Genomic DNA, 42874 nt, shown 5'->3' on the forward strand with positions numbered 1-42874 from the left:
TTTATGGATTCAGTATTTCGATATCCTTAGTTTATAATTGATAAACGTTTAATACTATAAAAGAAATGCATAACAAATTTAATCGAAAGCGATTCATAGCTTTATCGCTTTTTTGTGTGAGCTTATGTTATTTATGCCTTGTGTCGTGTAAAGACGACTATTATTATGATGAGAAAGAACCCGATTTCTTAAGAGGCAATATCTACGATTATTTGAATGAAAGTGGCGAATTCACTTATTTTGTTCGTCTGATCAATGACCTTAATTATAAGGATGTATTGCAAAAGACCGGAAGTAAAACTCTTTTCCCGGCAAAGGATGAAGCATTCAAGCGCTTTTTTGAAACAAACACGCAAGGCATTAGAAGTTACGAGATGCTTTCGATGCCGATGAAAAGAATGATCATGAACTCGAGCATGATCAATATGGCATATCTATCGGGTATGCTTTCCAACCTGACCGTGTCAGGTGAAGGGCCTGCGACAGGGCAGACTTTCCGAAAATTCAATGCAAGTACCTATCTTGACAGTATCGCATTTATTAAAGATCAGGGATTATTTGAGAACTCTTATTGGAATCGTTTCTCAGAGAAAGGAGGGATTTATCTGGTGGATGACGAAAGTTCGTCACCCTTAGTTTATTTTACACCAGAGCACATGATGGTACAGGGAGTGACCAAGGAAGATTTCTCTATATTGAATAATGGTAGAAACTATGAAGATGGAGATGTCTATGTAAATGGGGTAAAAATAATAGAGAAGGACATTATTTGTAAGAACGGGTATATACATGTTATGGAAGATGTGATACTTCCGGCAAAAAACATGTCGCAGTTGATTCGGGATAACGGTGAAACGAATCTGTTCAACCAATTACTAAACAAATTTAGTGCACCTTATTATGAAGAAAATGTTAATAAAGCGGTGCATAATTTTTATGACGGTTTTAGCAATGCCGTTCTTCCGAATGCAGATTCTATTTTTGTAAAACGTTATTTTACAGTAGAAAACCGACTGGATCCAGCAGAAAAGTGGATGGAAAGTTATGGCTTGTTGTACTATGATCCAAGTAATAATGTGTATAGTAGCGAAATGGATATGGGCGCTATGTTTGTACCCACGGACAAGGCTATGAATGAGTATATCAATAGTGATAAAGGGCGTTATTTGAAAGAGGCTTATGGAAGTTGGGAGGATATTCCGACTCCGATTCTTGCCCTGTTTCTGAAGAATCATCAAAAGAAGTCATTTATGAGTTCGTTGCCTCACGCATGGCCGAAGCTAACCGATGAATCGAGCTTTAAAATGGATATCTCTATTGACAATGTGAAAAAAACTTATCTGGGTTGTAACGGGGTAATTTACATATCCGATAAGGTGTTTCCACCGATTGATTATCAATGTGTATACGGACCTACTTTGACAAGTGACCACACGCAGATCATGAATTGGGCGATACAGGATGGAACTATGCGTTTCTTCTTATATCTGCGTTCCATCGAAAATATGTATAATCTGATTGTACCTACGGACGAGGCTTTACAAAACTACCGTGATCCGGTTGCTTGGGCAAAGGGAGTAAGCTATCGTGAAATATGGTCATTTAGATATGTACCTGCTGATAACATGGTGTTTGCCGATGTGTATAAAGCAGATGCAGCTGGAAATAAAACGGGAGCTATTTTGCGGACAGTAAAGAATCAAAATAGTATCATCAATCGTTTGAACGATATTCTTGATATGCACATCGTGGTAGGTAATAAGGATCAGAATGTAATGTCGGGTTATATTGATGACGGAAAGACCAATTATGCACTTACCAAAGGTGGCACTATGCTGAAGATCAGTGGAGAAGGGAAAAACTTACAGATACAGGGTGGCGGAGATATAGAAGTGAATGTAAAGCCTGCTTCGATTGTTATCAATGAAGTGACCGGAATGCCCAGCCGTTATGATTCTGATAACGGACGTACTTATTTTGTGGACCGTGTTTTACAAGATCCTGTTAAATCTGTATATAACGTATTGGGTGAGCACAATGAGTATAAAGCATTTTTTGACCTCTTGCAAGGGGATGACCGTGTATTCAATTATTTTAAGTCTGATAAAGACATTGTTCCGATTTTCGATATGAAGAAGACCTCCGGAAGTATAGGTTTGGGATATGTAGTGAATTCGTTCAATAATTTCCGTTATACTGTTTTTGTCCCAACCAAAGAAGCGTTGGAGAAAGCATTCAGAGAAGACCCTAACTTATTTGACTGGGATGAAATCTATGCTGAGGAAGATCATGATGAAAAGAAGAAAAAAACAATCTACCTATTGAATTTTCTCAAATATCACTTAATGGATAATCTGGCTTTTGTAGATGATAAGGCCCCTATGGTAAATATGAACTTTGAAACGGCTGCACGTAATCCGAGTGGTAAATTTCATAAGTTGACATTGAATACCCAAGGTGGCAGTTTAGAGATTAAGTGCCAGGCTACCACTTCAGACGGACAACCGTTGAAGGCTAAAGTGATAACAACTACTGAAGGAGTATACAATCTGATGGCTCGTGATTATATTGTCAATATTCCCAGTCTGTCTGGTGAGGAAACTTCAATCCTTGCTTCTTCACGTTCTGTTATTCATTTAATTGATACGGCATTAAGGTTTGAATAGTCAAAAAAACAATACTACTAAATTATGAATATTGATAATATAAAAAGCATATTGCTGGTTGTCTTTTCTTGCTTGTCAATGACTGTGGCATCACAATCTCAACAGCTGGTGATAACAGGGAATGTCTCTTCCGACCTGGAAGGGGAGATTATTGGTGCACACGTAACGGAGGTAGATGCCAACGGACGTATTGTAAATGCTACGATAACGGATTTTAGTGGAAACTTTTCACTTTCTATAAAGAGTGTGAACAACAAACTTAAGGTCAGTTTTGTGGGATACGATCCTGTCGAAGTTTCTATTAAGGATAAGCGCAGGTTTAATATAAAGATGAAGGAAAACGCAGTGCTTGATGAAGTTGTGGTAACAGCGAAAGCAATGCATTCGGACGGAACGCTGGCAATACCTAAACGAGAGGTATCGGGTGCGATGCAGCATATCAGTATGCGTGATCTTGAAGATATGTCAGTAGCTTCTATTGATGACGCATTGCAGGGACGTATTGCGGGATTTGATATATTGGGAAACTCCGGTGACTTGGGCTCCGGTTCGTCCATGCGTATTCGTGGTACTACTTCAATCAACTCAAAATCCGAACCATTAATCGTATTAAATGATATACCTTTCGAAAATAATGTGGATGACTCTTTTGACTATACATCGGCAGATCAGGAGCAATTTGCGAATTTGTTGAATATCAATCCGGATGACATCGAAGAGATTACAGTTTTGAAAGACGGTGCTTCTGCTGCTATCTGGGGGTCAAAGGGAGCTAATGGTGTAATTCTGATTAAAACGAAGAAGGGGGTTAAAGGTCCTACCCGGGTTCAGTATTCTTATCGTTTTTCCGGAGCCCAACAACCCCGGGGATTAAAAATGCTTAATGGAGACGACTATACAATGTTAATGAAACAGGCCTATTTTAATCCTTTTCAGGACGAGTATGCAGCAAATATTCCCGAATTTAACTACGATCCAACTTTTGCCGAATACCAGAATTTTAATAATAATACGGATTGGGTGAAAGCTATTACTCAATATGGATTCACACATGACCATTATGCAACCGTTTCCGGTGGTGGAGACAAAGCTACCTTCCGTGCATCTCTTGGATATTATTCCCAATCGGGAACTGTGATTAAGCAAAATCTGGAACGTTTCACGAATAGAATGTATCTGGAATATCAGGTTTCGGATCGTATAAAGTTTATTTCAGACTTTTCAATGACATACACTGATAATCATAAGAATTATGCTAATGATGTGGGTGATGGAGACAATAAGGAGAATTTGCTTAGTATGGCTTATCGTAAAATGCCTAACGTATCCATTTTCCAGCAAGATGCGAATGGAAATAATACAGATATCTATTATAATATACCACAATCGTCCTCTTTGGATAATTCTCAGAAGGATTTGATGAATCCGGTGGCGTTGGCAAATCTGGCATTCAATAATCAAAAGAATCTTTATATTGTACCTACTCTGCGTTTACAGTATGACATTATCAATCCGGAAAAAGCTCAATTGCGTTATAATGGATATGTATCTTTCAATATTGAGAATACGAAAGAGTCAAAGTTCCTCCCCAAAGAAGTAACGTCCAAATCATGGAATGATGAGACCGTGAATCGTGCTTATATGAAGGAGTCTGAAGGATTGTCTATTCAGAGTGAGCAGAAAATAACATGGATTCCTCGTTGGGGAGATAATCACTCTTTGTTGGTATCGGCTGTGTGGCAGATGAATTCCGGAAACTCACAGTATCAGGAATTTGAGAAATACGGATTACCTTCTAACTCTATAACAGATGCAACTTCCGTAGGTTTTGACAAAGCTTTTAATAGTGGAGCCGGACAATGGCGTTCGTTAGCAATAATGGGTAGAGCGCACTATACGTTTATGAACCGTTATACAATTGATGCAACGTTCCGTCGGGATGGTAGCACAAAGTTTGGTTCTAATAATCGCTGGGGAGATTTTCCGGCCGTATCGTTGAAATGGAACATGGCCGACGAATCATTTATGAAACCTCTGAGAGCTGTTATTGACGAATTAGGTATTCGTGGTGGTTGGGGTATTACCGGTAATCAGCCGGATAAAGAGTACCTGCACTTCAGTCGTTATAATAGTAGCTGGGGAGGTGGGAACAACAACTATATAAATATACCTACAGTGAAGCCGTCATCTATTGAATTGTCGGACCTTAAATGGGAAAAGGTAACCTCATATAATCTGGGAATTGACTTGCACCTGTTTAATTCTAAGTTGGTATTCGATGGGAACATTTATAAGCGTAAGACGGAAGACCTGTTATTTAAGGATCTGGGTATACCAAGTTCTTCCGGATTCGGTTCACTGTCTTATGTCAATATCGGTGTGATGGACAACACGGGTTGGGAGTTGAGTATCTATACCAATAATCTGATTAAAACCAGAGATTGGAAGGTGGATTTTAATGTTAACTTCTCTAATAACAAAAATAAGATTGTAGAATTGTCACCGGCTGTGCTGAATGCATACAATAAAGATTTCAACTACGATAATGGTTCTTATTTGACACGTTTGCAAGAAGGCAACTCGTTTGGTTCCATCTATGGATTCCGCTATAAAGGAGTTTATCAGTATGACAAGTATGAAGAGGGACGTGGCGGAACTGCTCCTGTAGTGAAAGATGCCAATGGAAATGTGGTAAAAGATGCGAATGGAAAACCACTTCCTATGTATTTTGACTATTTCAACTTAGGTAATAAGAGATACCAGTTCCGTGGCGGCGATGCTATTTATGAAGATATAAATCATGATGGAACCATTGATGAATTGGATATTGTTTATTTAGGAAACTCTAATCCGAAGTTAACCGGAGGTTTCGGTACGAATATCACCTTTAAGAATTTCTCTATCAGCGCATTTTTCAATTTCCGTTACGGAAACAAAATCGTGAACTATGCACGTATGGATGCGGAAAATATGCATTCTAATAATAACCAGTCCATTGCTGTAAACTGGCGCTGGCGTAAAGATGGTGATGTGACAGAAATGCCTCGTGCATTGTATAACTACGGTTATAACTACTTGGGAAGTGACCGTTTTGTAGAGGATGGTTCTTTCCTTCGATTTAAAACGTTGACCTTTAAGTATAATTTCAGTCCGAAATCATTAAGGCGCGTATTCCTCAACCAATTGTCTTTCTATCTGACTTTGAACAATTTGGTGACATTTACTAAATATACGGGTGTAGATCCGGAGGTAGGTATTGAGAGTTTTGGTCTTTGTGCGGACAGGAGCAAAACGCCTCGTTCTCAATATTTCACTTTTGGCGTTACTGTCGGATTTTAATAACAGGAGTTCAATTTAATGATTTGACCAAATTATAGACAAAAATGAAAACAAAGAAATATATATTGCGTATAGTTATGATGGCTTTATTGGGAGGAACATTTGCATCCTGTGAAAGCTGGTTTGATATACGTCCCAAGTCGGAGACTGTTTTTGAAGATTTCTGGAAAGATGAAAACGATGTGCTTAGCATGGTGGGTTCATGTTATCGTGGAATGAATGAAACCGGATTTATAGAGCGTGCCATCGTTTGGGGTGAATTGCGTTCGGACAACGTAAAAGCCGGAACAGGTAAATCTGATCCGATCAGGGATATTCTGAATATTAATTTGAATTCCTCCAATTCATACACTTATTGGGGAGAATATTATAGTGTAATTAATTTTTGTAACACAGTGATTAAGTTTGCTCCGGAGGTACAGGCGAAAGATCCGAACTTTAAACGTGAGAATCTGGATGTTTATATTGCTGAAGCAAAAGGAGTGCGGGCATTATGCTACTTTATGCTGTTACGTACTTTCAGAGATATTCCGTTGATCACTGAACCGTATGCGGATGACAGTTTACCTTTTGAAGTGGAACAGGAGAATCCTGATAATTTATTGAATTTCCTGATCGATGATTTGAAGAGTGTAGAGAATCAGGCTGCGGACGAGAAGACGTGGAGTAATCTGCTTTATACAAAAGGACGTATAACAAAGAATGCCATACGTGCCCTTATAGCCGATATGTATCTTTGGAAGAACGATTATAATAACTGCATTATTTATTGTGATAAGGTGTTGGCCAATCTCGGACAGCTTCAGTTGGAAAGCTCACGGGTGTATAATGAATCTGTTTACTATTTGGGAAATTCAAAAGAGAGCATTTTTGAGTTACAGTTCAGTCTGAAGAATTATCCAAATTATGCGATGAATGAAATGTATGGAATGTTTGGAGGGCGTGCGGGACAGGATATGCATAAATTGTCGCCATACAACTTTGAATCAATGAGTCCTTCGCTTTTTGAACCCACTGACTTGAGAGGGAAAGATGCTTTTTTTAGTACCACAGGCTCTTCTTTTATAGCCAAGTATATGGCTTTGAGGGTAGAAACTTCTTCGAGTACAGTCAGAGAAGGTGACTATGTCTTCAATGCGGAGGCTCCTAACTGGATATTTTATCGTTTGGCGGATATTTATTTGATGAAAGCGGAAGCTTTGGTAGAGATAGGAACCGATCTGCAGGGAGCTCTCGATTTGGTCTCTAAGACATTCGATCGTGCCAATCCGGATTTGGGAAGTGGTTCATTGTCGAATTCTAACAATTACACGCAGAGTGCCATGAGAAACTTGGTTTTTGATGAGCGCCAAAGAGAATTCCTGTTTGAGGGTAAACGTTATTTTGATTTATTGCGTAGAATCCGTAGGGAAGGTGGGAAGCCTGCCAATGTGGTGAATACTTATCTGCTTAAGAAATATAGTAAACTGGATAATACGACTACTAAGAGTAAACTGAGTGAATTAGATGCTTTGTATATGCCGATTAATGTGGATGAGCTGAGAGCAAACACTGCATTAAAACAAAATCCGTTTTATGTAACATCATCAAATATCGAATAAAAATCAAGCGTTATGAAGAAAATAAAATATTCAATATCGGTTCTTATTCTCTTGCTATTTGCAACTATATTGGTGCCCTCTTGTGTGGACGACAATGTAGAAGGGGATGCATTCTATACGTTTACGGGAGAAACTGTTGCTTCCTATTGTAGCAACCGAACTAATTTTACCGTTTTCAATCAGCTTATTAATGATTCCGGAACCTCTTCTTTATTGTCCAGTTACGGACATTTCACTTGTTTCATGCCTACGGATTCTGCTTTTCAGGAATATTTCAAGGCGAAAGAAATTACCTATAATGATTTGACGAAAGAAGATAAGTTGCAGATTGTTTATAATCACGTTATCAAGAGTGAATTAACCAATTATGCGACAGAATCATTTCAGGAGGGTTCACTTCCGGAACCCAGTATGAGCGATCGTTTTATCAATATATCGTTTTCGGGATTTACGGAGGGAAATCAGACAATTCTGGTTAATCAGGAAGTGCCTATTTTGCGGAAAGATATCGAAGTGCACAATGGAATTATTCATGTGATAGGAGATATTGTGGATCCGTCTAATGCCTATTTGACTGGGCTTATGCAGGATAAAGATTATTTCAGTCTGTTCTCTCAGGCTCTTGAAAAGACTGGGATGTGTGATTCGATCATGAAAGTATACGATTTCACTTATGAAAAGCCGGCAGCGGATTTGGTGCTTGGTGGAACTACATTTAAGTATCCGGAAATGAAAAAATATGGGTATACCATATTCGCTGAAACGAATGAGGCTTTCAAAAAGGCAGGCATAGAAACTGTAGAAGAAATGGCTGAGTATGCTACCCGTTATTATGGGAATGAGGATGCCAATGATTATACAAGTAGAAAAAATGCTTTGAATAAATTTGTATCCTATCATATGCTGGAAAGACAGATGTCTACAAATGATTTTCTGTATTCAGGGGCAGCAACGGCTCCGGGTGCTGAAAATGAGAGATTTGAATATTATGAGACGATGCTTCAATACCGGATGATTGAAATAAAATCGGGGAATAGGCTGAACACACAAAAGGATGGCACTCATGTTAGTATCAGTGATTTTCAGAGCAATCTGAATGGATTGAACGGATATGTTCATGCGTTGAATGAGATTCTGGTGTACGATAAAGACATTATGGAGAATGATGTGTTGAATAAACGTATTCGTTTTGACTGTTATTCCATTCCTCCTCAGTTGACAAATAATAACATACGTTGGAAGATGATAGATAATTCTCATACCTTCACGGCTGATTATTGCGGGGATTATTTTCATTTCACCAATGATACCAAACTAAAACTTTGGGCAAGTGAAGACTGGACCAATTATCAGGCGGACGAAATGGTTATGTCCGGGTGGTACGACTTCACGTTAAGGATGCATCCGGTTCCTCCCGGAACTTACGAAATCAGATTGGGATATCGTGCAGAGACATGGCGCGGAGTAGCACAATTATTTATTGATGATGAAATTGTGGGTATTCCGGTCGACTTGAGAATTGTTGGTACCGATCCTCGTGTAGGTTGGGTAGATGATGACAAAACAACTGATGAAGGAGTAGAAAATGATAAGATGATGCGAAACCGCGGCTATATGAAAGCACCGAATTCTATTTATAGTTTGAATGGCCACAAGACATTGCGTCAGGATAATATGAGTCTTCGTATTATTATCGGTACGTTTACTTTCCAGGATTATGCTCCGCACTATTTCAGAGCGAAGAATGTGGAAGCTGACAATCTTGAATTCCATTTCGATTATCTGGAATACGTACCGGTGAGCTATATTGATAAAGAAGGGAAAGATTGATACTAAAAGAGGAATAAATAAAAAAATATACTTTTATGAAGAATACCATAAAAACAGCGTTTCTACTTGCTGTGCTCTTTGTCTCTTTCATGATGTATTCGTGCAAGGATGAATGGAACGAACATTATGACCGGAATCAAACGCTGCCGGATCAAAACCTTTATGAATTAATAAAAGAAAGCAGTTCATTATCGAAGTTTGCCAAGCTCATCAAAGTGGCAGGATATGATACGTTGCTCGTTTCAACTCAGACGTTTACCGTTTGGGCGCCCAGCGATGAGGCGATTGCAGCAGTGGATGAATCGGATCTGGAACAGGTACGTCTGTTGGTTAGCAATCATATTGCACGTTTCAATCACTCTACTTCGGAACCGGATTCTAAAGTGATACGTATGATAAACGGTAAGGTGTATTATTACTCTCATCAGGATGGTTTGACTTTTGGGGGAAGTAGCTTGATATCGAAAGACCGGCTTGCCAAAAATGGTATCTTGCATACAGTAGACAAGCAAATTGTATATGCTCATAATCTCTCTGAATACATTACGGCTCAAAGTAATACGACTAAAATAGCCTCGTTTATTTCGAGATATCTCAAGGAGATACAGGAAGAACAGGGGTATGATACGATCACGACTTGGTATAATCCTTTGCTGGAGGATAAACTGTATGGTTTAGGTAATATTTCTGCCGAAGATTCTGTCTTTACGATGATTATTCCGACGGATGCTGCCTGGGATGCTGCTTATGAACGGATCTCTCCTTATTTTAATGTTTATAACGCAGATGCTGATTTGGCAGATTCAATTAAGAGAGTACAAACTTCACTTGCCATTATCAATGATTTGATTTACAGAGAAAGAATCAATGATCCGGCGGAGTATACGACATTGACATCAACATCGGGAAGTATCATTACAGATGTTAACAATCTTTTCAAAGGAACCAGCCGGGTGAATGCTTCTAACGGTGTGATTTATTTGGCAGATGAAATCAGGTATGATAATACTGAAACATGGAATAAGCCCATATCGGTGGAATGTGAAGAACAGGAAGGACGTGTAACGGGAATTTATACCAGTATCTATACTCGTACGGTAGGGACGAATAGTGGGATAGGAGAAATTAGCGGTAACCGTTATATTGAGGTACAACCGACTAATACTTCTGCACAGCCTTCTGTTACATTTGATATTCCGGACGTACTTTCCGGTAAGTATGATATCTATGCCGATTTTATACCGGCTGTTATTGACGGAGAGTCTTTTGCCAATGACAGTACCAAGCTTTCTTTCCGCATTACGTATATGAATGCTCAGGGTAAATCGACATTCAAAACGATTAAATCTGATGAATTTGTGACCAGTGGAACCCAAAAAACAAGGATTAAGGTAGCCAGTGAATTTGAATTCCCAGTCTCGAATTATTATGATCGTTTGTGGATGCTTGATGAAGAAAGCAGTTTGCTTCCGAAAGATGTGACGACGAATTTCAGAATAGATACAAATGTGTCAAAAACTGAACTCAGTGCTAATATTTTCACTCGAAAATTCCGTGTTGACAGGATTATTTTTGAACCCATTCGTAATAAATAGGAGCAGTGATCAATGAAAAAGATATATTTAAATATGAGATTTATGCTTAAACCGATAGGTCTATGCTTGCTTATGACAATAGGTGGCGGTGCTGTGATGGCTCAGGAAGCTGACTCCACAGTGGTTGCCCAGGTAAAGGTTGAACAATATAAACATATTGTGAGAGGACAGGTGGTAAGTTCATCTACGAAACAGAATTTTGCCGGAGCCAGAATCAGTGTGGTAGATACGAGAATCACGACAATGACCTCCGATGACGGAATGTTTGAACTCAAAGTGCCTCATACGAATGTGACATTGGCTGTTGATGCTCCCGGCTATCTGCCTCAGATCATTTCGGTGAAAGGACGTAGTAACGTTAATATACAGTTGTTGGAAGACACAGAGGCAAGCAGTTTTTATGATAAAACGGTTTTATCGGCCAATAAGGCGAGCGTGGTAACAAAGGTTACACCGTCGATTGCAAGTATTGATCAGGATTTTTCAACTCGTCTGAGTGGAGAATTGCGTTCTGTATCACATTCCGGAGCAACGGGAAATGGGGCGGCTGTTTTTATTCGTGGATTGAATTCTCTGAATATGAAGGCTCAGCCTTTATATATCGTTGATGGGGCGATATGGCAGATGCAGGAAGGAATGGCTTCCATTCATGCTGGATTCTTTAATAATCCGCTTGCATTGATTGATCCCAACGATGTGGAAGATATTACAGTGTTGAAAGACGGAACGTCTATCTATGGCAGTAAAGGTGGTAACGGTGTAGTGATCATTAATACAAAGCGTAGTAAGAGTATGGCTACTGATATCTCCGCCTTTATGTCTTTGGGGTATCAGTCTCCTTACAAGACGATTCCCGTGATGGGAGCGGCAGATTACCGGTTGTATGCATCCGATGTATTAAGCGATGTGTATGATAACAGTTCGCTGGTTAATAATTTGCATTTTCTGGATGATGATCAAACGAAGTCTTACTATAAAGCGAGCCATAATAACACGGATTGGCTGAAGCTGATAAACAAGGGAGCAATGAGCCAGAACTATGGTATCAGTGTGAAAGGTGGAGATGCAATTGCATTGTATGCTTTCTCTGTAGGATATAATAAGAGTGAAGGGAATATTGAAAATACAGATTTTAACCGTTTGAACGTACGTTTTAATTCGGATATTCATCTGACTGATAAATTGAAGTTCCTTTTTGACATTGCTTTCGCACAGTCTGAAAATAACATGCGTAACGATGGTATTGATGAGATTGCTTCACCGTCTTACCTGTCACTGATCAAGTCGCCGGTGTATAGTCCTTATCAATATAACCGCGATGGTTCACAAAGCACAAAATTGAGTAATGTAGATGAGTTGGGTGTTGGTAACCCGATCTCTTTGGTCGATTTGAGTGTAGGGCTTTCTAAGAAGTATCGTTTTAATATCAACGCTCTTCCGTCTTATTCTTTTACGGATAAACTGAAGGTAGGATTGATGTTCAGTTATACGTGGGATAAACTGAACGAAGAGTATTTCAAGCCGTCGGAAGGTTTGGCTGAGCAGCCATTGGTGAATGAGAACGGAGAAATATATGCCTACTCGCGCAATATGGTTAAAAACTCCATGGCAAAGCAGACTTCGATTCATTGGAACGCCTTTGTTGATTGGTCTCCGATACGTAACAGTGTTCATAATTTAGATTTGACCGGTGGGTATCGCTTTTTCTCTGATAATTTGGAGTCAAACTACGGTGAAGGGCATAATACCAGTTCAGATCGTATGAACAGCTTGTCGAATACAACTTCCAGCTTGCGTAGTACTTCTGGTACAACAGAGAATTGGCGATCTATGTCTTGGTACTTTAATGCGGATTATAAATATCAGAACCGTTATTTGCTAAATGTAGTTGCTGCTATGGATGCTTCTTCACGTTTTGGTAAAGAAGCCGAAGGTGCCCTCAAAATGGGTGGGCTTGCATGGGGGATTTTCCCTTCTGTGTCTGCCGGATGGATTGTTTCGTCCGAAGAGTTTATGAAAGACATCCGTTTTCTGGATTTCTTGAAGCTGGATGTTAGCTATGGACTTTCCGGGAATGATGACCTGCAGAATTATGCAACTCGTTCGTACTTTAACTCTATAAACTTTATGGGAAGTGCCAACGGCCTTATTCTTGCTAATTACAAGAATGACAAACTGAAATGGGAAACCACGGGAAAAGCCAAATTCGGTGTGGATCTCAGCATGTTCAATAACCGTTGGTCAGTTAGAGCAGACTTTTTCACCTCTACTACCAAAGACTTGCTGATACGTAAGCAGCTTCCTGAAACATCGAGCCTTGAGTATTCATTGACTAACGATGGTAAGTTGAAGAATAAAGGATTTGAGATTATGACGAATGTGCGTTTGCTTAATTTGCGTAATTGGCAACTTGACTTCGGTGCGATGTTGGGACATTATAAGAATAAAATAGTTTCACTGGCAGGTGGTTCATACACCACAGATTTTCAGGGAGCCCGGATTCTTACTGCCGAGAATAGTCCTGCGGGAGTATTCTACGGATACAAGACTAAAGGTGTTTTCAGTACCAGTGAAGAAGCAGCTGCAGCAGGATTAAGTCTTCGTTCCGAATCGGGAGAGCTTATTCCGTTTAGTGCCGGTGATATGCGTTTTGAGGAGGTAGTGGAAGATCATATCATCAATGAGAAAGATCTGCAGGTGATTGGTGATCCTAATCCGGACTTATACGGAAACTTTAATTTCAATCTGCGGTATAAGAATCTGACTCTTGAAACGCTGTTTACCTACTCTTATGGCAATGACGCTTATAACGGACTTCGGGCTAATTTGGAGTCGGGTAGTAATATCTATAATCAGGCAACAAGTATGCAAAACCGTTGGGTAGCCAATGGGCAGAAGACCGATATCCCTCGTGCTGTATACAAGGACCCTATGGGGAACTCACGTTTCTCGGATCGTTGGATTGAGGATGCCTCTTTCTTGAAATTCAAGACCTTGTCTGTATCTTACAAAGTACCACTGAATTTGTCTTATCTTCAGGAAATTACAGTGTGGGGAACCGTCAACAACCTGTTTACTCTCACAAAATATAAAGGTGCGGATCCTGAATTCTCTTATGGTAATTCGGTATTGTATCAAGGTATAGATGCAGGTCTTACACCCCAATCCCGCTCTTTCCTGATAGGAGTTAGAGTTAATTTATAATAACCTTTAGTCTGTAAAAAAACATAAGAGATATGAAAACTAAAATCAAACATACAGGAGCATTGCTCACTTTGATCACAGTATTATTCTTTTTAGGGAGTTGTGAGGATATGTTGAATACGGATTCTTCAAGGGTTGCCTTTGAAGATGATAATCAGCTCAAGTCGCCCAACGATTCAATTTATTCTGTAATAGGTATACTCTCACAGCTTCAAAAGGTGGGAGAACCCTATGTGTTACTTGGTGAGTTGCGTGGTGATTTGATGACTGTGTCTGATAATGCGTCTTTTTCTTTGAAAGAGATTAATAACTTCGATATTACTTCAGAGAACACCTATTTGAATAAGCGGAATTATTATACGATCATCAATAATTGCAACTATGCGATTGCCCGGATGGATACTGCAATCACCATTCGTAATGAGAAAGTGATGTTACCTGAGTTTGCAGCGATAAAAGCGATACGGGCATGGACCTATTTTCAGTTGGCTCAGATTTATGGAAAGGTAAGTTACATTACTGAGCCTATTTTAGATTATGATACGGCTTTAAAAGAATATCCGGTGATCGGGATGGACGATCTGGCATCAAAGTTGATTACCGATTTGCTTCCTTATATTGATGTACGTAGTCTGAATTATGGCTCTATTGACGGTCTGTACTCACCGTTGTTCTTTATTCCCATTCCGATGTTGCTGGGAGATTTATATCTCTATCAGAATCAGTATAATGAAGCGGCTGGTATGTATTATAAATTGATGGTCGATAAAAACTATTCTATCTCATCAGGCTATATTAGTTATTGGAATTCTCAGGCTCGAGACGGTGCTACCGGTGAACATATCAATTCTTATATTGATGAAGTGATTACTAAAATAGCGTATAGTTCTGTACCGAAAGACTATCACACTGATTTGGTTAACATGTCTTTCAATAATGTAACAAGTCTGCTGCCCACACAAAACTTTATTGACGAAATGTCATTGAAAACACACTTCTTTGCTACCCGTTTGGACGGAACGATTACGGCTTACTTTACAGGCGATTTGCGTGGAAACATAAAAATTCCGTCTACCAATGAAGAATTGGGAGATGCGTTTGAATCGGCGAATATTGCAGGTGTGGGTCCGAAGATGCTTATTAAGAAGTTTGTGAATGGTGCACAAGAGGAATTTACAATACCTGTTGAGGATAACAATGGATTGCTGGAGAATGCATATATTCTGAGATCGATTCCTCTTTATCGTCATCCTCATCTTTATTTACGCTTTGCTGAAGCTGTAAACCGTGCCGGAAAACCTACATTTGCCTTTGCAGTGTTGAAATATGGGTTGACGGAAGAAACAATTGCCAATCCGGAAAGGGTAAATCCTGCCGAATTGGCTGGTGGAGAATCGTATCTTGATTTCTCGTTTACGTCTTATAATGTAGGTACGGCTTGCCGTGGGCGCGGGATGGGTATTTCGAAAGATATGTCTGACTTCGTAATTCCTGATTTCTCACAGAACCCTCCTGCTGTAGCGTTACAGGATTCTGTCGATTGGGTTGAGCAAAAAATCCTTGAAGAGATGGCTGCGGAAACGGCCTATGAAGGTAACCGTTTCTTTGACTTACTACGTATATCGCATCATAGAGCAGATCATCCGGCATTTATGGCTGAAAAGGTTGCTGTAAAATATGGGAATCCGGAAGCTATGAAAAGTAAACTGATGGATATAAATGCATGGTTTTTGAAATAGAAAACGAAGGAAGATGAGATGACCGCTGGATTTTATTTATAGATAATAAAATCCAGCGGTCATTTTTATATTTGATAAGTTAGAATTTCAATTAGTACAAAGTGGATGGGGACTTATTTGTTACCGGGGAATAGTCCGAATGCTTTTCGTTTATGTTCCATAATCCTTTTCATTCGTTCTTTTTGAGTGGTTTTCTTTTGGGCTGTTTTTGGGGCTCTATTCAGATAAATAGGAAATCCTAAACCGATACTTACAGTAAAGTCACGTCCGATAGTGCTGCTTTTATAGGTTTGTTTTTCTGGTAGTTTGTCATAAAGATTACTTTTTGTATAAGTTACGTGGACATTTTCCAAAGGTTGTACATAAGCCATATCAAGGAATAAATAGCATCTTTTGCTAAGCTTGTAATTAGTACTGATTCCTAAAGTTGCCATAAATATATTTACGTAGTTATCGTATTTGTCCGGGAGATATGTGTTTATGCTGTATAATTCATTGTTACCTTTACCTTTTAGTTCAATATCTATTGTCTGGCAGGTATGGTTGTTTATGCCAATACCCAATCTTGGGTAGAAAGCCCATCTTTTGTTTTCAATCCGATAAGCAACCCCTGTGCTCATGTTGAAAGTTGTTTTATTGAGTTCTGAATTTATATAGGGAATATTGTTCTTAATATAATAATTCGCTTCAAGGGGCTGACATATTTCCTGGTAACAACTTCTTATTTGTTCTCCTATCATTTTTAGCTCCAGGTTGATATACCATCCCCATTTTTGGGAAGGAAAATGTAGTATACGCATATCTAATGCCGGAACTACTTTTCTACGATCGGTAAGTGTAGTCATCATGTTTCTTTCTGTACGGTGACTCAGATCGAAATTGGCTCCGCCGGATAAGTCTATTTGAATTATTCTATTTATTTCTTTCAAGCTGCTTTGTGCTTGTGTGGTTACACAAAACACCGATAGCAATAGTAGTAGATAAATTCTATTCATAAGTTGTGTTTTTTTTAGTACAATGTAACAGGGGTGATCTTACGTTCTATCTTGTCTCCGTTTGCCGTTGTCAGAACTACGCGGAAGCTATGTGTCCCTGCTTGTGGTGTTACCAATAGTGCTTTGAAAATCTGATTGACGGGAGTTACATACTGAATGGTATCTCCTTGGTTGGTATAATCTTTGATCTGATATTTAGTGAGTCGGGCCGGATAATCCTGAAAGCAGGAAGTCACGTCTGCATCTTTTTGAAAATCATTGTTGAACGGTTCTTCTGTATAGATATTGATTTTCACAATACCGTCTTCCAGTTTATAATTGCTGTCATATATTTCTTTATCAGGCTGTGTTCCTGCGTCCGAAGTCAATCGTATCTCCAGCATATAGGCCTCTTTCTTTATTTTTTGTTCTGTTGGGACTTGCGGGGTATCTCCTGCATTATCCCAGGAATATACTTCTATTCCTGTCAAAACACAGGGAATTTGTTTAGATTCGATGTCATAGTCATCGCAGGTCATGGCTGTTACGGCCAAGAATACACAAAGTATCAGTAGTTGCAGGGAGTGTTTTTTCATAAGTCTTTATTTCTTGAAGGTGATTACAAATAGGATTCAATCTACTCTATAAATGTAATAAAAAGCAGAATACTGCTTATACTATTGTCTTTTTATTTTGTCATTTCAAAATTCTTTCCGTTCTTTGTCCTCGTAATTACAAAGAACTACTTATGAAAGGGATTATTCTTGCCGGTGGAAGTGCTACGCGCCTCTATCCATTGTCTAAAGCCATATCGAAACAAATCATGCCGGTATATGACAAACCGATGATTTATTATCCACTCTCTACATTGATGTTGGCGGGTATTCGTGAAGTATTGATAATTTCTACTCCCCGTGATCTACCTATGTTTCGTGATCTTTTAGGAACGGGTGAAGAGCTGGGTATGTCTTTTCAGTATAAGATACAAGAACAACCTAATGGGTTGGCACAGGCATTTGTACTGGGCGCCGATTTTCTGAATGGAGAACCGGGATGTTTGATACTTGGAGATAACATGTTCTATGGACAAGGATTCTCGGCTATGCTTCGTCGGGCGGCTATGATAGAGAAGGGGGCTTGTGTCTTTGGCTATTATGTGAAAGATCCCCGTGCGTATGGAGTAGTTGAGTTTGATGAGTCAGGAAAGGTCATTTCTCTTGAAGAGAAACCGGTTATCCCTAAAAGTAATTATGCTGTTCCCGGTCTTTATTTTTACGATGCTACTGTTACTGAAAAGGCTGCATCGCTTCAACCTTCTGCCCGGGGTGAATATGAAATTACTGATCTGAATAAGCTTTATCTCGATGAAGGTACGTTGCAGGTTGAGCTTTTTGGCCGTGGTTTTGCCTGGTTGGATACAGGAAACTGTGATAGTTTGCTTGAAGCCGCTAATTTTGTGGCTACTATTCAGAACCGACAGGGATTTTATGTCAGTTGTATTGAAGAGATAGCTTGGCGTAACGGTTGGATCACAACAGCGCAACTTCGTGTACTGGGCGAAAAACTACAAAAGACAGAGTATGGTAAATATCTTTTGGAACTGGCTGAACAATAAAATCAACATAACAGAAATAATATGAAAACTTATCTTGTAACCGGTGCTGCCGGATTTATTGGCGCTAATTATCTGAAGTACATTCTGGCCAAACATGATGATATTCGTGTAGTGGTGCTCGATGCACTGACTTATGCCGGAAACCTTGGCACCATTGCAAAAGACATTGACAATGAACGTTGCTTTTTTGTGAAAGGAGATATCTGCGATCGTGATTTGGCTGATCGGCTTTTTGCTGAATATAAGTTCGACTATGTTGTGAACTTCGCGGCTGAAAGTCACGTTGACCGTAGTATTGAGAACCCTCAGTTATTCCTTATTACTAATATTTTGGGTACACAGAACCTGCTTGACGCTGCCCGTCGTGCCTGGGTGACAGGAAAAGATGAGAACGGATATCCAACCTGGCGTAAGGGAGTACGTTATCACCAGGTATCTACTGACGAGGTGTATGGCTCGTTAGGGGCTGAAGGGTATTTTCATGAAACAACTCCGCTCTGCCCGCATAGTCCGTACAGTGCTTCAAAAACAAGTGCGGATATGGTGGTAATGGCTTACCATGATACGTATAAAATGCCGGTTACTATCACTCGTTGCTCTAATAACTATGGTCCGTATCATTTCCCGGAAAAACTGATTCCATTGATTATCAAGAATATTATTGAAGGAAAGAAACTTCCTGTATATGGTGACGGTAGTAATGTACGCGATTGGCTGTACGTGGAAGACCATTGTAAAGCTATTGATCTGGTAGTGCGCCAGGGAGTAGAAGGCGAAGTGTACAATGTGGGTGGACATAACGAAAAGACCAACCTCGAAATTGTTAAATTGACCATTGCTACTATACATCGTTTGATGACTGAGCATCCGGAATATCGTAAGGTACTGAAAAAGCAGGAAAAGAATGCTAATGGTGAAATAACTATCGATTGGATGAACGAGAGTCTGATTACTTTCGTGAAAGATCGTTTGGGACATGACCAACGTTATGCTATTGACCCAACAAAGATTACCGATGCGTTAGGCTGGTATCCTGAAACAAAGTTTGAAGTGGGCATTGTGAAAACCATTGAGTGGTATCTGAATAATCAGGAATGGGTGGAAGAAGTAACCAGTGGCGATTATCAGAAATACTACGAAAGGATGTATAAATAGTGATTAATGATTAGTGATAAGTGATTAGTGGCTGCGCTATTATGCCGCATGGTACTAATCACTAATTACTAATTACTAATGACAGTGATAGAAGTATCCCCATAAGCAGCATATTGCGCGAAGTTTTGCCCAGTATGCTGTTTAGCTTTTTACCACTATGTATCTTTACCATTTTGCGCCAGGTGGCGATGTGTAGTGTAAGATAAATAACTGCTGTTATGATGGCTGGAATGAGTGTCTCCGACAATAGCCACAGGCTCAATATTGCGGCAATAATTCCCAATATCAGATATAGATATCTGCCGAAGGGTTCTCCGAAACGGACTACTACCGTTCGCTTTCCGCTTTGTGCATCCGCTTCCCTGTCACGGTAGTTGTTTACTACTAATAGAGTATCTACGATCAATCCGCAAATGAATGAAGCTATTGTTACATTCGAAGTCCATGTGAGTGCTTGTACGTAGTAGGTACCACCTACCGGAACGAATCCGAAAAACAGGATTACCAGTGCATCTCCCCAGCCGTTGTACGAAAGGGGATAAGGTCCTGTGGTATAGAAGAAGGCGAACATTACGCATAATATCCCCACGAGTATCAACTGCCAACCTGCATAAAACAGCAGTATGCATCCGATAAGACATGCTATGACTATGGTGAATAATATTCCCCGTTTCATAGCACTGGGAGAAATCCAGCCTTGTGCGCAAGCCCGTTCCGGTCCCAAGCGATCTTCCCGGTCTGTACCTTTCAGAAAGTCGAATAAATCATTGATAAAATTAGCTGCAATCTGCATCAGTCCGGCGAAAAGAAAACATACCAGTGCAGGCAGCCAGTGAAACTGTCCGTCGGCATAAGCCAGAGCAGTACCTACAAGTACAGGTGTAGCTGCCCCTGCCAGTGTTTTAGGGCGTGCAGCAAGTATCCATGCACGCAACGAATTTTGTTTTATCTCTTCCATACTGCAAAGATACTTCAAAAATCCGTATCTTTGCTTCTCGAAAAATAATTTGCAGCCCGTCTTCGTGGTATCTTTTGGGTAACAAATTAGAAAATTGCTCATTCACTTATTATTTTGACATATGAAGAAGTTAATATACTTCCTGTTTTTACTTTCTTTTCTCTTTTCTTCTTGTAAATCGAAGAAAAATCTGGTAGTATCTCCGTCCTATCCTATACTGAATGTGGATTCTCTTCATTCTGATACTTCCACTCTGTCTTCTACGCTTTTTGCTCCGGATTATTCGACACTAAAGAAACCGGAACGTAACAAAAAGCATCAGAAGCAATCTAAATCTGTTGTGGCTCGTCCTTCTGTTCCGGCAGGAACGGCTCCCGGTACATTAATTACGCATTCTGCAGTAAGTACGTCCTCCGCTTATAAAGGAGTGGACCGAGTGGTGAAGTATGACTTTACTCATCGGGATGTGCCCGAAGCTTTTGATGGTTTCCGTATTGCTTTTATCTCCGATCTTCATTATAAGAGTCTTTTTAAAGAAAAGGAACTGGCTGGTCTCGTTCGTTTGTTGATAGCTGAACGGACGGATGTACTGCTGATGGGAGGGGACTATCAGGAAGGTTGTGAATATGTACCCGAATTGTTTGCTGCTTTGTCTCAGGTGAAAACTCCGATGGGAACGTATGGCGTGATGGGTAACAATGATTACGAGCGTTGCCATGATGACATTGTTCGTGAAATGCAACGCTATGGTATGCGTGTTCTTGAACATCGGGTGGACACACTAAAACGCGAAGGACAACAGATACTTATTGCCGGTGTGCGCAACCCTTTTGATTTGAAACAGAATGCTAAATCGCCTACGCTTGATCTTTCTCCTGAGGACTTTGTCATTTTGCTTGTTCATACTCCTGATTACGTCGAAGATGTTTCTGTTGCAAATACTGATCTTGCTCTTGCCGGGCATACTCATGGTGGGCAAGTGCGTATCTTTGGTTATGCCCCTATTATCCCCTCTCACTATGGAAGCCGCTTTCTTACAGGATTAAAGTATAATACGGCTAATATACCAATGATTGTTACCAATGGCCTGGGTACTTCTAACAGGAATATACGTATTGGTGCTCCGACAGAAGTGGTGGTTATTACGTTACATCAACAGAAGCAGTAGTACGGCTCATACTTCCTTTCGTATCGTTTATTGTATTGGAATGCATGGGAGGGCGTAGTTTAACGATGTACGAGATGTGCATGTCATGCAGTACGAGATGCACATCTCGTACTGTTCCACATGTACATCTGGGGATGTACGACATGTACATGTCGTACAACAACCCTTATTGAGATAAGGAGTATCCCTATAATTCAGCACGCAACAGGCGATAGACAGCCGGATGGAGGAAGTAGCGTACATCTTTTCCTTCGGTCAGAGCACGACGGATAAATGTGGAGCTTATTTCGAAGGTAGGAGAGTCGACGATACGGACTGTTCCGGGTAATTCGTCTTTGTTTACGGGATATCCGGGACGTGGATAGATGAGTATTTGGTTCTCTGCAATAATTCGTTCTGGCTCGCGCCAACGGTTGAATGTCAGCCAGTTATCCGAACCAATGATCAGATGGAATTCCCGTTCGGGATAGCTGCTTTTCAGGCAGTCCAATGTGTGGACTGTATACGAGGGGCGGGGAAGATGAAATTCAAAATCAGAAGCACGGAAATGTGGATAGTCTCCGATGGCAAGCTGTACCAATTGGAGGCGCAATTCGTCGGGCCATAAATCAGCTTGCTCTTTCAATGGATTGTGTGGGCTTACTACAAACCAGACCTCATCTAACCCGCAGAATTCACAAAGATAATTAGCTAATGCAAGATGTCCAATGTGTATCGGATTGAAAGAGCCGCTGAATATTCCGGTTTTCAATTTACTCATAATGTCAGAAACTCTCTGATTACTTTCAACGCTTCCGCTTTGGCTGTTTCCAGATCATCGTTGATAATCACTTTATCAAATTTGGGGGCAAAGCCCAATTCATATTCGGCTTTAGCTATACGATGTTCTATGACTTCGGGAGCATCTGTGCCCCGACCCACAAGACGACGACGAAGCTCGTCCACGCAGGGTGGTTGGATAAACAAGGATAAGGCTCGTTCTCCGTAGAATTTCTTTATATTACATCCACCTACGACATCTACATCGAACACTACATTTTGTCCGGCTTCCAATTGTTGTTCCACCTGTGCTTTCAAGGTGCCGTAGTAACGATCCTTGTATACTTCTTCATATTCCAGAAATTCATTGTTCGCAATGCGCTGGCGGAATTCATCCGGAGAGAGGAAGAAGTATTCTACTCCGTGCTTCTCTTCACCACGTGGCGGACGGCTTGTAGCCGAAATGGAGAATGCAAGGTTTAAATCTTGCGTTAGCAGATAATTTATAATTGTAGATTTACCCGAACCCGAAGGAGCGGAAAAAATAATAAGTTTCCCTTTCATACACAATTTGTGTTAGTAAAACAAGGCTTGCCGCACTTCCCCGTGCGGGAAGCACTACATAATGTTAAGTACCTGTTCCTTTATCTGTTCCAGTTCATCTTTCATCTGGACTACAATCTTTTGCATCTCTGCATGATTGGATTTACTACCCAATGTGTTGATTTCACGTCCCATCTCCTGGGCAATAAATCCGAGTTTCTTACCTTGACCGCTACCACTTTCCATGGTACTGATAAAGTATTTCAGATGATTGCTGAGGCGTTGTTTTTCTTCATTGACATCGAGTTTTTCTATATAATAGATAAGCTCTTGTTCCAGGCGGTTTTTATCATAATCCACGCTTAGAGTTTTTTCGAGGGCGTCTGTAATACGTTCCTTGATCTTCTCAACGCGTTCTTTTTCGTATGGAGTAATAGATTCCAGCAGGTGAGAGATATTTGCTATCTTTTCGCGAAACTTCTTTTCCAGTGCTGCACCTTCTTGTTTGCGGAAATCAACCAGATGTTTTATAGCCTCTTCAATAGCGACGTGCACGGTTTCCCATTCTTCTTCAGTCAGTTCTTGTATTTCTGTTTTTGTCATTACGTCCGGCATACGAAGTAGTGTTTGAAACCAATCTACAGGAACCGGAATGCTCAAATTGTCTGCAATATCTTTTATCTGTTTATAATATCCTTCTATCAGCACTTGATTGATAGGCGTAGCACTTTCGGCACTTTCCTTTTTCTCTACCCAAAGGCTAAAATCTACCTTACCGCGTTCCAGCGTCCGTGAGATTTCATTACGGATTTCCATCTCTTTTTCACGGTATGCCGGAGCAATACGAACAGATAAATCCATTGCTTTACTGTTGAGCGATTTAATCTCTACATTTATTTTCTTTTCGGTCAGCTCAGCAGTCGCTTTGCCATATCCCGTCATAGATTGTATCATATAATCAATTGTTTTTTGCAAAAGTACAGGAATATTTTAAGATTATTGCTTCAAAACCGAAAAAATATGGCGATATATCCCTCTGTTATACCTTTTATTGAAGGGGAATGTGTTGTTATATGTGCTATTGAGAAGAACTTTCTTTATAAGCAGTTTCCAGCATATTGTCCAATGAGGAGGTTAGTTCTTTACAATTGTCAGTAATGATACTGGAGTATCGAGCCCGTTTTTCGGAACTTAACGAATCGTCCGTTATCTGTTTGGTGAAGGTGTTAATGTTATCCAATGGTGCACGTACTTCCCGGCAAATGGATTTGACAAAGACTGATTTCATACGTTCACTTTCCTGCGCTTTCCGGGTATGTCGGATTAATTCTTGCTGAAGCTTTTTAGTACGTTGCAGATTAATATAAAAGTAAATACTGAAGAGGATAGAAATGATTACTAATCCTGTAGTACAATAAAATGCAATACTGTGGATATTACTGCTGATTGCTGCTTTTTCCAGTTTAAGTTCGGATGCTTCGTTGGTCACTTGCATTTCACCGATCTGTTGCAACAACTCTTTTCGTACCAATGAGTCTGTTACGTGGAGAGCTCGTTCGTACACCAGGCAGGCTTCTTCCTGCCGTTTTAGCTCTCTCAGTAATCTTGCCTTTTTCTGATAATGGGTAGTATAATTCACGTTGATTGCTTTTCCACTTTCGATAAGGTTTATTACTGAATCACAGAAAGCCAGTGCTTGTTCCTTGCTTTCCAGACTCTCATAATATTGTTGACTGGCCAGGTAGAAATAGAGTTTGTTACGTAAAAGAGCGTCCCCTTTTCCGTCTCTTGCAAATTTACAATATTTAGTGTAATATTCATTTGTTTTTACCTTACCTATAAGCTTATGGCTAAGCATTAATTGTTGATAGCATATCAGATAAGCATTGTCTTTGTAGATATAAGGACGGCGGTTGATAACTTCTTTCTGGGTGAAGTATTCATCCATTCTTTTCAGATATTCCTCTGAGATTCTGATTAGTTTATCGCTGTTTCCGGTGTTTTTGTACGAAAAACTTAGCATGACGTAAATATTGGCTGTGAAGTTCTTACGGGCAGGGAGTGGAAATTCATCTACCAGCCTCCAGGCTTCTTCCCAGTATGGTAATGCTTCGCTAAAGTCAGAACTCTCTGTCAACGAAATAAATAAGTAGCGTATTACTCCTGTGAGAAAGAGTCGGGAAGCTTTCTGATATCTGTTCTCAGAAGGCTTTTGTGCATTGATCTCTTCTTGAATGCGGTCGCAAATTTCTGCCCGCTCATCTCGTGAAGCCATTTGCAGGATTCGTGCTTTATGTGTCATCTTATAATATTCCGGTATACCATCTTCGGTAGAATTTTTCATAAAGCTTTCTGCCTGGTTGAGAATCATCGACAGAGAGTCTCGTTTTTCCGGATTGTTTATCATACCGATTGTGATTGGCCCCAATGATGCAGATAAAGCAAACTTATCATTGACCTGCTGTGCTTCTTTATATAATTCGCGTGCAATAGAAATTTCATCAGGATCAGAGTCGGACAGGTCTAATATATTAATTAATAGTGTGACCCGTTGAGGGGCATCAACGGTATGTTTCAGTACGTTCTGTAAACTATCTTTCAACGTGTTTTCGGCAGATAAAGCGAACGGTGTACAGAAAAGAAAAAGTAATAATATGTAATACTTTGTAGTGTTCATTCTGTTTTGTTGTTTCCCATAGGGATTGTGAAGATGAATTTACTTCCTTTAGACCAGTTTGGATCTATTTTTATGTTTCCATTCATATGCCTTGCAATAAGACGACATAAGTATAGTCCCAATCCGTTACCAAGAGTAAACGTATTCAGCTTGGTGAAACGCTGGAATACATATTCGTGTTTGTCTGCCGAAATGCCACAGCCGGTATCTGTTACATTAATAATGATTTTTTTATTTTCTTTGTCACAACTACAAGATAAACAAATGCTACCTTTTTGGGTGAACTTATTTGCATTGTTCAGTAAGGAGCGTAATAACAATGAGAGGTATTGTGCGTGGGTATGGGCTATGCACTCTTTCGCAGGAAGATCAAGTAAATATTGTATGCCTTCTTTACCTTCTGTCTCTTGTAGAAATTCCATTTCCATACGGCAAATTGAGGTAACTTCTATATCCTCCAGAGGGAGTGCTTCGGTAAGGCTGTCCAGATTGGCTACCTCTATCAGGCTATCGAGTAGTGAGGTCAGTATTCGCGTATTTTCTTGTATGATGTCTTGATATTCTTTTTTATCTTCTAAAGGGGTCGATTCGTCAATTAGTATCTCAGAGAAACCATTTATAGAGTTTAGAGGAGTACGTATCTCATGGCAAATAGAGTTTATGAAAGCAGACTTCATTTGTTCGCTTTCTTGTGCTTTGATGCTTTGCCGGTAAATTTCCTTTTGAAGTTTACGCGTCTTTTTAAGGCTTTTGTAGTAATACATACTGATAGAAACCACTACGATCAAAATACAGATGGTGAAGATAAATTCTATCAGTCGGTTTTGGGCAGTCAGTACCGTTTTTTCCAGTTTGAGTTTGTCGATATCATTTTTGAGACGTAATGCTTCAACGCGTTCAACATATTCTTTCTTAATTAAAGAATCAGAAACCTGCATCGCACGCTCATAAGCGATACAAGCATCTTCCGGGCGATTGGCACGGCGGAAAAGGTAGGCTTTATTTTTATAGGTTTCCAATACCCGGGTGAATCCGGGGGCATGGTTGGTTTCAATCATGTGGATGAGTGAGTCACAATTAGCAAGGGCTTCATCTACCCGATGCATATTTCCCAGGAAGAGATAAGCAGTTTCAAAAAGATATATTTTGTTCCGGTCCAAAAACTCTTCTTGGGCAGACAGCATATGCTGGCGGAAAAGGTTATAAATCTTGTAGGCTTCTTCGTCGCTGATATACATAGCACCACGTATCAACTGTGTGTAATATCTCACGTATGTATTGTCTTTATAGAGAAAAGGACGTGGATACACTTCCTCTGAAAGTTTGTAGTAAGCTTTACATTCATCAATTACTTGCCAGGTGATTCTTTTTTGGTTCTCGTAATCTTGCTTCTGATTGTAAGCACCACTCAGAAGGGAGTGGATGGAGCCCAAATAATATCTGCGGACATATTCTCCCGGAAAATCCTGTGCTGTCTTCCAGGCTTCTTCCCAAAGTGGAATTTCAGGTACATAGATTTTAGATTTTCCTTGGTCGTTGAGCTCCCACAGTTGCATCAATCCTTCAAGAAACAAACGCTCCACTTTCTGATATTTATCTTCAGTAACTTGCCTGGCTTTTAGCTCTTTACGTATCTTCCGGAAGATTTTTGTACGTTCCTGCTTGCCGGTTGTAGCACCGATTAATCTGTGGTAGATATTCATTCTGAAGAAGGTGGCTGCTCCTTCGGCAGGAGTCCCTTTTTCTATTTCTTCCAGCGTTTTGATATAATAGTTGTGTAAAGAATCCGACCTTTCTTGCTGATTGGCGTACTTGGTGACCATATGAGTTACTGCCACAAAGGTTGCATAGGAATCTTTCGCTTTTTTACCTTCTTCGAACAATTGTCTTGTATATTGTGTTTCAATCACATTTCCTTCATTAATGTCTTTTAGATTGAGAAGCAAATCGATACGTTTATGAGGATTTGTAGTTTGGTTGAGCAATGATTTCAGGCTGTCTCCGCGAATTACCTGGACAGAAATTAAAGGGATACCGGGTTTGTTCTCTTGGAAAGATTGTGCTAGAGAAATGTTAGTCCCCAGACAGCAGAGAAGGGTATATAGGATACAGCGGAGATAGCTCATGTCATGTTTGTTGTTTATTTATGCCTTTTGCTTGTATAAAATAGTCTGCTAAAGTAAGCAAAAAAAACATTTTAACAATGAATTTTAACTGAAATCTGCTTTAATTCATGCTACCGTGTGGTAATCTGAAAATAATCAGTTAAATTTGCGTCAGTTTAATAATCTGAAAATTATGTCGTGTATCTTACATATTGAAACCTCTACCGCAGTGTGTTCGGTAGCGGTGAGTGAAGACGGACAGACGATTTTTGTGCAGGAAGATATGAAAGGTCCTTCACACGCCGTGTCGTTAGGAGTTTTTGTTGATGAGGCTTTGTCGTTTATCGATAGTCATGCAATTCCTTTGGATGCGGTGGCTGTAAGTTGTGGACCAGGGTCGTATACCGGGCTTCGTATCGGGGTTTCAATGGCTAAAGGGATTTGCTATGGACGTAATATACCGCTGATTGGTATTCCTACACTTGAAGTATTGTGTGTACCGGTATTGTTGTATCATGAGTTACCGGAAAACGCTCTTCTCTGTCCAATGATTGATGCACGCCGTATGGAGGTATATGCAGCTGTTTATGATCGCAGCCTGAATGTAATACGTCCTATTTCTGCGGATATTATCGATGAGAATTCCTATCTTGATATTTTGGATGAACATCCGGTTTATTTCTTTGGTAATGGTGCAGCCAAATGTAGAGAGAAGATAACACATCCGAATGCACATTTTATTGACGATATACATCCTTTGGCTAAGATGATGTTTCCGCTTGCCGAGAAAGCTGTAGCAAAAGAGGATTATAAAGATGTAGCCTATTTTGAGCCTTTTTATTTGAAAGAGTTTGTTGCTTCCCTTCCTAAAAAGGTATTGTAACAAGTGCTTTGTTCCTATTTTTAACTTTTAATTTTTAATTATTATTTTATGCAGTATAACACCCAACAGAAGAGAATGCCCCTTCCCGAATATGGGCGAAGTATCCAGAATATGGTAGATCATGCACTTACTATCCAAGATCCGGCCGAACGCCAACGTTGTGCAAATACTATCATCAATATTATGGGAAATATGTTTCCTCATCTAAGAGATGTACCCGATTTTAAACATAAACTGTGGGATCATTTGGCTATTATGGCCAACTTCAAGTTGGATATTAAATATCCATACGAGATCATCCGCGAGGAGAACTTAGGGACAAAACCGGAACCTATCCCTTATCCAAGTACTAAAATTCGCTATCGCCATTACGGACGTACGCTTGAGATACTTATTAATAAAGCATGTGAATTTCCGGAAGGAGATGAAAAGAAAAATCTGATCGCTCTTATTTGTAACCATATGAAGAAAGATTATATGGCCTGGAATAAGGATACGGTAGATGATCGTAAGATTGCTGAGGATCTGTCTGAACTTTCCGGTGGAAAACTACAGATGGATGATGATATTGTTCGTTTGATGGCAGAGCGTCTGGCACAGAACTATCGTCCGAAAACGAATTATACCAATAACCGGAATAATAATCAGAGAAGAAAATATTGATTAAGTAGTAAGTAGCTAGTAGTAAGTCGCTAGAATCCATGTGACGTGTTGTTTGAGCTACCAACTACTAAAATCTGACTATTAACTACTTACTACTGAATTCCAGCTACTAGCTACTAAATTCTAACTACTAACTACTAATCATATGGCTTCATTTGTAATCGAAGGAGGGCACAAACTGTGTGGAGAGATTCATCCGCAGGGTGCTAAAAACGAAGTGTTGCAGATTATCTGCTCTACATTGCTTACTGCTGAGGAAGTAATAGTAAATAACATTCCCGACATTCTGGACGTTAATAATCTTATTCAGCTGATGAGAGATATGGGGGTGACAGTTGCAAAGCAAGGTGTTGATACGTATAGTTTCAAAGCTGAAAATGTAGATATGGCCTATTTGGAAAGTGATGAGTTTCTGAAGAAATGTTCCAGCCTGCGGGGATCTGTGATGCTGATAGGGCCTATGGTAGCTCGTTTTGGTAAAGCTATGATTTCCAAACCCGGTGGTGATAAGATTGGTCGTCGCCGTTTGGATACCCACTTTATCGGTATTCAGAGTCTGGGAGCTGATTTCAGATACAACGATGAACGTGGTGTTTATGAAATTACTGCAGATAACCTGCATGGTACTTACATGTTGTTGGATGAAGCTTCCGTAACCGGAACTGCCAACATTGTGATGGCTGCTGTTCTGGCGAAAGGAACCACTACCATTTACAACGCTGCCTGTGAACCTTATTTACAACAGCTCTGTAAGATGCTCAACCGGATGGGGGCTAAGATCAGTGGTATTGCATCTAATCTTCTGACTATTGAAGGGGTGGAAGAGTTGCATGGCACACAACATACAGTACTGCCTGATATGATTGAGGTAGGTAGTTTTATCGGTATGGCGGCTATGACAAAGAGTGAAATCACTATAAAGAACGTCTCTTACGAAAACCTGGGTATTATTCCTGAAAGTTTTCGTCGTCTTGGTATTAAACTGGAACAGCGTGGAGATGATATTTATGTTCCTGCACAGGAAAACTTCCAGATAGAATCATTTATTGACGGTTCTATTATGACTATTGCCGATGCGCCCTGGCCCGGACTTACCCCCGACTTACTTAGTGTACTGCTTGTAGTAGCCACACAAGCCAAGGGAAGTGTGCTGATACATCAGAAGATGTTTGAAAGCCGCCTGTTCTTTGTAGATAAACTGATAGATATGGGAGCGCAGATAATACTTTGTGATCCGCACCGTGCTGTTGTAATCGGACATAATCACGGTTTCAAATTGCGTGGTGGTAATATGACTTCACCTGATATTCGTGCCGGTATTGCTTTGCTGATTGCTGCAATGAGTGCCGAAGGGATTAGTCGTATTCATAATATAGAGCAGATAGATCGTGGTTACCAGAATATTGAGGGTCGGTTGAATGCTATTGGTGCGCGAATTACACGAATATGATAAGAAAAGAAGAAGTATATAAAATAGGATTTTTTAATAAACCTCATGGTATACATGGTGAGTTGTCGTTCACTTTTACAGATGACATCTTCGACCGTGTTGATTGTGACTACTTTATTTGTCTGCTCGACGGTATTTTTGTTCCTTTTTTTATAGAAGAGTACCGTTTTCGTTCTGACTCCACAGCTTTGGTGAAACTTGAAGGAGTAGATACTGCCGAGCGTGCCCGTATGTTTACCAATGTAGATGTATATTTCCCTATAGAGCATGTGAACGAAGCGGAACCGGGAGAACTCTCCTGGGATTTCTTTGTTGGTTTCCGTATGAAGGATGACACTCACGGCGATTTGGGAGAAGTGACAGATGTAGACACATCTACTGTTAACACGCTTTTTGTGGTAGAACGTCCGGATGGTGAAGAACTGTTGGTACCTGCACAGGAAGAGTTTATTAAAGGTATTGATCAGGAACGGAAACTCATTGTGGTTGATTTGCCCGAAGGGTTACTGAATCTTGATGAACTTGAAGAAGAATGAATCAGTGTTAATCTGTGTAATCAGTAGTAGAAAGAATTAGCGAAATGCTTACATTTGTACGCAATACGATAAAATAATGCCAAAGAAGAAACGCAGTAAAGCCTTTTGGAACAATATAAAGTTCAAGTATAAACTCACTATTATCAACGAGAATACACTCGAAGAGGTGGTGGGGATTCGTGTATCAAAATTGAATGGTCTTTCTGTTTTGCTTTCTGTGTTGACTATTCTTTTTTTGATTGCTGCCATTATTATTGCTTTCACTCCTTTGCGCAACTATCTTCCCGGATATATGAATAGTGAGGTTCGTAACCAGATAGTGGCTAACGCTTTACGTGTGGATTCTCTGCAACAACTGGTAGAACGGCAGAATCTGTATATTATGAATATTCAGGATATCTTTAGCGGAAAAGTCCGTGTTGACTCCGTACAAAGTATGGATACACTGACAACTTTGCGTAAGGACTCTCTGATGGAACGTACCAAACGTGAAGAGGAATTCCGCCGCCAGTATGAGGAAGCAGAGAAGTACAACCTTACCTCTATCACTTCGCAGCCTAATGTGAACGGACTGATTTTTTATCGTCCTACGCGTGGTATGATTTCTGCTCACTTCGATGCTGAGAAGAAGCACTACGGAACGGATATAGCTGCCAATCCCAACGAGAGTGTACTCGCTACGTTGGATGGTACGGTTATTCTGAGTACCTATACAGCCGAAACCGGTTATTTGATAGAAGTACAGCACAATCAGGACTTCGTCTCTATATATAAACATTGTGGTTCATTATTGAAACGTGAAGGTGATAAGGTACAGGCAGGAGAAGCCATTGCCTTGGTTGGAAATAGTGGAACACTTACTACAGGTCCTCATTTGCATTTTGAATTGTGGAATAAAGGACGTCCGGTGAATCCCGAAAAGTACATTGTATTCTAAATCATGAATAAAGAGATTAAAAAGAAACAAATAGCTATACTGGGCTCTACAGGCTCTATTGGTACGCAAGCTCTACAGGTGATTGAAGAACATCCCGAATTGTATGAGGTATATGCCCTGACAGCCAATAATAAAGTAGATATGCTTATAGCCCAGGCACGAAAGTTTCAGCCTGAGGCCGTAGTTATAGCTAACGAAGAGAAATATGATCAACTGAAAGAGGCACTGAGCGAATTACCTATTAAAGTATATGCCGGTGCCGAAGCCTTGTGCCAGATTGTAGAGTCCGGACCCATAGATATTGTGTTGACCGCTATGGTGGGATATGCTGGTCTGAAACCTACGATTAATGCTATTTGTGCCCGCAAGGCCATTGCTTTGGCAAACAAGGAAACGCTGGTTGTTGCCGGAGAATTAATTAATGTATTGGCGCAGCAATACCGTACTCCTATTTTACCTGTAGACTCGGAACATTCAGCAGTCTTTCAATGTCTTTCCGGTGAGGTGGGAAACCCTATTGAAAAAGTAATACTGACTGCTTCTGGTGGTCCGTTTCGTACCTATACTCTGGAACAGTTGCAAACTGTCACCAAAGTACAGGCGTTGAAGCATCCTAACTGGGAGATGGGGGCTAAGATTACAATCGACTCTGCTTCTATGATGAATAAAGGTTTTGAGGTGATTGAAGCTAAATGGTTGTTCGGTGTGCAGCCAAGTCAGATAGAAGTGGTGGTGCATCCTCAATCAGTTATTCACTCGATGGTGCAGTTTGAAGATGGTGCTGTAAAGGCACAATTAGGTATGCCTGATATGCGTTTGCCTATTCAGTATGCATTTTCTTATCCCGACCGCGTTGCTTCTTCGTTTGATCGTTTGGATTTTGCCAAGTGTACCAGTCTCACCTTTGAACAGCCTGATACCAAACGTTTCCGCAATCTGGCTCTGGCTTATGAAGCTATGTATCGCGGAGGCAATATGCCTTGTATCGTTAATGCCGCCAATGAAGTGGTGGTTGCTGCTTTTCTGCGTGATGAGATAGGCTTCCTTGCAATGAGTAATGTAATAGAGCAGACGATGGAACGTGCTTCGTTCGTACAGGTTCCTACGTATGATGACTATGTGGCAACTGATGCCGAAGCCCGCCGCATAGCCACTGAGCTAATAGTAAATAGTAAATAGTAAAATTGTAAATAAACCGATGGAAACATTCTTAATCCGTGCCCTCCAGTTGATAATGAGCCTTTCGTTGCTTGTTATTATACACGAAGGGGGACATTTTCTCTTTGCCCGTCTATTCAAAGTGCGGGTCGAAAAGTTTTGTTTATTCTTTGATCCCTGGTTCACTCTTTTCAAGTTTAAGCCAAAGAAGAGTGATACAGAATATGCCGTAGGCTGGTTGCCTTTGGGTGGTTATGTCAAGATCTCCGGGATGATAGACGAGTCAATGGATACTGATCAGATGAAACAGCCTGAACAACCATGGGAGTTTCGCTCTAAACCGGCTTGGCAACGATTGTTGATAATGGTAGGTGGCGTATTGTTCAATTTCCTGTTGGCATTGTTCATCTATTCTATGATTCTTTTCACCTGGGGTGATCAATATATTAAAATTCAGGAAGCACCGTTGGGTATGCAGTTCAATGAGACTGCTAAGGCTGTAGGTTTTCAGGATGGTGATGTGCTGTTATCAGCTGATGGTGTGGAGTTTCTGCGTTATGATGCTGATGTGTTGAGCCAGGTTGCTGATGCACGTGAAGTGACTGTACTTCGTGGAGGACAGAAAGCTTCAGTTTATATTCCCGAAGATATGATGCAGCGTTTGATGGCTGATAGTGTGCGTTTTGCTTCTTTCCGAGTGCCTTATGTGGTAGATAGTATAATAGCTAATTCACATGCAGCTCAGGCTGGCCTTATGCCGGGTGATAGTATTATAGCACTTGATGGCAAACCTGTTTCTTATTTTGATTATCTTGAAGAGATGGCGGCACGTAAACAGAAGGCATCAACTTTGAGTAACGATACTGTAGATCTGCATCAGATCACGTTGACTTATGTTCGTGCCGGAGAGATGGATACTGTAACTTTAGGTACAGATTCTGCTTTCCGTATCGGTGTTTATGCACAGCCTATGAATCGGGTGATGCCGATGGTTACTAAGGAATATGGTTTCTTTGAATCTTTCCCTGCCGGTGTGCACTTAGGAGTGAAAACATTGAAAGGCTATGTTGGCAATATGAAATATCTCTTCTCAAAAGAAGGAGCTAAGCAGTTGGGTGGTTTCGGAACAATCGGAAGTATTTTCCCCGCTACCTGGGACTGGCATCAGTTCTGGTATATGACGGCATTTCTCTCTATTATTCTTGCCTTTATGAATATTTTGCCTATCCCTGCATTAGATGGCGGACATGTATTATTCCTTTTCTACGAAATCATTGCGCGTCGCAAACCGAGTGATAAGTTTATGGAGTATGCACAGATGGTAGGTATGTTCCTGCTTTTCGGATTGTTGATATGGGCTAACTTTAATGATATATTGAGATTCTTCTTTTAAGATAATTTCAGTACAGAACATATAGGAGGTACAGAGGATTATATTATAAAACCTCTGTACCTTCTTTTTATTTATAAGCTCTTATTAATCCCTTTCTAAAATAAGGTGGAGTGAGTAACCGGATATTATTCAGGAATATCATCACCCCTTTTGAAGGAGTGATTTTGAATTTTTTTTCGGAAAGCCATTCATAGAATTGATCATAGTCTCCGGCTTTGTGATAAGTGCATAAAGCTATCTTTAGCGGGATGGTGTTCAGATGATTTTCCATTCCATTCAGAACGGTCTGTTCTGCTCCTTCCACATCTATCTTGATAAAATCGGGTCGGTGAGCATATGTTGTACAAAACGTATCGATGCTTATATTTTCTTCATCATTATGATCTGATACATATTGGGGAAATATGGTTATCTTTTCTGCCCATGGTGCGAAGGTAGCTTCGAGTGCTTCTACCCATTCCCGGTCTTTTTCAAATAAGACTGCATGGCTGACTTTCTCTATATTTGAAAGTACAAATATGCCTTCTGCACTCCCGATATCGAATAGAACTTCTTTATTTTCTACCTTAAATTTGCTATCCGTATAACAGTGAGGAGAATCGGGGTCCTGTTCCGTGATAAGTCCACAGTAGCAGAATCTTACGGTTGTAGGATTATAAGATCGTTTAAAATAGAGTTTTTTCTTTTCGTGCATAACATAAAGTAATCCGTTTTTAGGATCTTTGTACACTGCTATATTTTTACTGTCGTATTTCTCAATAAAAGGAGAAAGGAAAGTACATAGTGTATGTTGCTTCATGTATGAAAGTGCTTTGTTTATTTCATCGTCTTCAGAAGGATGTGTTGAATAATATACGCAGATTTCCTGCTTCATATTCTTGAGGGTTTGTTTCCAGAAGTAATTATTATAAGTACATTTTACTTTGTAACTGAGTTTGTTAAGTAGAGTCATAGATGTTGTTTTACTTGATTTTACAAATAACGACTTTTTCTGGTATAATTTAGATAGTAATTATATATGTTTTATTGATAATTATTCTATTTATAGAGAATTTTATGTAGATAACCATAATTGTTTAGTTTGTATAGAGTTATGATTCTTCTTTTGTAGTTGTCTTTATACGAAAAAAGGCCTTGTTTATTATTCTTGCAGTTGGTTTGATCGTTGTCATAGGTCGGATTTTGTTTTTACGGCATTGATGCCAAATCTCAGATTGTACAATGAGTTCTTCTTTTTGATGAAGATCAAGCACTTATACACTGTCTCATAGGAGGATAAGACTTATCTTTGCCCTAAATATAACATCGAGTATTATGGTAAAGAATATCGTATTTGACTTTGGGGGTGTCATTGCTGACATAGATCGTGATAAAGCGGTTCAAGCCTTTATTAAGTTAGGACTGAAAGATGCAGAAACACGTTTGGATAAGTATCATCAGACTGGTATTTTCCAGGAGCTGGAAGAGGGTAAACTGACAGCAGAAGGATTTCGGGATAAACTGGGAGAGTTGTGCAGACGTGAGCTGACAATGGAGGAGACCAGACAGGCATGGCTGGGATTCTTCACGGGGGTAGATATACGCAAGCTTGATTATATGCTGGAACTCAGAAAGTCTTATCATGTATATATTTTAAGTAATACGAACCCCTATGTAATGTCGTGGGCATGCAGTCCCGGATTTTCTTCTCAGGGAAAGCCTTTGACGGATTATTGTGATAAATTGTATCTGTCTTATCAGATAGGTTGCACCAAGCCTGAACCAGAAATATTTAACTATATGTTGAAAGATAGTGGTATGCTTCCTTCCGAAACACTTTTTGTTGACGATGGAGCTTCGAATATATATATCGGCAAAGAATTTGGGCTACATACTTATCAACCGGAGAATGGTATGGACTGGCGGAAAGAATTGTCACAGCTGTTAGCGGGTCTGTAAAGTACCGGTATGTGAGAACTACTTTGCCTGCATGCAGAGTACGCCTTGGCTGTATGTACGCTGGGCGTATCCTGCATGCAGGCAATATATATACTCTGTGTATCGCTTTTGTTGAGGTATATGGAGGAAATACATGATATTACTTTACCGTTGAAGGTTGAGAAATCCGTAATCCGCTGATAATAGCTGCTACCACTGCAAATCCACTTCCTACGAGCAAGCAGACGGAAGTACTCTTTTCATGTGCTATGAAGCTGAATAGCAATGCAACAAGTGTTGTTCCGAATGTTTGTCCCAATAACCTTGCCATTCCCAACATTCCGCTGGCTCCTCCCGACCGTGCGGTAGGTGCGGAGGATATGATCGTGCTGTTATTGGGTGTTTGAAACAGACCGAAGCCTGCACCACATAGTGCCAATCGCCAGATAATGCTGAGATCGGTTGATTCTGCGGTGAGTGTAGACAGTGAAAAGAGTCCGGTTGCGAAAAGTATCATACCGATACTTCCCAGGATTCCCGGATGGATGCGTTCAACAAGGTATCCGGCTGTAGGTGCGGTAATCAGAGTGGCAATAGGCCATGGGGTCAGTAGTAAACCAGTCATAACCTCACTGTGTCCCAACGTGTTTTGCAGGAAAAAAGGCAGGGAAACCATCGCCAGCATCTGTGCGGTAAACGAACAGATGGAAGTGCTGATGGATAAAGTGAAAATGGGTATTTTTAGTAAATCCAACGGCAAAAGCGGAGAGGATTGTCCCAATTGCCGGCGAACGTAGTAGATGCCCACTATAACCAATATAACTATTTGAATGACAATGTAGTCCATTCGCTCGTGGTGAGCAAATCCGTCCATTGTATAGATAAGTAGCCCGAATGTAACTGCGTTGGTAATAGCACTTTTTATATCAAACTTACGTTTGGAACGTTCTTCTTTCCGGGGTAGATATTTGTGTCCGAGTATCAGGGCTGTTAATCCTAAAGGTATGTTGATGGCAAATAGCCAGTGCCATGAACTGACGGCAAGTATGGCGCTTGCTATGGAAGGTCCTGCAGCTGCGGATATGGCAACTACCATTGCATTGATTCCCATTCCGCGTCCAATCTGGTTGCGTGGATAGATGGTACGTAATTGGGCTGTGTTCACGCTGGTAATGGCAGAAGCACTGAATCCCTGAAAGATACGTGCAAGTGTCAGTGTCCAGAATGAAGTAGACAGTGCGCAGATTAATGAGGTGATGCAAAAGAGCGCTATTCCCGAGAGATAAACACGTCGGTATCCGTATATTTCTCCCAACGAAGAAAAAGATAATAATGAAATTACGATTGCCAGCTGGTATCCGTTCATAATCCATGTGATAACGGAAGGAGATACATCGAAGTCGTGTGAAAGAGTGGGCAACACGATATTTACAATATTAATATCAAGTACCGACATACAAAGCGCAAAAGATATGGCTACTACCGCCCATATCCGTCGCGGAAGGGGCAGACCGTCTGTTTCTTCTTTGTCAGAAGCTTTTGGAGTAAGTGTTTGGTTCATAAACGAAAAATGCTTTAGTCTTGCCAATTAAACAAAACAAAAACATTTTCAGTTGTTGTGGTCAGTTGAATATAAGTTTTTTTAGCGGTGCAGGCGAATCACCCGTTGGTTGCTACTTCCTCTGAATTCCAGATGAGGCGAATAGAGTGCTTGTATGAAACGCCCTTCTACAAGCACATCAATATAAGGTAAGGCTGCTGCTAACCGGGGCTGTGCCTGTATCTCTTCATAGGTATATCCGGTGTAACACCAGATGTTTTGCCGGGTTTCTTCCTTTATCCGTTTCACTAATAAGAGAAAAGCTTCAGGATTGAAAAACGGATCACCTCCCGAGAAGGTTACTCCATCCAATAGTGGATTCGCTTTTATTTCACGGATCATATCCATGATTCGTTCTTCTGTCAGCTCTTCACCGGCACATGGGTTCCAGCTCTCCGGGTTGTGACATCCCGGACAACAATGGCGGCATCCTGCCAGATAAATGGAGTACCGGATGCCTTCACCATCTACTATCGTTTCCGGATAAGTGTATAGTAAGTTGAGAGTCTTCATTTGATTTAATTGAAAATGGAAAATTGAAAGTTGAAAATGGAAAATTAGCTGCGTGCGTTGTCATGCTGAATAGTAATTTTTCATTTTCAACTTTCAATTTTCAACTCTACAAGTGTTTCACTCTGTCTTTTTCTTCCGCCCGCTTGGCTGAATTCCATGAACTTAAATCACCTGTCAGATAGCCGGTGATGCGGCGCATACGCAAAATATTCTCACTTCGGCATACTGGGCATTTGTCATAAATGACTCCCTTGTATCCACAGTTGTGACAGGTATCTACCGGATGATTAATGGAGCCATAGCCGATACCTTCGTCATACATAACCTTTACGATTTTAGCGATAGCACGTATATTCTTCTGTGCTTCACCATCCAGTTCTACATAAGTGATGTGTCCTCCGCGTGTAATGGCATGGAAGGGGGCCTCACGTTTAATTTTTTCTACGATGCTGATAGGCTCTTTTACATCTACATGGAAAGAGTTTACGTAGTAATCATTATCAGTTACCCCTTCAATTTTACCATATTTACGGCGGTCCATCCGGGTGAAACGTCCGGAAAGGCCTTCGGCTGGAGTTGCCAGCACAGAATAGTTAAGGTTATATTTAGCTTTATATTCGTCTACTACTTTATTCATTTCCATCACAGTCTCATACAAAGTATTCCATGCTTTATCGCTGTGACCATGTCCTTTGCCATAGAGTGCTACCATGGCATTGTGTCCGCCGATGAAGCCAATACCCAGTGTACCGCTGCGCAATACATCGCCTACCTCTTCATTTGGATTCAGGCTACCGCCTCCTTTCCATACGTTATTACCCATCATAAATGGGAACTGACGTGCCAGTGCAGTACGTTGATATTGATATCGGGCGTAAAGCTGATCTGCCACCAGAGTGGCCATTTCACGTACTGATTCCAGGAAAATCTCTTTGGCTTTCATCTCAATGGCATCCGTATTGCGCTTGTCTTCAATGATGCTTTCCGCTTTAATGCGTGCCTCAATAGCCAGACGGGGCATATTCAAAGTGGTGAATGAGAGATTTCCGCGTCCTAATGAAGACTTTTCTCCGGCAACGTTTTCAAATACACGTGTACGGCAGCCCATTGTTGCCAATTCATAGCGATAACGTTTCGGATCGTTGGCATCCCATTTTTCGTTTTGGTTGAACGGTGCATCCAGGAACATGAAATTGGGGAACAGTGCCTTGGCTGTTGTACGACAGGCTTTCAGAAAAAGATCGAAGTTGGGAGCACTGAAGGTCATGCGCCCTTCCTCTGCTGCTTCAAAATCACTCATTGCCTTTTGATAATCTTCTTCTGAGTAAGATACTCCGTTTTTCACCTTAAATATTTGAATGGGAAATACAGGTACTTCTCCGCGGGTACCGAGCCCTTCGATAGTGGCTGTCAGTAGTTCTTCAATCACCATACGTCCTTCGGCGGAAGTATCTGTTCCGTAATTTATAGAACTGAATACCACCTGGTTGCCTCCACGCGAATGCATTGTGTTGAGGTTATGGATAAAGCCTTCCATAGCTTGGTGCGTATCTTTACGAGTCTGAAAGTAGGCTTTCTCTATGATCCGTGCCAGATGTTCTTTGTCTATATTGATCTGCAAGGCAGTCAGTGCCATACGTAGTGTTTCGCGTTCCAGTTCGCTGGTTTTGATAGAAGGAAGGTGTTCTTCTATTAATGCGCGGATCGCTTTTTCTTCTACAGCTGTGTTACTTTCCATTGCAACGTAGAAACTGATGAATGAACTCAGATGTTTGCGGAATGACTTACTTACTCCCTTCGCCATGAAGAAGTCGAATGCAGGGATTGCTTGTCCGCCATGCTGCTCATTCTGGTTGGTCTGGAAGATGATAGTGGCGAGTGTTGCATAGCTTTGTATGCTTTGTGGAGTACGGATACTTCCGTTCTTGGTACGGAACCCACGTTCGAAGAGATCGTCCATATCATACTGAATACAGGTCGTCGTCTTTGTCGGATAATAATCCAGATCGTGGATGTGAATATCGCCCAACTGATGTGCTTCTGCAAAACGTTTGGGTAACAGGTATTTATACGTATAGTCTTTGGTCACTTCAGATGCAAAAGTCATCATCTGACCAGCCGGTGTGTGACTACTCATATTTGCATTACTCAAATTTATATCGTTCTTGTCAATGGCTACAATACCATCCATTACGTGTTTCATTTGAGTTTTTTTATCACGTTCCGTATTACGCCATTCGCGGTAGATAATGTACTTTTTGGCTACTTCGGGCCGTACTTTCATCAATTCTTTTTCTACCAGATCCTGAATCTCTTCTACAGTAATAGTGGGATTGGAAAAACGGCTGATGACATTCATGGTAATGTCAGCCACGAGCTGCTGCTCTTCGGTGATGCCGGAGGCATTGAACGCTTTGGTTATAGCGTTCTTAATTTTACTAATAGAGAAATCTTCTCTTTTACCATCACGTTTGATGATACAAATTTCAGCGTAATTCATAACTTTAACTCCCGAAAGCTTTGTTCAGTTGACAGTGGACAATTGACAATTGACAGTTTTTGGCTGACCAAAAGGCAGTTGATGTTTGACAACTGAGTGGTTAATAAAAAAAATAGGCGGCAATTAAAATCGGATAAACAGTAATCGCTCACTGCCAACTGTCAATTGTCAATTGTCAACTGTCCATTGTTAATTGTCCATTGGTTCCGGCCGGTCTTCTGACTTATCCCTCCTTCGCACGCCTTCCCATGTATAAAGCACAGTGGCATAATGTGCGGATTCTCAGGGAATTACAGCAGCGGGTACTGTCGCCGATTTGCACAGCGTTCCCTTGTGACTAAACCTCTTTTTAGTTCCGGAACCGGGACAAAGATAAGAGATTTACTTATAGGTATAAAGGCTTTTAACATTAAATTTCGGGAAACTTTTCTTTCTTCCTGATACAGAAAGTTTTCCAAAACGGAAAACTTTTAAGATTTATAAGATTGTCCAGATTGCTATAATATGCCCTACGCTACCTCCCAGGCAGAAGAGATGAAATACTGAATGCATATAAGGTTTACGAAGAGAATAGAATACTGCGCCGATGATGTAAGAAGCACCTCCACCTATCAACCACCAGAAAGCAGGTGAGGCTCCTATCTCCGAAAGACAGTTCATTAATGGTTTCAGGGCTATTAGGATGGAAGCACCCATTCCAATGTAACAACATGTTTCGAGATTACTGTGTTCTTTCAGTTTCTTGAAACTCAGAATAAAACCTGCAAGTGCAGAGAGCCATACGAAGGTGAAGATTCCCCATCCCCATCCGCCAGCATGCCGCATCACTAATAGTGTGAATGGGGTGTAAGTGCCTGCGATATGCAGGTAGATAGCTCCGTGATCAAATTTACGTAACAATTCTTTTCTCGGTCCCGGCCTGGAAGCATGATACCAGGTTGAACTGATATAGGACGATAACATACCTGCCAGATAGACTGTAATGCAGGTAACTGCCCAGTTCGGCTCACTACCGGTAGCTGCTTTTACCAGCAGGAAGTATCCTGCTACAACTCCCAGCAAAATTCCGGCAGCATGACTGAGTGTATTAGCGAGTTCTTCGCCATGAGTATATCGATGATTATCCAATGCTGTACATTTTTAGCTTTCGGCCGTAAAGGTACTCTATTTTTCTAAAACATTTTCCTGTGGCAGTTTAAAAATGGATAATAAGAGCACTTGTTCATATCTGAAAAGAAACGAGCGAAACTCACCACAGAGTAACACAGAGTTCCACAGAGTTTAAATCTTTCTTGAAACGCAGAATTCTAAGACCTGCGCAAATATTTGTGCAAGAAAAAACAGTTAAATAAGTTAAATGGGTTGCTATCTAGTGTAGCAGCCTGTTTAACTTTTA

The 42874-nt window shown here is 40.5% G+C and carries 31 protein-coding genes and 1 riboswitch; of the genes, 18 read left to right on the top strand and 13 right to left on the bottom strand.

The window, feature by feature from the left end:
- The first annotated feature begins 65 nt into the window (after window positions 1-65).
- From QX565_RS14025 to QX565_RS14055, 7 genes are read left to right on the top strand one after another with little or no spacing between them, the layout of a single operon-like run.
- Window positions 66-2666 carry a fasciclin domain-containing protein gene (locus QX565_RS14025; RefSeq protein ID WP_289293140.1) on the top strand — a complete coding sequence of 867 codons (2601 nt, stop codon included), beginning with the start codon at window positions 66-68 and terminating at the stop codon, window positions 2664-2666.
- A 24-nt stretch (window positions 2667-2690) separates the two neighbouring features.
- Window positions 2691-6005: a SusC/RagA family TonB-linked outer membrane protein gene (locus tag QX565_RS14030; RefSeq protein ID WP_289293143.1), complete on the top strand. Its 3315-nt coding sequence runs from the start codon at window positions 2691-2693 to the stop codon at window positions 6003-6005.
- Between the two features lie 44 nt (window positions 6006-6049).
- On the top strand, window positions 6050-7606 hold the full coding sequence (locus tag QX565_RS14035; RefSeq protein ID WP_221649562.1) for a RagB/SusD family nutrient uptake outer membrane protein: 1557 nt from the start codon (window positions 6050-6052) through the stop codon (window positions 7604-7606).
- Window positions 7607-7618: 12 nt separating this feature from the next.
- Window positions 7619-9436, top strand: coding sequence for a fasciclin domain-containing protein (locus QX565_RS14040; RefSeq protein WP_289293145.1), 1818 nt, complete (start codon window positions 7619-7621; stop codon window positions 9434-9436).
- Window positions 9437-9471: 35 nt separating this feature from the next.
- Window positions 9472-11031, top strand: a complete 1560-nt coding sequence (locus tag QX565_RS14045) for a fasciclin domain-containing protein (RefSeq protein WP_289293146.1) — start codon at window positions 9472-9474, stop codon at window positions 11029-11031.
- Window positions 11032-11073: 42 nt separating this feature from the next.
- Window positions 11074-14235: a SusC/RagA family TonB-linked outer membrane protein gene (locus QX565_RS14050; RefSeq protein ID WP_289293147.1), complete on the top strand. Its 3162-nt coding sequence runs from the start codon at window positions 11074-11076 to the stop codon at window positions 14233-14235.
- A 32-nt stretch (window positions 14236-14267) separates the two neighbouring features.
- Window positions 14268-15974, top strand: a complete 1707-nt coding sequence (locus QX565_RS14055; protein WP_289293148.1) for a RagB/SusD family nutrient uptake outer membrane protein — start codon at window positions 14268-14270, stop codon at window positions 15972-15974.
- Window positions 15975-16087: 113 nt separating this feature from the next.
- On the opposite strand, the gene QX565_RS14060 is transcribed toward QX565_RS14055, so the two are convergent.
- Window positions 16088-16969, bottom strand: a complete 882-nt coding sequence (locus tag QX565_RS14060) for a hypothetical protein (protein ID WP_289293151.1) — start codon at window positions 16967-16969, stop codon at window positions 16088-16090.
- Between the two features lie 14 nt (window positions 16970-16983).
- Window positions 16984-17544 (bottom strand): DUF5034 domain-containing protein, encoded by a 561-nt coding sequence (locus tag QX565_RS14065; protein ID WP_289293153.1) that lies wholly within the window; start codon window positions 17542-17544, stop codon window positions 16984-16986.
- A 152-nt stretch (window positions 17545-17696) separates the two neighbouring features.
- Here QX565_RS14065 and rfbA point away from each other — a divergent pair, with 152 nt between their 5' ends.
- The gene (rfbA, locus tag QX565_RS14070) at window positions 17697-18563 is read left to right on the top strand and encodes a glucose-1-phosphate thymidylyltransferase RfbA (RefSeq protein ID WP_221649568.1); all 867 of its coding nucleotides are present in this window, start codon (window positions 17697-17699) and stop codon (window positions 18561-18563) included.
- Between the two features lie 21 nt (window positions 18564-18584).
- Entirely contained in the window at window positions 18585-19718 is a 1134-nt protein-coding gene (gene rfbB, locus QX565_RS14075; RefSeq protein ID WP_221649569.1) for a dTDP-glucose 4,6-dehydratase, read from the top strand.
- A 61-nt stretch (window positions 19719-19779) separates the two neighbouring features.
- On the opposite strand, the gene QX565_RS14080 is transcribed toward rfbB, so the two are convergent.
- Entirely contained in the window at window positions 19780-20676 is an 897-nt protein-coding gene (locus tag QX565_RS14080) for a 1,4-dihydroxy-2-naphthoate polyprenyltransferase (RefSeq protein ID WP_289293155.1), read from the bottom strand.
- 121 nt (window positions 20677-20797) lie between these two features.
- Between QX565_RS14080 and QX565_RS14085 the strand changes: the two genes are divergently transcribed.
- Window positions 20798-21844 carry a metallophosphoesterase gene (locus QX565_RS14085; RefSeq protein ID WP_221649571.1) on the top strand — a complete coding sequence of 349 codons (1047 nt, stop codon included), beginning with the start codon at window positions 20798-20800 and terminating at the stop codon, window positions 21842-21844.
- Between the two features lie 187 nt (window positions 21845-22031).
- Here QX565_RS14085 and nadD read toward each other — a convergent pair whose 3' ends face one another.
- The 5 genes from nadD to QX565_RS14110 form a co-directional block, all read right to left on the bottom strand.
- Window positions 22032-22604, bottom strand: coding sequence for a nicotinate (nicotinamide) nucleotide adenylyltransferase (gene nadD / locus QX565_RS14090; RefSeq protein ID WP_221649572.1), 573 nt, complete (start codon window positions 22602-22604; stop codon window positions 22032-22034).
- Window positions 22601-23167, bottom strand: coding sequence for a guanylate kinase (gene gmk / locus QX565_RS14095; protein ID WP_221649573.1), 567 nt, complete (start codon window positions 23165-23167; stop codon window positions 22601-22603). Before gmk ends, nadD begins: the two co-directional genes overlap by 4 nt.
- Before the next feature lie 54 nt (window positions 23168-23221).
- Window positions 23222-24100, bottom strand: coding sequence for a YicC/YloC family endoribonuclease (locus QX565_RS14100; RefSeq protein ID WP_221649574.1), 879 nt, complete (start codon window positions 24098-24100; stop codon window positions 23222-23224).
- 124 nt (window positions 24101-24224) lie between these two features.
- Complete coding sequence (locus QX565_RS14105; protein WP_221649575.1) at window positions 24225-25823, bottom strand: histidine kinase; 1599 nt, start codon at window positions 25821-25823, stop codon at window positions 24225-24227.
- Entirely contained in the window at window positions 25820-27949 is a 2130-nt protein-coding gene (locus QX565_RS14110) for a sensor histidine kinase (RefSeq protein ID WP_289293157.1), read from the bottom strand. Before QX565_RS14110 ends, QX565_RS14105 begins: the two co-directional genes overlap by 4 nt.
- A 172-nt stretch (window positions 27950-28121) precedes the next feature.
- Between QX565_RS14110 and tsaB the strand changes: the two genes are divergently transcribed.
- The 7 genes from tsaB (at window position 28122) to rseP (ending at window position 34948) form a co-directional block, all read left to right on the top strand.
- Window positions 28122-28811, top strand: coding sequence for a tRNA (adenosine(37)-N6)-threonylcarbamoyltransferase complex dimerization subunit type 1 TsaB (gene tsaB, locus QX565_RS14115; RefSeq protein WP_289293158.1), 690 nt, complete (start codon window positions 28122-28124; stop codon window positions 28809-28811).
- A 48-nt stretch (window positions 28812-28859) separates the two neighbouring features.
- Complete coding sequence (locus QX565_RS14120) at window positions 28860-29474, top strand: DUF4290 domain-containing protein (RefSeq protein ID WP_221649578.1); 615 nt, start codon at window positions 28860-28862, stop codon at window positions 29472-29474.
- Window positions 29475-29619: 145 nt separating this feature from the next.
- Window positions 29620-30924, top strand: coding sequence for a UDP-N-acetylglucosamine 1-carboxyvinyltransferase (gene murA, locus QX565_RS14125; protein ID WP_289293159.1), 1305 nt, complete (start codon window positions 29620-29622; stop codon window positions 30922-30924).
- Window positions 30921-31460 (top strand): ribosome maturation factor RimM, encoded by a 540-nt coding sequence (rimM, locus tag QX565_RS14130; protein ID WP_221649580.1) that lies wholly within the window; start codon window positions 30921-30923, stop codon window positions 31458-31460. The genes murA and rimM overlap by 4 nt, the downstream gene beginning before the upstream one ends.
- A gap of 76 nt (window positions 31461-31536) precedes the next feature.
- Window positions 31537-32397 (top strand): M23 family metallopeptidase, encoded by an 861-nt coding sequence (locus QX565_RS14135; protein ID WP_002562453.1) that lies wholly within the window; start codon window positions 31537-31539, stop codon window positions 32395-32397.
- A 3-nt stretch (window positions 32398-32400) separates the two neighbouring features.
- Window positions 32401-33576 (top strand): 1-deoxy-D-xylulose-5-phosphate reductoisomerase, encoded by a 1176-nt coding sequence (locus tag QX565_RS14140; protein WP_289293160.1) that lies wholly within the window; start codon window positions 32401-32403, stop codon window positions 33574-33576.
- Window positions 33577-33595: 19 nt separating this feature from the next.
- Window positions 33596-34948, top strand: a complete 1353-nt coding sequence (gene rseP / locus QX565_RS14145) for an RIP metalloprotease RseP (RefSeq protein ID WP_221649582.1) — start codon at window positions 33596-33598, stop codon at window positions 34946-34948.
- Between the two features lie 67 nt (window positions 34949-35015).
- Here the strand turns inward: rseP and QX565_RS14150 are convergent, their stop codons facing one another.
- Entirely contained in the window at window positions 35016-35900 is an 885-nt protein-coding gene (locus QX565_RS14150; RefSeq protein ID WP_002562450.1) for an FkbM family methyltransferase, read from the bottom strand.
- 362 nt (window positions 35901-36262) lie between these two features.
- Between QX565_RS14150 and QX565_RS14155 the strand changes: the two genes are divergently transcribed.
- Window positions 36263-36886, top strand: a complete 624-nt coding sequence (locus tag QX565_RS14155; RefSeq protein WP_221649583.1) for an HAD family hydrolase — start codon at window positions 36263-36265, stop codon at window positions 36884-36886.
- Between the two features lie 139 nt (window positions 36887-37025).
- Here QX565_RS14155 and QX565_RS14160 read toward each other — a convergent pair whose 3' ends face one another.
- The 4 genes from QX565_RS14160 to trhA all read right to left on the bottom strand — a co-directional run bounded on the left by QX565_RS14160 (window position 37026) and on the right by trhA (window position 42606).
- Entirely contained in the window at window positions 37026-38426 is a 1401-nt protein-coding gene (locus QX565_RS14160; protein WP_221649584.1) for an MFS transporter, read from the bottom strand.
- Window positions 38427-38507: 81 nt separating this feature from the next.
- A complete protein-coding gene (gene nrdG, locus QX565_RS14165) occupies window positions 38508-38978 on the bottom strand; it encodes an anaerobic ribonucleoside-triphosphate reductase activating protein (protein ID WP_221649585.1) in 471 nt (156 codons plus the stop codon).
- 106 nt (window positions 38979-39084) lie between these two features.
- Window positions 39085-41478, bottom strand: a complete 2394-nt coding sequence (locus tag QX565_RS14170; protein WP_221649586.1) for an anaerobic ribonucleoside triphosphate reductase — start codon at window positions 41476-41478, stop codon at window positions 39085-39087.
- 191 nt (window positions 41479-41669) lie between these two features.
- Window positions 41670-41859: riboswitch (cobalamin riboswitch) on the bottom strand.
- A gap of 96 nt (window positions 41860-41955) precedes the next feature.
- Window positions 41956-42606, bottom strand: coding sequence for a PAQR family membrane homeostasis protein TrhA (gene trhA, locus QX565_RS14175; protein ID WP_289293162.1), 651 nt, complete (start codon window positions 42604-42606; stop codon window positions 41956-41958).
- Between the last annotated feature and the right edge of the window lie 268 nt (window positions 42607-42874).

It is taken from the genome of Bacteroides sp. 41_26 (assembly GCF_949740115.1).
GTDB classification, from domain to species: domain Bacteria; phylum Bacteroidota; class Bacteroidia; order Bacteroidales; family Bacteroidaceae; genus Bacteroides; species Bacteroides nordii.

Excerpts from the sequence above, each read along its gene's own strand:
- QX565_RS14110 (WP_289293157.1), bottom strand. The coding sequence starts at position 27,949 with ATGAGCTATCTCCGCTGTATCCTATATACCCTTCTCTGCTGTCTGGGG.
- QX565_RS14160 (WP_221649584.1), bottom strand. The coding sequence starts at position 38,426 with ATGAACCAAACACTTACTCCAAAAGCTTCTGACAAAGAAGAAACAGAC.
- QX565_RS14155 (WP_221649583.1), top strand. The coding sequence starts at position 36,263 with ATGGTAAAGAATATCGTATTTGACTTTGGGGGTGTCATTGCTGACATA.
- QX565_RS14170 (WP_221649586.1), bottom strand. The coding sequence starts at position 41,478 with ATGAATTACGCTGAAATTTGTATCATCAAACGTGATGGTAAAAGAGAA.
- rseP (WP_221649582.1), top strand. The coding sequence starts at position 33,596 with ATGGAAACATTCTTAATCCGTGCCCTCCAGTTGATAATGAGCCTTTCG.
- murA (WP_289293159.1), top strand. The coding sequence starts at position 29,620 with ATGGCTTCATTTGTAATCGAAGGAGGGCACAAACTGTGTGGAGAGATT.
- QX565_RS14135 (WP_002562453.1), top strand. The coding sequence starts at position 31,537 with ATGCCAAAGAAGAAACGCAGTAAAGCCTTTTGGAACAATATAAAGTTC.
- QX565_RS14025 (WP_289293140.1), top strand. The coding sequence starts at position 66 with ATGCATAACAAATTTAATCGAAAGCGATTCATAGCTTTATCGCTTTTT.
- rfbB (WP_221649569.1), top strand. The coding sequence starts at position 18,585 with ATGAAAACTTATCTTGTAACCGGTGCTGCCGGATTTATTGGCGCTAAT.
- QX565_RS14040 (WP_289293145.1), top strand. The coding sequence starts at position 7,619 with ATGAAGAAAATAAAATATTCAATATCGGTTCTTATTCTCTTGCTATTT.
- QX565_RS14030 (WP_289293143.1), top strand. The coding sequence starts at position 2,691 with ATGAATATTGATAATATAAAAAGCATATTGCTGGTTGTCTTTTCTTGC.
- QX565_RS14120 (WP_221649578.1), top strand. The coding sequence starts at position 28,860 with ATGCAGTATAACACCCAACAGAAGAGAATGCCCCTTCCCGAATATGGG.
- QX565_RS14085 (WP_221649571.1), top strand. The coding sequence starts at position 20,798 with ATGAAGAAGTTAATATACTTCCTGTTTTTACTTTCTTTTCTCTTTTCT.
- QX565_RS14045 (WP_289293146.1), top strand. The coding sequence starts at position 9,472 with ATGAAGAATACCATAAAAACAGCGTTTCTACTTGCTGTGCTCTTTGTC.
- QX565_RS14150 (WP_002562450.1), bottom strand. The coding sequence starts at position 35,900 with ATGACTCTACTTAACAAACTCAGTTACAAAGTAAAATGTACTTATAAT.
- QX565_RS14060 (WP_289293151.1), bottom strand. The coding sequence starts at position 16,969 with ATGAATAGAATTTATCTACTACTATTGCTATCGGTGTTTTGTGTAACC.
- QX565_RS14080 (WP_289293155.1), bottom strand. The coding sequence starts at position 20,676 with ATGGAAGAGATAAAACAAAATTCGTTGCGTGCATGGATACTTGCTGCA.
- rfbA (WP_221649568.1), top strand. The coding sequence starts at position 17,697 with ATGAAAGGGATTATTCTTGCCGGTGGAAGTGCTACGCGCCTCTATCCA.
- QX565_RS14105 (WP_221649575.1), bottom strand. The coding sequence starts at position 25,823 with ATGAACACTACAAAGTATTACATATTATTACTTTTTCTTTTCTGTACA.
- QX565_RS14050 (WP_289293147.1), top strand. The coding sequence starts at position 11,074 with ATGCTTAAACCGATAGGTCTATGCTTGCTTATGACAATAGGTGGCGGT.
- QX565_RS14140 (WP_289293160.1), top strand. The coding sequence starts at position 32,401 with ATGAATAAAGAGATTAAAAAGAAACAAATAGCTATACTGGGCTCTACA.
- QX565_RS14035 (WP_221649562.1), top strand. The coding sequence starts at position 6,050 with ATGAAAACAAAGAAATATATATTGCGTATAGTTATGATGGCTTTATTG.
- QX565_RS14100 (WP_221649574.1), bottom strand. The coding sequence starts at position 24,100 with ATGATACAATCTATGACGGGATATGGCAAAGCGACTGCTGAGCTGACC.
- rimM (WP_221649580.1), top strand. The coding sequence starts at position 30,921 with ATGATAAGAAAAGAAGAAGTATATAAAATAGGATTTTTTAATAAACCT.
- gmk (WP_221649573.1), bottom strand. The coding sequence starts at position 23,167 with ATGAAAGGGAAACTTATTATTTTTTCCGCTCCTTCGGGTTCGGGTAAA.
- tsaB (WP_289293158.1), top strand. The coding sequence starts at position 28,122 with ATGTCGTGTATCTTACATATTGAAACCTCTACCGCAGTGTGTTCGGTA.
- nrdG (WP_221649585.1), bottom strand. The coding sequence starts at position 38,978 with ATGAAGACTCTCAACTTACTATACACTTATCCGGAAACGATAGTAGAT.
- QX565_RS14065 (WP_289293153.1), bottom strand. The coding sequence starts at position 17,544 with ATGAAAAAACACTCCCTGCAACTACTGATACTTTGTGTATTCTTGGCC.
- QX565_RS14055 (WP_289293148.1), top strand. The coding sequence starts at position 14,268 with ATGAAAACTAAAATCAAACATACAGGAGCATTGCTCACTTTGATCACA.
- nadD (WP_221649572.1), bottom strand. The coding sequence starts at position 22,604 with ATGAGTAAATTGAAAACCGGAATATTCAGCGGCTCTTTCAATCCGATA.